Origin of the sequence: Laedolimicola sp., from assembly GCF_051972735.1 — a bacterium.
GTDB classification, from domain to species: Bacteria; Bacillota; Clostridia; order Lachnospirales; family Lachnospiraceae; genus Laedolimicola; species Laedolimicola intestinihominis.
This window is the reverse complement of record NZ_JBOKYU010000006.1, coordinates 1-56,414: the sequence shown is the minus strand read 5'-3', so window position 1 is coordinate 56,414 and position 56,414 is coordinate 1. Positions and strand designations below refer to the sequence as shown.

Annotated in this window: 53 protein-coding genes; 49 read left to right on the top strand and 4 right to left on the bottom strand. The window is 48.3% G+C overall.

The genetic code is table 11. The features are described from left to right. Positions 1-358 precede the first annotated feature (358 nt). The 6 genes from ACTRC3_RS03150 (at position 359) to ACTRC3_RS03125 (ending at position 4,984) form a co-directional block, all read left to right on the top strand. Entirely contained in the window at positions 359-586 is a 228-nt protein-coding gene (locus ACTRC3_RS03150) for a LysM peptidoglycan-binding domain-containing protein (RefSeq protein ID WP_349165340.1), read from the top strand. Between the two features lie 129 nt (positions 587-715). Then, complete coding sequence (locus ACTRC3_RS03145; RefSeq protein WP_440321500.1) at positions 716-1,597, top strand: rhomboid family intramembrane serine protease; 882 nt, start codon at positions 716-718, stop codon at positions 1,595-1,597. A 96-nt stretch (positions 1,598-1,693) separates the two neighbouring features. Then, the gene (locus ACTRC3_RS03140) at positions 1,694-2,482 is read left to right on the top strand and encodes a formate/nitrite transporter family protein (protein ID WP_440321498.1); all 789 of its coding nucleotides are present in this window, start codon (positions 1,694-1,696) and stop codon (positions 2,480-2,482) included. Between the two features lie 20 nt (positions 2,483-2,502). Next, entirely contained in the window at positions 2,503-3,552 is a 1,050-nt protein-coding gene (locus tag ACTRC3_RS03135) for an aldose epimerase family protein (RefSeq protein WP_440321496.1), read from the top strand. A gap of 155 nt (positions 3,553-3,707) precedes the next feature. Beyond that, positions 3,708-4,148, top strand: coding sequence for a MarR family transcriptional regulator (locus tag ACTRC3_RS03130; protein WP_440321494.1), 441 nt, complete (start codon positions 3,708-3,710; stop codon positions 4,146-4,148). Then, positions 4,145-4,984 carry a DegV family protein gene (locus ACTRC3_RS03125; RefSeq protein ID WP_440321493.1) on the top strand — a complete coding sequence of 280 codons (840 nt, stop codon included), beginning with the start codon at positions 4,145-4,147 and terminating at the stop codon, positions 4,982-4,984. Before ACTRC3_RS03130 ends, ACTRC3_RS03125 begins: the two co-directional genes overlap by 4 nt. A 96-nt stretch (positions 4,985-5,080) precedes the next feature. On the opposite strand, the gene ACTRC3_RS03120 is transcribed toward ACTRC3_RS03125, so the two are convergent. The 3 genes from ACTRC3_RS03120 to ACTRC3_RS03110 are packed head-to-tail and all read right to left on the bottom strand — an operon-like array spanning position 5,081 to position 6,268. Further along, positions 5,081-5,707: a manganese catalase family protein gene (locus ACTRC3_RS03120; protein ID WP_440321491.1), complete on the bottom strand. Its 627-nt coding sequence runs from the start codon at positions 5,705-5,707 to the stop codon at positions 5,081-5,083. Positions 5,708-5,723: 16 nt separating this feature from the next. Next, the gene (locus tag ACTRC3_RS03115; RefSeq protein WP_440321489.1) at positions 5,724-6,101 is read right to left on the bottom strand and encodes a spore coat protein CotJB; all 378 of its coding nucleotides are present in this window, start codon (positions 6,099-6,101) and stop codon (positions 5,724-5,726) included. Next, entirely contained in the window at positions 6,098-6,268 is a 171-nt protein-coding gene (locus ACTRC3_RS03110; RefSeq protein ID WP_178039297.1) for a spore coat associated protein CotJA, read from the bottom strand. The genes ACTRC3_RS03115 and ACTRC3_RS03110 overlap by 4 nt, the downstream gene beginning before the upstream one ends. Positions 6,269-6,477: 209 nt before the next feature. Here ACTRC3_RS03110 and ACTRC3_RS03105 point away from each other — a divergent pair, with 209 nt between their 5' ends. From ACTRC3_RS03105 to ACTRC3_RS03070, 8 genes are all read left to right on the top strand, one after another. Beyond that, positions 6,478-7,746: a diaminopimelate decarboxylase gene (locus tag ACTRC3_RS03105; RefSeq protein WP_440321488.1), complete on the top strand. Its 1,269-nt coding sequence runs from the start codon at positions 6,478-6,480 to the stop codon at positions 7,744-7,746. A gap of 172 nt (positions 7,747-7,918) precedes the next feature. After that, on the top strand, positions 7,919-10,141 hold the full coding sequence (locus ACTRC3_RS03100; protein ID WP_440321487.1) for a CotH kinase family protein: 2,223 nt from the start codon (positions 7,919-7,921) through the stop codon (positions 10,139-10,141). A gap of 136 nt (positions 10,142-10,277) precedes the next feature. After that, positions 10,278-12,026, top strand: a complete 1,749-nt coding sequence (pyk, locus tag ACTRC3_RS03095) for a pyruvate kinase (protein WP_440321485.1) — start codon at positions 10,278-10,280, stop codon at positions 12,024-12,026. Between the two features lie 11 nt (positions 12,027-12,037). Continuing rightward, positions 12,038-14,644, top strand: coding sequence for a DNA mismatch repair protein MutS (gene mutS / locus ACTRC3_RS03090; protein WP_440321483.1), 2,607 nt, complete (start codon positions 12,038-12,040; stop codon positions 14,642-14,644). A gap of 4 nt (positions 14,645-14,648) precedes the next feature. Further along, positions 14,649-16,715, top strand: a complete 2,067-nt coding sequence (mutL, locus tag ACTRC3_RS03085) for a DNA mismatch repair endonuclease MutL (RefSeq protein WP_440321481.1) — start codon at positions 14,649-14,651, stop codon at positions 16,713-16,715. 46 nt (positions 16,716-16,761) lie between these two features. Further along, a complete protein-coding gene (locus tag ACTRC3_RS03080) occupies positions 16,762-18,165 on the top strand; it encodes a glycosyltransferase (RefSeq protein ID WP_440321479.1) in 1,404 nt (467 codons plus the stop codon). 10 nt (positions 18,166-18,175) lie between these two features. Further along, complete coding sequence (locus tag ACTRC3_RS03075; protein ID WP_440321477.1) at positions 18,176-18,370, top strand: DUF6472 family protein; 195 nt, start codon at positions 18,176-18,178, stop codon at positions 18,368-18,370. A gap of 14 nt (positions 18,371-18,384) precedes the next feature. Beyond that, complete coding sequence (locus ACTRC3_RS03070; protein ID WP_440321475.1) at positions 18,385-19,512, top strand: DUF362 domain-containing protein; 1,128 nt, start codon at positions 18,385-18,387, stop codon at positions 19,510-19,512. Between the two features lie 147 nt (positions 19,513-19,659). Here ACTRC3_RS03070 and ACTRC3_RS03065 read toward each other — a convergent pair whose 3' ends face one another. After that, the gene (locus tag ACTRC3_RS03065; protein ID WP_440321474.1) at positions 19,660-20,622 is read right to left on the bottom strand and encodes a Gfo/Idh/MocA family protein; all 963 of its coding nucleotides are present in this window, start codon (positions 20,620-20,622) and stop codon (positions 19,660-19,662) included. Positions 20,623-20,728: 106 nt separating this feature from the next. Between ACTRC3_RS03065 and ACTRC3_RS03060 the strand changes: the two genes are divergently transcribed. The 35 genes from ACTRC3_RS03060 to ACTRC3_RS02890 all read left to right on the top strand — a co-directional run. Then, positions 20,729-20,863 (top strand): hypothetical protein, encoded by a 135-nt coding sequence (locus ACTRC3_RS03060; protein ID WP_440321473.1) that lies wholly within the window; start codon positions 20,729-20,731, stop codon positions 20,861-20,863. A 259-nt stretch (positions 20,864-21,122) separates the two neighbouring features. Next, on the top strand, positions 21,123-22,574 hold the full coding sequence (purF, locus tag ACTRC3_RS03055; RefSeq protein WP_440321471.1) for an amidophosphoribosyltransferase: 1,452 nt from the start codon (positions 21,123-21,125) through the stop codon (positions 22,572-22,574). 81 nt (positions 22,575-22,655) lie between these two features. Continuing rightward, the gene (gene purB / locus ACTRC3_RS03050; RefSeq protein WP_178039749.1) at positions 22,656-24,089 is read left to right on the top strand and encodes an adenylosuccinate lyase; all 1,434 of its coding nucleotides are present in this window, start codon (positions 22,656-22,658) and stop codon (positions 24,087-24,089) included. Positions 24,090-24,218: 129 nt separating this feature from the next. Then, positions 24,219-24,686: a ribosome maturation factor RimP gene (locus tag ACTRC3_RS03045; RefSeq protein ID WP_178039750.1), complete on the top strand. Its 468-nt coding sequence runs from the start codon at positions 24,219-24,221 to the stop codon at positions 24,684-24,686. Positions 24,687-24,719: 33 nt separating this feature from the next. Continuing rightward, complete coding sequence (gene nusA / locus ACTRC3_RS03040) at positions 24,720-25,895, top strand: transcription termination factor NusA (protein WP_178039751.1); 1,176 nt, start codon at positions 24,720-24,722, stop codon at positions 25,893-25,895. Then, complete coding sequence (rnpM, locus tag ACTRC3_RS03035; RefSeq protein WP_178039752.1) at positions 25,888-26,160, top strand: RNase P modulator RnpM; 273 nt, start codon at positions 25,888-25,890, stop codon at positions 26,158-26,160. The genes nusA and rnpM overlap by 8 nt, the downstream gene beginning before the upstream one ends. Beyond that, positions 26,141-26,452, top strand: a complete 312-nt coding sequence (locus tag ACTRC3_RS03030; protein WP_178039753.1) for a ribosomal L7Ae/L30e/S12e/Gadd45 family protein — start codon at positions 26,141-26,143, stop codon at positions 26,450-26,452. The genes rnpM and ACTRC3_RS03030 overlap by 20 nt, the downstream gene beginning before the upstream one ends. 54 nt (positions 26,453-26,506) lie before the next feature. After that, complete coding sequence (gene infB, locus ACTRC3_RS03025; RefSeq protein WP_440321468.1) at positions 26,507-29,203, top strand: translation initiation factor IF-2; 2,697 nt, start codon at positions 26,507-26,509, stop codon at positions 29,201-29,203. A gap of 24 nt (positions 29,204-29,227) precedes the next feature. Further along, entirely contained in the window at positions 29,228-29,614 is a 387-nt protein-coding gene (gene rbfA / locus ACTRC3_RS03020; protein ID WP_178037988.1) for a 30S ribosome-binding factor RbfA, read from the top strand. After that, complete coding sequence (locus ACTRC3_RS03015) at positions 29,601-30,566, top strand: DHH family phosphoesterase (protein ID WP_440321465.1); 966 nt, start codon at positions 29,601-29,603, stop codon at positions 30,564-30,566. The genes rbfA and ACTRC3_RS03015 overlap by 14 nt, the downstream gene beginning before the upstream one ends. Further along, positions 30,559-31,485, top strand: coding sequence for a tRNA pseudouridine(55) synthase TruB (truB, locus tag ACTRC3_RS03010; protein WP_440321463.1), 927 nt, complete (start codon positions 30,559-30,561; stop codon positions 31,483-31,485). The genes ACTRC3_RS03015 and truB overlap by 8 nt, the downstream gene beginning before the upstream one ends. 30 nt (positions 31,486-31,515) lie before the next feature. Next, positions 31,516-32,421 (top strand): bifunctional riboflavin kinase/FAD synthetase, encoded by a 906-nt coding sequence (locus ACTRC3_RS03005; RefSeq protein ID WP_440321461.1) that lies wholly within the window; start codon positions 31,516-31,518, stop codon positions 32,419-32,421. A gap of 4 nt (positions 32,422-32,425) precedes the next feature. Next, positions 32,426-32,917 carry a restriction endonuclease gene (locus ACTRC3_RS03000; RefSeq protein ID WP_178037992.1) on the top strand — a complete coding sequence of 164 codons (492 nt, stop codon included), beginning with the start codon at positions 32,426-32,428 and terminating at the stop codon, positions 32,915-32,917. Positions 32,918-33,071: 154 nt separating this feature from the next. After that, positions 33,072-34,097, top strand: coding sequence for a C40 family peptidase (locus tag ACTRC3_RS02995; protein WP_440321460.1), 1,026 nt, complete (start codon positions 33,072-33,074; stop codon positions 34,095-34,097). A 135-nt stretch (positions 34,098-34,232) separates the two neighbouring features. Then, the gene (rpsO, locus tag ACTRC3_RS02990) at positions 34,233-34,499 is read left to right on the top strand and encodes a 30S ribosomal protein S15 (RefSeq protein ID WP_158361885.1); all 267 of its coding nucleotides are present in this window, start codon (positions 34,233-34,235) and stop codon (positions 34,497-34,499) included. Positions 34,500-34,689: 190 nt separating this feature from the next. After that, the gene (locus tag ACTRC3_RS02985; RefSeq protein WP_349164122.1) at positions 34,690-36,783 is read left to right on the top strand and encodes a polyribonucleotide nucleotidyltransferase; all 2,094 of its coding nucleotides are present in this window, start codon (positions 34,690-34,692) and stop codon (positions 36,781-36,783) included. Positions 36,784-37,123: 340 nt separating this feature from the next. Beyond that, positions 37,124-37,843, top strand: coding sequence for a CpsB/CapC family capsule biosynthesis tyrosine phosphatase (locus tag ACTRC3_RS02980; protein WP_440321457.1), 720 nt, complete (start codon positions 37,124-37,126; stop codon positions 37,841-37,843). Between the two features lie 16 nt (positions 37,844-37,859). Continuing rightward, positions 37,860-38,597 carry a YveK family protein gene (locus ACTRC3_RS02975; RefSeq protein ID WP_440321455.1) on the top strand — a complete coding sequence of 246 codons (738 nt, stop codon included), beginning with the start codon at positions 37,860-37,862 and terminating at the stop codon, positions 38,595-38,597. Between the two features lie 15 nt (positions 38,598-38,612). Then, the gene (locus ACTRC3_RS02970; protein ID WP_440321453.1) at positions 38,613-39,323 is read left to right on the top strand and encodes a CpsD/CapB family tyrosine-protein kinase; all 711 of its coding nucleotides are present in this window, start codon (positions 38,613-38,615) and stop codon (positions 39,321-39,323) included. Then, on the top strand, positions 39,307-40,293 hold the full coding sequence (locus ACTRC3_RS02965) for an LCP family protein (RefSeq protein WP_349164117.1): 987 nt from the start codon (positions 39,307-39,309) through the stop codon (positions 40,291-40,293). Before ACTRC3_RS02970 ends, ACTRC3_RS02965 begins: the two co-directional genes overlap by 17 nt. Before the next feature lie 6 nt (positions 40,294-40,299). Next, positions 40,300-41,064, top strand: coding sequence for a class B sortase (srtB, locus tag ACTRC3_RS02960; protein ID WP_178038000.1), 765 nt, complete (start codon positions 40,300-40,302; stop codon positions 41,062-41,064). Positions 41,065-41,087: 23 nt separating this feature from the next. Further along, on the top strand, positions 41,088-41,699 hold the full coding sequence (locus ACTRC3_RS02955; RefSeq protein ID WP_178038001.1) for an LPXTG cell wall anchor domain-containing protein: 612 nt from the start codon (positions 41,088-41,090) through the stop codon (positions 41,697-41,699). Positions 41,700-42,003: 304 nt separating this feature from the next. Then, positions 42,004-43,962 (top strand): polysaccharide biosynthesis protein, encoded by a 1,959-nt coding sequence (locus tag ACTRC3_RS02950; protein ID WP_440321450.1) that lies wholly within the window; start codon positions 42,004-42,006, stop codon positions 43,960-43,962. A gap of 15 nt (positions 43,963-43,977) precedes the next feature. Continuing rightward, positions 43,978-44,334 (top strand): VOC family protein, encoded by a 357-nt coding sequence (locus tag ACTRC3_RS02945; protein ID WP_440321449.1) that lies wholly within the window; start codon positions 43,978-43,980, stop codon positions 44,332-44,334. Between the two features lies 1 nt (position 44,335). After that, positions 44,336-45,202 (top strand): sugar transferase, encoded by an 867-nt coding sequence (locus ACTRC3_RS02940; RefSeq protein WP_440321447.1) that lies wholly within the window; start codon positions 44,336-44,338, stop codon positions 45,200-45,202. Beyond that, a complete protein-coding gene (locus ACTRC3_RS02935) occupies positions 45,189-46,031 on the top strand; it encodes a glycosyltransferase (protein ID WP_440321445.1) in 843 nt (280 codons plus the stop codon). The genes ACTRC3_RS02940 and ACTRC3_RS02935 overlap by 14 nt, the downstream gene beginning before the upstream one ends. A gap of 46 nt (positions 46,032-46,077) precedes the next feature. Then, positions 46,078-47,313, top strand: coding sequence for a nucleotide sugar dehydrogenase (locus tag ACTRC3_RS02930; RefSeq protein ID WP_440321444.1), 1,236 nt, complete (start codon positions 46,078-46,080; stop codon positions 47,311-47,313). 15 nt (positions 47,314-47,328) lie between these two features. Next, positions 47,329-48,510 (top strand): DegT/DnrJ/EryC1/StrS family aminotransferase, encoded by a 1,182-nt coding sequence (locus ACTRC3_RS02925; RefSeq protein ID WP_440321443.1) that lies wholly within the window; start codon positions 47,329-47,331, stop codon positions 48,508-48,510. 3 nt (positions 48,511-48,513) lie between these two features. Next, positions 48,514-49,599, top strand: a complete 1,086-nt coding sequence (locus tag ACTRC3_RS02920; protein WP_440321442.1) for a Gfo/Idh/MocA family protein — start codon at positions 48,514-48,516, stop codon at positions 49,597-49,599. A 100-nt stretch (positions 49,600-49,699) separates the two neighbouring features. Further along, positions 49,700-50,611 carry a glycosyltransferase family 2 protein gene (locus ACTRC3_RS02915; RefSeq protein WP_440321441.1) on the top strand — a complete coding sequence of 304 codons (912 nt, stop codon included), beginning with the start codon at positions 49,700-49,702 and terminating at the stop codon, positions 50,609-50,611. 37 nt (positions 50,612-50,648) lie between these two features. Then, positions 50,649-51,860, top strand: a complete 1,212-nt coding sequence (locus ACTRC3_RS02910; RefSeq protein WP_440321440.1) for an O-antigen ligase family protein — start codon at positions 50,649-50,651, stop codon at positions 51,858-51,860. 54 nt (positions 51,861-51,914) lie between these two features. Next, positions 51,915-52,811 carry an ATP-grasp fold amidoligase family protein gene (locus tag ACTRC3_RS02905; protein ID WP_440321439.1) on the top strand — a complete coding sequence of 299 codons (897 nt, stop codon included), beginning with the start codon at positions 51,915-51,917 and terminating at the stop codon, positions 52,809-52,811. Beyond that, complete coding sequence (locus ACTRC3_RS02900) at positions 52,808-53,740, top strand: hypothetical protein (RefSeq protein WP_440321438.1); 933 nt, start codon at positions 52,808-52,810, stop codon at positions 53,738-53,740. Before ACTRC3_RS02905 ends, ACTRC3_RS02900 begins: the two co-directional genes overlap by 4 nt. Position 53,741: 1 nt before the next feature. Then, complete coding sequence (locus ACTRC3_RS02895) at positions 53,742-54,953, top strand: glycosyltransferase (protein ID WP_440321436.1); 1,212 nt, start codon at positions 53,742-53,744, stop codon at positions 54,951-54,953. 5 nt (positions 54,954-54,958) lie between these two features. Next, positions 54,959-56,414 (top strand): lipopolysaccharide biosynthesis protein (locus ACTRC3_RS02890; RefSeq protein ID WP_440321434.1); only part of this gene is annotated, 1,456 nt, incomplete at its 3' end.

The following is a 56,414-nucleotide window of genomic DNA, read 5'->3' as shown; positions in this document are numbered from 1 at the left end:
GCCAGGGTCTCCTGGATGTTGGCGAAATGGCGCTCATAATCAGAGAAGAGAAGCTCCTGCTTCTCATTTAAAATAGCTACTTTTACAGTGGTGGAACCGATGTCGATTCCCAGTGTATAGATAGTTGAATTATTCATAAAAAATATACGGCGGATTTCTCCGCCTCCCTCCTTTTCTAAATGACAGCAAAAGGTTTCTTAGACACTAATGTACATTATACGACACAAAATTTTTGAAATCAAATAAAAAAAATATAAACAATTTATGGAAAGTTTAACAAAAAGGCGCAGAGGTAACAGGATTTTCCGGATTGCATACAGTAAATGTATATAAATAGGAAGAAAAGGAACCGGATTTTATGGAAAAATGCATGGGATTTCTGCATACGGTCGAAAAAGGGGACACTCTCTATGCCTTAAGCCGCCGTTACCGGGTGCCTCTCGGGGCGCTTCTTTACGTCAATCCCTACATCAATGTCTACAACCTGCAGGTGGGGGACGAGGTGTGTATTCCCCTGCGTCGGCGTCCGCGGCAGGTGCCTCCGGAAAAAGAGAGGGGAGAAGGAAAGACCATTGCCTCCGGTTGACAAACAGAGGCTTCCCGCCTATAATAAAATTGTCTGAAAATGTTTCCGGGATTCGTGGAAATACAGTTTCCACGGCCCGGAAATCTTGTGTCACAGACATTTTTGATAGGAAAGGATGAATTATTTTTTATGAACTGGATAGACAAGCTGGAGAAAAAATATGGCCGCTACGCGATTCACAATCTGATGTATTATGTGATTATTCTTTATGCGCTGGGGTATGTGATTAATGTGGTGGCGCCCGATTTCTATACCGGATACCTGTCTCTCGATCCCACCGCCATCCTGCACGGCCAGATCTGGAGAATCGTGACCTTTATCATTTACCCACCTTCCACAGGGCTGTTTTTCTTCCTGATCAGCATGTACCTGTATTATTCCATCGGCAAGGTGCTGGAGATGCAGTGGGGCGCGTTTCGCTTTAACCTGTATCTGCTGACAGGTATGCTGCTTCATGTGGTGGCAGCTTTCTTAAGCTGTTACGTGTTCGGTGCGAATATTGGCCCCATGTTCGGCACCTATTATCTGAACTATTCGCTGTTTTTCGCTTTTGCGGCCACTTATCCGAACATGCAGTTCCTGCTGTTTTTTATCATTCCGATTAAGGCAAAATGGCTTGGTATCATCAATGCGGTGTACTTTGGCGTAACTATCGTGGCGGGATTTGCAGCACCGTATCTTTCGGTTCAGACGCTTCTGACTCTGTATCAGGCAGGCATCATCGCCCATCCGGCTTATGCGGTTATGGCTCTGGTGTCCCTTGGCAACTTCCTGATTTTCTTCTTCAGTATGAAAACCATGCGTCGGTACTCCCCGAAGGAGGTACACAGAAGACAGGTATATAACCGGAGCGTGCAGCAGGGCGAGAAACGGGCCAGCGTTCACAGATGCGCAGTCTGTGGCAGGACGGAGAAGGACGGCGACGATCTGGTATTCCGGTACTGCTCCAAGTGCAACGGCAATTATGAGTATTGTCAGGATCATCTGTTTACGCATGAGCATGTGAAATAGACATACAAAGTAGACTTCATTCATACACATTGTACGATGGTCATACCTTTACGAGAACGTTATAATTTTAACAAATAAAAAAGGAGGTTTTGTTTCATGAACACACCTGCGGAAATTGCAAAAAATTATGTGGGAATCGGAAAAGGAAAGGTGAATACACCGCCGCTCAAGCTGTTTATCCTCGGCATTATGGCCGGTATCTTCATCGGTATCGGCGGTATCGCCTATGAGATGGCAACGGCGACCATCGGCGGAGCTCTGGGCAAGCTGGTTGGCGCCTGCATGTTCCCGGCGGGACTGGCTCTTGTACTGATTGCGGGAAGCGAGCTTTTCACCGGCAACTGTCTGTTGGTTATTCCGCTTCTGGAGGGAGAAGTGAAATTCTCCGGCGTTCTGAAAAACTGGGTTTTCGTATACCTTGGTAACTTCGCAGGCTCTTCGCTCCTGGCTTTTCTGGTAGCTTTCGGACACAGCCCGTCTCTGCTTGACAAGGGACTTCTGGATGTGGTGATGTCTGTGGCGGCAGGCAAGGTGGCTTTAAGCTTCGGCGACGCTGTATTCCGCGGCATCGTCTGCAACATGATGGTATGTCTGGCTGTCTGGATGTCCTTTGCGGGTAAGACCGTAGCCAGCAAGATTGCGGGACTTTATTTTCCGATTATGATCTTCGTTATGGCCGGCTTCGAGCACAGCATTGCGAATATGTACTATCTGATGGTAGGCATCTTCAGTAATTCTATCTACGGCGTGGGTAACACAGCTGTGAATCTGGGCGCGGCGCTGACGAAGAATCTGCTGCCGGTAACTCTGGGCAACCTTATCGGCGGAGCAGCTATCGGCATCGTATACTGGTATCTGTATTTAAAAGGAACCAAAAAAGACTAAAGAATGAAAAGGGGTAAAGTATGAGCATTCGGGTGGAAGAATTCGGCACCACGAAGGACGGACAGAAGGTAAAGAAATACATACTGGAAAATGGAAAAGGCATGAAGGCGGCTGTCCTGAATCTGGGCGCGGTACTGGCGGAGCTTCACGTGCCGGATAAGGACGGCACGCTCCGTGATGTGGTCTGGGGCTATGAAGATGTAGCGGGCTATGAGGTCAACGGACCGGATCTGGGAGCTGTCGTGGGCCGGAATGCCAACCGTATCGGAGGGGCCGTTATCACCATTGCGGGCAAGGATTACACACTTGTGAAAAATAATGGCGAGAACAACCTGCACAGCGGCCCGGATATGTATTTTACCAGAATGTGGAAAGCGATCATCGCTGACGACAATAAGGTAGAGTTTTCCCTACATAGTCCCGATGGGGATCAGGGGTATCCGGGCAATGCGGATATCACCGTATCCTACACACTGACGGATGGCGGTGAGCTGCAGATTGCTTATGAAGGTAAGGCAGACCGGGATACCATCTTTAACCTGACCAATCATTCCTACTTTAATCTGGACGGTCAGGAGTCTGATTCGGTGCTGGAGCAGAAGGTATGGCTGGACGCAGACGCCTTTACACCGGGTGATGCGGGACTCATTCCTACAGGCGAGATCCGAAGCGTAGAGGGCACACCCATGGATTTCCGTACAGAACATACCATCGGCGAGCGGATTGACGCGGACTACGAGCCACTGAAGCTGGCCGGCGGCTACGATCACAATTATGTATTGAAGAATGAGGGAACATACGCGTTGTGCGGCAGACTCATTTCCGATAAGAGCGGTATCTGCATGGAGGTGTCCACGGACGCTCCCGGTATCCAGCTGTATGCCGCTAATTTCCTGGAGAACGAGAAGGGGGGAAAGGGTGGCCATACGTATGTGAGACGAAGCGCAGTCTGCTTTGAATCCCAGTACTTCCCGGACGCCTGCCATCATGAGAATTTCAAGAGTCCTATTGTAAAAGCGGGCGAGGTGTACCGGACGAAGACCGGATATCAGTTTTCGATAGTAAAATAGAAAAAAGAACGGAAAAGCGGGGAGCGCAGGCTATTTGGCCTGTGCTCCCTTTTGAATTCTGCAAAAAGTACTTGACAGTCTGAAATTAATAGTTTACTATGTGAACTGTTCATTTTGTGAACGAATATGAAGCATGCAGGAGGGAGGAGCAAAGGATGGAAGCGACCAGAGAAGAGGTCCTGAAGGGCTGGCTGAAATTATCAATGGCGATTAACAATGAGAGGTTGGTATCCGGACTGCCGTACAATGAATTTCTGATTTGTGGCATTTTGTACCGGAATCAGAAGAGCGAAAAGCCGGAGGAGCTTACGGCCACAGATCTGTGTAATGCGACGAAGATTCTGAAATCCCAGATGAATCGGATTCTGAACAGTCTGGAGAAGAAAGAACTGATTATACGGACTCGTTCGGAGCGGGATAAGCGGCAGCTTTATGTGACCTTTCGGATGGAGAGGGCGGAAAGTTACGAGCGGGAGCATGAGCGAATCTTGAAATTTGTGGACGAGTTGATGAACCGGATCGGCTGGGACCGCTCCGAGGAAATCGTAAAGCTCTTCGACCTGATTGCAAATATGGCAGACGAGGTAATTGGATGATAAAGATATTGGTAGATTCTTCTTCGGAGCTGACGAAGAAGGAAGCGGAGGAAAAAGGCTTTTTATTTGTACCCATCAGCGTAAATATCGGCGGAAGGGAATATCGGGACGGCGTGGATCTGACGAAGGATAAGTTCTACGATTTGCTGGTGAACGGCGGCGAATTCCCGCAGACTTCCCAGCCGTCGCCCCAGGCCTTTCTGGAACTGTTTGAGCAGGCGAAGAAGAATGGGGATGAGGTTGTGGCGATTCTCCTGTCGTCCGCTTTAAGCGGCACGTACCAGAGCGCGGTACTGGCAAAACAAATGGTGGATTATGAGGGGATTTATCTCATTGATTCCCTGACAGCTACGGGTGTGATCCAGATTCTGGCGGATTATGCGCAGGAACTCATTGAGAAAGGAAAGAGCGCTGCGGAAGTAGCGGAGCGGACGGACGTTTTCAAGACCAGGGTACACGCTATCGCCATGGTAGATACACTGGAGTTTTTGCAAAAGGGAGGCCGTATCAGCAAAACAGCGGCCATGATCGGCGAACTGGCAAGGCTCAAGCCCCTGATTACACTGACCGAAGAGGGAGGCGTGGGCGTTATCGGAAAAGCCATCGGAAAAAATAAGGCCGTGAGCTTTATGCTGAAATGGCTGGAGGAGCATCCGGTGGACGACGCCTGGCCGAAATATTCCATCTACACCAGCGGTACTGAGAACTGTGGACAGTTCGAAGAAAAGTTAAAAAATCATGGAATTGAAACCATGGGCCGGCTGCAGATTGGCGCAGCCATCGGTACCCATATCGGACCGAACGCTTTTGGAATTATATATGTGGAGAAAGCATAATGTACGAAAAGAGGGGAACTGCGTAAAGCAGCTCCCCCTTCGTGTATACAAAGTAGAAACTTAGTTTTCCATCGGTTTGCTGCCTGTAAAACGCAATCAGGAATTACATCCGCAGCCGGTGGTTCCCGTATCAAATGCCGGGTTAAAGGCGTAGAAGTTCTTCGAATTTAACTTATCCTGCACGATCCGGAGGGCTTCACCGAATCGCTGGAAATGTACAACCTCTCTCGCCCGCAGGAACCGGATGGCGTCGGTGACGTCCGGAGAATCCACGCAAAGCCGTAAGATGTTGTCGTAGGTGGTGCGGGCTTTTTCCTCTGCTGCCATATCCTCGGTCAGATCTGTAATCGGATCGCCCACCGACTGGAACATGGCAGCCGTAAAGGGCGTCCCGGAAGCCGCCTGGGGCCAGAGCGCCAGGGTATGATCCACATAATAGTCCTCAAAGCCGGAGGCCTTCAGTTCTTCCATGGACATATTCCGGGTCAGCTGATGGACGATGGTGGCAATCATTTCGAAGTGCCCCAGCTCTTCGGTGCCGATATCCGTAAGTGTTGCCATACATTCCTTATAAGGCATCGTATACCGCTGGGACAGATAACGCATGGAAGCGCCCAGCTCGCCGTTGGGGCCTCCATACTGGGTAATAATCGCCTTCGCCAGCTTCGGATTCGTCTCCTTGATGTGAATGGGATATTCCAACCGTTTTTCATAATTAAACATAAGCGCGTCCTCCCTTCTATTGCCACGGCCACGGCTGGTCTGCCCAGGTCCAGTAATCCTTCGGATTATGGACGTGGGACAGCGTCAGCGGGCCGTACTGGGTGGAATATTCATGAAGAGCTTCCCGATACATTTGGTTCTGTTTCTCAAAATAAGCGATGGCTTCCGTGTCTTCCGGATGAGTGTCCAGATAGAGGCAGGCGTCCACGCAGGCGAAGCCGGTGGTGGCGATGCGGCGGAGCAGCTGTTCCTTCGAAAGATCGCTGCAGGAGCAGGAGTCCCTGGGACGAACCGGGCCGGGGCCACTCTGGGGAACCGTCGGTATGGGACAGCCGGTGGCATTTCTTGGCTGGGGACAGGGTCTTACGGGCGATTGACAATTATTTCTCATCATCTGCAGCCACCCCGCTTTCCTGAAAATGGTTTATTTAACTCCGGAAATATGGTCCCGCACTGCAGGGCTTTTTCCAGGTCGTAGGTCTGATCCCAGTACTGCCAGGGCACATAGGCGATGGCCAGCGCAAGACCGCGCAGAGGATCCCGCATACAGGAGCAGCGCATGGAATTCTGGTTTCGATAATCCGCCATGAAGTGATTCCTTTCCATAAAACTATTCCTGATATCTTATGAAAAAAAGAAAAATCTGTGAAATTTCTAATTTCATTTACAAACGATAGAAAATATGGTTATAATAGTCAGGAGCAAACTGTAGAAATTGCAGACTTTATTGATAAAAACCAGATCAAACTAGGAAAAGAGGAACGTCACCAATGAAAAAAGAACCGTTTGTAACACTGGAGCAGTTACAGGAGATTACAAAAACCTATCCGACCCCGTTTCATCTCTATGACGAGAAGGGGATCCGTGAGAATGCAAAGGCTTTAAAGGAAGCATTTTCCTGGAATAAGGGCTATAAAGAATATTTCGCGGTAAAGGCTACGCCGAATCCGTTTCTGATTAACATTTTACGGGAGTACGGCTGCGGCTGCGACTGCTCATCCATGACAGAGCTGATGTTGTCCCATGAGATTGGCGTCAAGGGCGATGATATCATGTTCTCTTCCAATGACACTCCGGCTGAGGAGTTCGCTTACGCGGCAAAAATCGGCGCCATCATTAACCTGGATGACTATACCCACATTGATTTCCTGGAGAAGACTCTGGGCTATATCCCGGAGACCATCAGCTGCCGGTTCAATCCGGGCGGAATCTTCCAGATCAGCAACGACATTATGGACAATCCCGGCGACGCCAAGTACGGCATGACCGAGGAGCAGTTATTCGACGCTTACCGGGTACTGCAGCAGAAGGGCGCGAAGCATTTCGGTATCCATGCGTTCCTGGCGAGCAACACCGTTACCAATGACTACTATCCGATGCTGGCCAAGGTGCTCTTTGAGCTGGCAGTCCGCCTGAAGAAGGAGACCGGCGCGGACATCCGCTTCATCAACCTGTCCGGCGGCGTGGGTATTCCCTACCGTCCCGATCAGGAGCCCAACGACATCCGCGTTATCGGCGAGGGCGTCCGCAAGGTATATGAAGAGGTCATGGTTCCCGCGGGCATGGGCGACGTGGCGATCTACACAGAGCTTGGCCGTTTCATGATGGGGCCCTACGGCTGCCTGGTGACAAAAGCCATCCACGAGAAGCACACTTATAAAGAGTATATTGGCGTAGACGCCTGCGCGGTAAATCTGATGCGCCCGGCCATGTACGGCGCTTACCATCACATTACTGTGATGGGCAAGGAAAATGAGCCCTGTGACCATATCTACGATGTGACCGGTTCCCTTTGTGAGAACAACGATAAGTTTGCCATCGACCGTCCGCTTCCCAAGGTAGACAGGGGTGATTTCCTGGTAATTCACGACACCGGAGCGCACGGCTTTGCCATGGGTTACAACTACAACGGCAAGCTGAAATCCGCTGAGATTCTTTTAAAAGAGGACGGCAGCGCCCAGCTTATCCGTCGGGCGGAGACTCCGAAGGATTATTTCGCCACCTTCGACTGCTTCGATATCATCAAAAATCTGGTATAAATACAAAGCTTTTAAGGACAGGCCTTTCAAAAGGGCCTGTCCTTTTTGCATAAAATGAAAAATAACGGACAGATAGCTGGGATTGTGTATTGGGTTTTGACTGTAAATCTGTAATAATATATAGTTAGCATAGAATAACCTGCTGAAAATGAAGCTGCAGATGGAGAATACGATGGAGATAAAGACAGGAAAATGGAAGCGCTCACCCTACCGGCTGCTTCGCTATGGAGCGCTGGTGCTGGGCGCGATTCTGTTAATGTGCGTCTACAAACATATTTATACGGAATACAAGGACAGAGATGTCCAGATCCTGGCTTCTTGCGTGGAGGCTGGACGGGAATTGAAGCTGGATGTGTTCCACGTCGGCAATCGGGATGTAAAAAGCTGCGTCTGGTATGCGGGAAGCGAAGAGCGGCTGCGGGAGAAAAAGCTGTGCGGTTATACGCCGACGGCGGAGGATGTGGAGCAGTTTATCCGGGTGGAGGTGACGCTGAAGGATGGCAGCGTCTATGAGGATTCCAGGTATTTCAGTGTGCTTCCTGTTCTGTCCCTGAATAGTGATACGGCTTATGAAGAGGTGGAAAAGGAGACAGACACAGCGGTGGAAGTGAGTCTGGAAGGCCCGGGTTATTCCCCGGAAGAGCTTTACCAGGGAACCGGAACCATTCACCTGCGGGGAAACAGTACGGCAGAGCTGCCGAAGAGACCCTTCAAGCTTCATCTGGATGAAAAAAGCGGACTGTTGGGAATGGGAGAAAAGCGCCACTGGGTACTTTTGGCCAATGCCATTGATTCCACGCTGCTGCGGGATCAGCTGGCCTATGGCCTGTCTGCCGATCTGGGAGCGGAGTACTTCATGGATTCCCGGCAGGTGACCCTGATTTACAATGGGGAATATTATGGAGTCTATCAGCTCTGTGAACAGATTCGTGTGGGGAAGAATCGGATCGATATCTATAACTGGAGAGAACTGGCGGAACAGATCGCAAAGGGAATCGCAAAGGATCTGAATATTGCGGGGCAGGACGCGGCGGCTTATCGGGAGGGATTCCGAAATGTCCTGCAGGAGGAGCTGGAGCGGGATATGTCCTGGATTGATACGGGCGTGTTTGAGTCAGCCGGTCTGGCGGACTGGAACGCGGCGAACGGCACAGATTATCCCACCCGATTTACCGTCACAGACTATCTGGACGGAGAAAAAATTCCTGAGCCCACAGGCGGCGTGCTTCTGGAGCTGGATTCCAGAAACCGCCACAGTACGCTTACGACGGCCTACCATGAGCCTATTGGATTTGCAGATCCGGAGAATGGGGAGACCAGTAAAACCCTGCGCGCGGAGATAGGCAGACAGATCCAGACGCTGGAATACGCCCTTCATTCTTCCGATTTTTGTTATCACGAGTCTGATATCCACTACGAAGTGGCGGAGGAAGGATACTGCAATTATGCGAATCAGTTCGCGCGGGAAGGCGTTTCCTATAAAGAACGGGAATATCAGGACAGTGAAAATGACGGAAAGCATTATTCGGAACTGATAGATATGGATTCCCTTCTGACGAATTTTCTGCTCTGCGAATTTACCATGAACTGGGACGCCATGAAGAACAGCGTATATCTGTACAAAGATCTGGAGGGTCTCTGGTCCCTGGGACCGGCCTGGGATTACGACTGGGGCTGGGGCAACAGTATGTACACACTGAACACCTGGTATACAAAAGAGTGGTGTACCACCAGCGCCTACTATGCCAACGAGGCTTACTACCAGATAGTACAATGGAACCGCTATCTGATCCGGGATCCTTATTTTCTGATGTTGCTTTGGGAAAAGTATCAGACAATAAGGGAAACCGTGCTGGAGGAGCTGATCCGGGACGGCGGAACCATCGATCAGTATGCGGAAAAATTACGTCCGGCAGCGAAGGCCAACGACGCCCGCTGGGGCGGCTGCATGGGAACCTTCGAGGGTCAGAAATTTGACGAGGGAATTACGGAGCTCAAGCGCTTTATGAAGGAACGGCTGTCCTGGATGGATGAGCAGTTCGCGTCTGTGGAAAGCCTGCGGAAATCCTTCGGATATTATGCCAATTCCAGCCTGACCTGGATATCGGAAGTGGATCAGACGTCCGAACGGGGAAATGTACGGATTGTAGTGGAGACAGAGGTGCCGGAAGGTACGGCGGTGTCCCTGCAGGTAAATGGCACAAACTTTTATACGGCGTCCCTTGAGGATGGGAAAGCTGTGTTTGAAGTTCCAAACGCGGCGCTTCGCTCCGGCGGCAATGTGGCGCAGGCCCGGCTTAAGGGAGCGGACGGGGAATGGCTTGTGAACCCGGATGGAACAACGGAGGGAGACTATACAAACGCCATTTCCAATTACGCCTATTTTGTTAAATAAAGGTAAAAAAATACAGATAAATTTTCGATAACTTTTACAGCGCCGTTTCTTGACGGCGCTTCTTTTCTGGTGTTATAATGGGCGGGTAAAATGGAAAAGATAGAGAAAAGAAAACAGGAGTGAGAAGAAGATGACCATGAAATTAAGAAAAACGAAAATTATCTGTACTCTGGGACCTGCCTCCGAATCCGAAGAAGTGATTCGTGAACTGATGCTGGCAGGCATGAACGTAGCAAGACTGAATTTCTCCCATGGAACCCATGAGGAGCAGAGAGGAAAGCTGGAGCGTGTAAAGAAGGTCCGGGAAGAGCTGGGGCTGCCTGTTGCATTGCTTCTGGATACAAAGGGACCGGAGATCCGGACCGGCGAATTTGAAAAAGGAAAGGTAGAGCTGAAGAAGGGACAGACCTTCGTGCTGACCACCGAGGATGTGCTTGGAAATGAAGGAAAGGTCTCCATTACCTACAAAAACCTGGTAAAAGACGTACAGGAAGGCGATTCCATCCTGATCGACGACGGTCTCATCGGCCTGAAGGTTGTAAAGGTGACCGAGAAAGAGATCATCTGCAGCGTGGAGAACGGTGGAACCGTTTCCAATAAGAAGGGTATTAATGTGCCGGGCGTCGAGCTGAAGATGCCGTTTATCAGCAAAAAGGATAAGGACGATATTCTGTTTGCGGTGAAAGAGGGCTTTGATTACATCGCTGCTTCCTTCACCCGGACTGCAGACGATATTCTGGAGATCCGTCGGATCCTGGAAGAAAACAACTGTAATTTCATCAAGATCATTGCCAAGGTGGAAAATGATCAGGGTATTAAAAATGTGGACGAGATCCTGCGCGTGGCCGACGGCGTCATGATTGCCCGCGGCGACATGGGCGTGGAGATTCCCTTAGAAGAGGTGCCGAGTATCCAGAAGAAGCTGATCCGCAAGGCCTTTGAGACAGGCAAGCCGATTATCACTGCTACCCAGATGCTGGATTCCATGATGAAGAATCCGCGCCCAACCCGTGCGGAGACCTCTGACGTGGCCAACGCCATTTACCAGGGTACCAGTGCCATTATGCTGTCCGGCGAGACTGCTTCCGGTCAGTATCCGGTAGAGGCCCTGAAGACCATGGTGAAGATTGCCCTGCGTACCGAGGCGGATATTGATTATGATGAGCGTTTCAAGCGCCGGAGCATCGAAGATCGTACGGATATCACCAACGCCGTTTCCCATGCGACCTGCACCACAGCCGTGGACCTGCACGCGTCGGCGATTATCACAGTCACCAAGTCCGGCCGTACGGTGGGAATGGTAGCCAAGCATCATCCGGGCTGCATGATCATCGGCTGCTGTATGGATGATTACGTATGCCGTCAGCTGAACCTGTACTGGGGCGTACAGCCGCTGCTTCTCCCGAAGGAGGAGGATGCGGACGCTCTGTTCAACAGCGCGGTGGCTGCCGCAGAGGAGGCCGGTCTGGTATCCAGAGGTGATCTGACGGTTCTGACCGCGGGCGTACCCCTTGGCGTGACCGGAACCACGAACCTGATCAAGGTACAGGTAGCGGGTAAGATTCTGGTCAAAGGTAAGGGCTATACCAAGAAGAAGGTCTGCGGCCCGATCTGTGTGGCGAAGGACGCAGAGGAATTGAAGAAAAATTTCGCGGCCGGCGATATCGTCGTTGTACCGGAGACTACCAATGAGATGCTGCCGGAGCTCAAAAGCGCCCAGGCAGTCATTGCGGAGCATGGAGGAAGCAATTCCCATGCGGCCATCGTAGGCCTGACCCTGGATATTCCGGTTATAGTGAACGCGGCCAACGCGACGGAAATACTGAAGAGCGGAGCTGTGGTACAGGTGGATGCGGAGACCGGAACCGTTTCCAGCAACAGCTAGGAGGAAAATTCATGGCGGAACTGACACCCATGATGCAGCAGTACCTGAAGACCAAGGAGCAATACAAGGACTGCATACTATTCTATCGTCTGGGCGATTTTTATGAAATGTTTTTTGACGACGCGAAGATCGCGTCCCGGGAACTGGAACTGACATTAACAGGAAAGAGTTGTGGATTGGAGGAACGCGCACCTATGTGTGGCGTTCCTTATCATGCTGTAGAGGGATACTTAAACCGGCTGGTGTCCAGAGGCTATAAGGTGGCCATCTGCGAGCAAATAGAGGATCCGAAGGAAGCCAGGGGCCTGGTGGCCCGGGATGTGGTGCGCATCGTGACGCCGGGTACAAACTTAAGCACCGCCGATGAGACGAAGAATAATTATCTGATGTGTATCGTTTATCTGTCCGATCGTTACGGGATTTCCACAGCGGACATTACCACCGGCGATTATCTGGTGACCGAGGTGGATTCAGAGCGGAAGCTTTTGGATGAGATCAATAAATTTGCCCCTGCGGAGATCATCTGCAACGAGGCATTTTCCATGAGCGGCGTGGACCTGGAGGATCTGAAGTTCCGTCTGAATATCGCCCTTTACCCGTTGGAGTCATGGTATTTTGACGACGAATTATGTAAAAATACCCTGTTGGAGCATTTTCAGGCAGCAAATCTTGCGGGACTTGGCCTTACAGATTTAAGCTGTGGTATGATCGCAGCGGGCGCTCTGTTGAAATACCTTTATGAGACTCAGAAGCAGCCCCTGACCCATATGACCCACCTTAAGACCTATACCATCGGCAAATACATGATCATCGACAGCTCCAGCCGGAGAAATCTGGAGCTGACAGAGACCCTGCGGGAAAAGCTGAAGCGGGGCTCGCTTCTGTGGGTGCTGGATAAGACAAAGACCGCCATGGGGGCTAGAACCCTTCGGGGCATGGTGGAGCAGCCCCTCATTGACCGGGCGGAGATCGAGAAGCGCCATGCGGCTATCGAGGAGCTGAATCAGCATGTAATCAGTCGGGAAGAGCTGAGGGAATACCTGAATCCCATCTATGATCTGGAGCGTCTGATTGGCCGTATCAGTTATAAGACAGCCAATCCCAGAGATATGATTGCGTTCCGGACATCTCTGGAAATGCTGCCCCATATCCACACATTACTGGAAGATTTTTCCTCTCCGCTTCTCTGTGAGCTGCGGGAGGATCTGGATACGCTGACGGATATCCAGGCTATGATTGAAAAAGCTATTCAGGAGGATCCGCCCATCTCCATCCGGGACGGCGACATCATCAAGGACGGCTATCATGAGGATGTGGATCGCTTCCGGAAGGCCAAGACCGAGGGCAAGAGCTGGCTGGCAAAGCTGGAGGCCGAGGAGCGGGACAAGACAGGTATCAAAAATCTGAAAATCAAGTACAATAAAGTATTCGGTTATTATCTGGAGGTCACCAACTCCTACAAGGATATGGTTCCCGGGACCTGGATGCGCAAGCAGACCCTGACCAACGCGGAGCGCTATATTACGCCGGAGCTGAAGGAACTGGAGGATACGATTCTGGGGGCCGAAGAGAAGCTGACAGCTCTGGAATACGGCCTGTTCTGCGAGCTGCGGGACAACATTGCTTCCCAGGTGCTGCGGATTCAGAAGACTGCCAAGGCTGTGGCCATGGTGGATGTGTTCGCGTCCCTGGCCTTTGTGGCGGAGCGGAATCATTTTGTGCGCCCGAAGATGAACGAAAAGGGAATCATCGACATCAAGGGCGGCCGCCATCCGGTGGTGGAGCAGATGATCGATAACGACATGTTCATTCCCAACGATACATATCTCGATAATAACGCCAAACGGATTTCCATCATCACCGGCCCGAATATGGCCGGAAAATCCACCTACATGCGCCAGGTGGCTCTCATCGTGCTGATGGCTCAGATCGGCAGCTTCGTTCCGGCGGACAGCGCGAAGATCGGCGTCGTAGATCGGATTTTCACCCGTGTGGGCGCTTCTGACGACCTGGCTTCCGGACAGAGTACTTTTATGGTGGAAATGACAGAGGTGGCGAATATCTTACGGAACGCCACCGGCAACAGCCTTCTGATTCTCGACGAGATCGGAAGGGGAACCAGCACCTTCGACGGCCTGGCCATCGCCTGGGCGGTCATTGAATACATCAGCAATCCGAAGATTCTCGGGGCCAAGACCCTGTTCGCCACCCATTACCATGAGCTGACTGAGCTGGAGGGCTCCCTGGCGGGCGTGAATAACTACTGCATCGCCGTCAAGGAAAAGGGCGACGACATTGTGTTCCTGCGGAAAATCATCCGGGGCGGCGCGGATAAAAGCTACGGCATCCAGGTGGCCAAGCTGGCGGGCGTGCCCGAGCCGGTCATTGCCCGGGCAAAGGAGCTGGTGGAGGAGTTAAGCGAAGCGGATATTTCTCTGAAGCCGAAGGCCCTGCCGGTGGAAATGAGCATGGAGTCCGAGCAGATCTCCCTTTTCGATACGGTGAAGGACGACGATATCATTACCGAGATCCGGGACATGGATCTGGGTAATATGACGCCGCTGGACGCGCTCAATACCATCTATCGGCTGCAGAATAAGATTAAGAACAGGTGGTGATCGGATGGCAAATATTCAGGTACTGGATCAGAAAACAATCGATCAGATCGCGGCGGGAGAGGTCATCGAACGGCCCTCCTCCGTGGTCAAGGAGCTTGTGGAAAATTCCATCGACGCGGGGGCTACGGCGGTCACGGTGGAAATCCGGGACGGCGGCACCTCCTTTATCCGGGTGACTGACAATGGAAGCGGCATCGACCGCGACCAGGTGGCAGTTGCCTTTTTGCGCCATTCCACCAGTAAAATCCGGGTGGTGGAGGATCTGTTTCATGTGGCTTCTCTGGGATTCCGCGGTGAGGCCTTGTCTAGTATCGCGTCCATCGCCATGGTGGAGCTGATTACGAAGACCAGGGACGCGGACGCTGGCGTCCGCTATGTCATCGAGGGCGGCGCGGAGAAGAAGCTGGAGGATATGGCTGCGCCGGACGGCACCACCTTTCTGGTGCGGAGTCTCTTTTATAACACCCCGGCCAGGCGGAAGTTTCTAAAGTCCCCCATGACCGAGGCCGGTTATATCAGCGATCTGATGGAGCGTCTGGCTCTGTCCCGTCCTGACATTTCCTTCCAGTTCATCAACAATGGACAGACAAAGCTTCACACCTCGGGCAATCATAACCTGAAGGATGTGATTTACCATATCTATGGCCGGGAGATCGCGGCCAATCTGGCGGAGATCGACGCAGAGCAGGGGCCGGTGCGGATTACGGGCTTTATCGGGAAACCGGCGGTGTCCAGGGGAAACAGAGGATTTGAGAACTATTTTATCAATGGAAGATATATTAAGAGTAATGTGATCGCCCGGGGCATCGAAGAGGGCTATCGGACCTTCATGATGCAGCATAAGTACCCGTTTACGGCGCTGCATTTTACGATAGACGGCGGGCTCCTGGATGTGAATGTGCATCCGACGAAGATGGAGTTACGATTCTCTAACCAGGAGCAGCTGTACCGGTTCGTGAGAGAAACGGTGCATCAGGGGCTTATGGGACGGGAGCTGATTCCAGAGGTGAAGCTGGTCGAAGAGGAGCCGGAGAAGAAAGAGACGGCAGAGCCCGTTCCGGGAAATGGGGTAAATCCGCTCAGCAGTCTGACACGGCAGAAAAGCACGGCGGCAGCACCGGTGGCAAAACCGGAGCAGACCCCGACCCCGCAGGAGCGGAATCTGGAATATTTTATGGCTCAGATGCGAAAGCGGGTCAACGCGGAATTTGAGGAGAAGAAGGTAGCGAAGCAGGTAGAAGCGAAGCCAGTGCTGAAGGAGGATTCGATCTTCAGTAATGAGGAGCTGGCGATGCTGGAGCCAAAGATAGAAAAACGGCAGCAGGAACAGCCGGTGGTACAGGCGGAAGAGAAAACACCTGTACCGGAGCGTGCTGTGGAGCCGGGGATTCTGCGGGAGGATGGCGTGTACCGGGTGACTCGGATAGAGAAGGCCCCGGACACAGCATATGAGCAGCAGGATCTCTTCGACCACCGACTCCTGAATCCCAAGACAAAATCCGACATTATCATCATTGGTCAGTTATTTGAAACTTACTGGTTGGTACAGTTCGAAGATAAATTTTACATGATTGATCAGCATGCAGCCCACGAAAAGGTTCTGTACGAGCGGACGGTCAAAACGCTGGCGAACAAGGAGATCACGTCTCAGATGGTCAGCCCGCCCCTGATCCTGACCCTGAATATGCAGGAGGCGGCGAAGCTTGCCGAATATCAGGACTATTTTCAGGAGCTGGGCTTCGAGATCGAGCCCTTTGGCGGCAAGGAATACGCGGTCAGCGCTGTTCCGGCCAATCTGTACGGGCTGGCGGAAAAAGACTTATTCATGGAGATCTTAGACGATCTGGAATACGTCAGCGGAAAAAACACCGAGATGATTCTGGATAAGATCGCTTCCATGTCCTGCAAGGCTGCAGTCAAGGGCAACCAGCGTCTGTCCACGGCGGAGGCGAAGGAGCTGATCGAGGAGCTTCTGACACTGGATAATCCTTATAACTGCCCCCATGGACGGCCTACGATTATCTCCATGTCGAAGCAGGAGATTGAAAAGAAATTCAAGCGAATCGTGTAAATATGGAAAAGCTAGAAGTGTACAGACGCAAAAGGAGGATGGACCTGTGAAGGGAGAAAATGCGGGAACCCCTGCGGTTTCTATTATTATTCCTGTATATAATGCGGAATACTTCCTGGCCCGCTGTGTAGACAGCGTGCTGGGGCAGGAATATACAGACTTTGAATTGCTGCTCATCGATGATGGAAGTAAAGACAAATCCGGAGCCATGTGTGACGCTTACGCAGCGTCTGATTCCCGCGTGCGTGTCTTCCACAAGGAAAACGCCGGCGTCTCAGCGGCCCGAAATCAGGCTCTGTCCGAGGCCCGGGGAACTTACATTCAGTTTCTGGACAGCGACGACTGGATGACGCCCGATTCCACCAAGCTTCTGGTGCGGGCGGCGGAAGAGGGAAGCTGTGATCTGGTCATCGCGGATTTCTACCGGGTGGTCGGCGAGCGGGTATCCCGGAAAGGTGATATCGAGGAAGAGGGAGTCATGAGCCCTGAAGAGTTTGCGGCCCATATGATGGAGAGCCCGGCGGATTACTATTACGGCGTGCTCTGGAATAAGCTGTATCGCCGTTCCATTATTGAGGAACATGCCCTTCGCATGAATGCGGAAATCAGCTGGTGCGAGGACTTTATGTTCAACCTGGAATACATCCGTTTCGCGGAGCGCATCACGGCTCTGCACGCGCCTATTTACTATTATGTGAAGCGCAAGGGTTCGCTGGTCACCACCCAGGGAACCAGCCTGACCAAGACCATTCAGATGAAGCTGGGCGTCTTTGAGTACTATCACAACTTTTACAAGCATGTGCTGGACGAGGAAGAGTATGAGAAAAACCGGCTTCAGGTGTATCGATTTCTGGTGGACGCCGCCGGTGACGGCATGGTGGGAATTCCGCTGCTGCCGGGTACCAAGAAGCTGGGGGACGAGCGAACCGGCGTCAGCATCGCGGCTCTGGCCGGGGAAGGCATGCTTTCCGATCAGTACCGGGAACGGAAGCTGATGCAGAGGTATCTGGAGGTGGCGGCCCTGAAAAGTGATCTGACTGCCGCGGAGGCCTATCTGCTTCTGTGCCTGAGCCATCTGAGCGACACGGTGAATAAAAAAGAGCTGGCGGATTTCGCGGGGGTATCCCGAAGCGCCCTGAGCATGCAGCTTCAGAAGCTGGTGCTGAGGGGGCTGATTAAGGTGGAGGACGTTCCGACGCCGAAGCCCGTGCGCCAGAAGAAGGAAAAAAGCAGGGAAAAAGACGAACTGGTGCGTAAGGCCCCGGAAAAACGGGTACGCGTCATGTTCCAGCCGGAGGCAGAGCCGATTTTAAGGGAACTGGCGGCAGTCCAGCGGGACTACGACGAGGCCAGGTTCGCAGGCTTCGACGAAGAAGACCTGATCCAGTACGCCCGCCTGTCCGAGAAAATGAAGCGGAACATGCAGAAGGTGCTGGCGCCGGTGCGGTGAGGAGAGAAAAATGACGAAGAAAAAACCAAAGGCAACCAACTGTGAAATGTGTGGAAACTACGTGTATGACGACGATTATGGATATTATGTCTGCGAAATGGATTTGGACGAGGACGAAATGCGTCTCTTTATCCAGGGAAGCTTTCACAGCTGTCCCTATTTCCAGTACGGGGACGAGTATCGGATTGTAAGACATCAGATGTAAAGGAGAGGATAGAAATGGAAAAATCAAAGGTGTATTTTACAGACTTCCGGGCACGTCTCGGGGAAGGACTTCCGACGAAGCTGAAACGGCTGATGAAAAAAGCCGGTTTTGACTCCATGGACATGGAAGGAAAATTCGTAGCCATCAAAATGCATTTTGGCGAGCTGGGAAATATCAGCTATCTGCGGCCCAATTACGCCAAGGCTGTGGCAGACATGGTAAAGGAGGCGGGCGGAATTCCCTTCCTGACCGACTGCAATACCCTGTATCCGGGCAGCCGTAAGAACGCCATCGAGCATATGTATTGCGCCTGGGAAAACGGATTTACGCCCATGACAGTAGGCTGTCCGGTGATCATCGGAGACGGTCTTAAGGGAACCGACGATATCGCAGTTCCGGTGAAGGGTGGTACCTACATCAAAGAAGCGAAAATCGGCCGTGCCATCATGGATGCGGACATATTCATCAGCCTGACACATTTTAAGGGTCATGAGATGACCGGTTTCGGTGGTACCATCAAAAACATCGGCATGGGCTGTGGCTCCCGTGCCGGCAAGAAGGCACAGCACTCCAATGGAAAGCCGACCATCGACCCGGAGGTCTGTCGCGGCTGCAAGCGCTGTATGCGGGAATGCGCGAACCAGGGTCTGGAATTCGATGAGACCACGAAAAAAATGCACGTAAACGCGGAAAACTGCGTGGGCTGCGGCCGGTGCCTGGGCGCCTGCAACTTCGACGCTATCCGGTTCGTCAACGACGCGGCTACGAAGGAGCTGAACTGCCGTATGGCAGAATACGCTAAAGCGGTAGTAGACGGCCGTCCCAACTTCCATATTTCCCTGATTGTGGATGTGTCTCCTTACTGCGACTGCCATGGGGAAAATGACGCGCCGATACTGCCTAACGTGGGAATGCTGGCCTCCTTTGACCCGCTGGCTCTTGATCAGGCCTGCGCGGATCTGTGCTTAAAGCAGCAGCCCCTTCCCAACAGCGTACTTTCCGACAACATGAAGAAAGCAGACTTCTGCGATCATCACGACCATTTCGAAAATACGACGGTAGATTCCGAGTACAAAAGCTGCCTGGAGCATGGCGAAGAGATAGGCCTGGGAAGCAGGGAGTATGAGCTGATAGAGATGTAGGCGATACATAAAGAATCCCACGAAGCTTGCACAGATCACTGAACTTAAAGAAAAAGCTGCAGGTTATACGGAAGCGCTATTCTCGCTTCCGTATAACCTGCAGCTTTTCTTCAGAATTCCCTATTCTATAAAAAGTCCTTCCGGAGATCACATCGCAGGATTCCACATCCGATGCAGAGCGTCCAGAGTCTCCATAGTCCGTACAGACATCTCTTCTGTCATCGCCGGACTCTCGGTCAGCCCGGCCCGGATACAGCTAAGAGCGTGCTCCAGTTCATAACGAAGCTCGAAGTCGCAGGGATAGTCAAGCACCACAGGATCCTGTCCTTTAAAATGAAGAACCGCCCTTCGCGCCTTCCAGTAATCCGGAAGCTCAATATAACCCTTTTCCCCGTAGAGATAGCCAACATGGACTGTATCCGCCGCCGTGCTGGTCTTGTTGGTGAAGATAAGGCCGTTGTCCATGCGCATCACCGCCGCAAACTGATTTTCCACCGGACTGTCCGCGCGGGTGCAGAGCCCGGTCTGCTCCGTTACAAAGGAATCGAAGAGATACTGCATCAGCTGCAGGCTGTAGCTGGCGTTGGAAAAGAGAGGTCCGCCGCCCTTGGACGCGTCAAACATCCAGCTGTTATAGCCTGCATCAAAGGAACTGGAAAAATCTGCCATGGTAATCCGGCCAAACTCACCGGCCTGAATGCGCCTTTTCAACTCCTGCACCACCGGCAGAAAGACGCATTTCTGCATTTCCATTACAAAAAGCCCTTTCGCCCGGGCCAGCATAAAAAGATCCCGCACCTCGGCCGGCTTCAGCGCGAAAGGCTTCTCACAGAATACATGCTTCCCCTGCTCCAGCGCAAGCCGCGCATAGCGGGCGTGCTCGCTGTTGATGGTCGCAATATAGACGATATCCACCAGATCCGAGGCAATCAGCTCCTCATAGCTTCCAAAAGCCTGCGGAATCCGCCAGAGCCGCGCCTTCTCAGCGGCCTTTTCCAGATTCCGCGAAGCGATAGCCGTCACCACACAGCCTTCCACAGTTCCTGCAGCGTTCACAAACCGCGGTACGATAGAGGCAGTACTCAAAATACCGATACGAAGAGGATTCATAAAAAACTCCTTTTTCCAAAACAAATTTCCTGTAAACGTAGGATTACTTATAGAATAGGGGGCAGGGGAAGGAAAGTCAAGAAAAGAAACGACGAAGGAGAAGCTGATGGCGGTTGCCGAGGCTGCCTGCGCGGAAAATGATACTCTGCACAATATGCCCTTTGAGGTGACGCCGGAGTCCGTTTACGCGGCTATCCTCGCTGCAGACCGGTACGGAAAATATTTCCTCGGCGAAGCATAAAACCAAAAACATTTCGAACCCCGGCGCCCCTGACCGAAAAAGCAGAGACGCCGGGATTTTTTCTGCGCATTTTTATAAGAAAACCACCAAATTATCAATTAGAATAAGTAATAACCGTCCCCCGATCCGCCCTTGCATTTCAAAAAATCATGGTTTATACTTTTGTACGTACTAAATGAGTAAATTCCGACGGCCTTATCTGACCGTCATCCGTACAGAAAAGCATCTTTATAAGAAAAGCACAGGACGGAGGTACCCCATGAACAGAGAACAAATCCATGAACAATACGAAGAGGACGAGAAGCTCCGTGAGGAATGCGGCGTGTTCGGAATCTATGATTTCGACGGCAACGACGTGGCTTCTACGATTTATTACGGCTTATTTGCCCTGCAGCACAGAGGACAGGAGAGCTGCGGCATCGCGGTCAGCAATACGAACGGCCCCAAAGGCGTGGTAAAAAGCCATAAAGGCATGGGCCTGGTAAATGAGGTCTTTGCGCCGGACCAGTTAAGCGCCCTGAAGGGCGATATCGGCGTAGGACATACCCGCTATTCCACGGCGGGCAGCAGTACCAGAGAGAACGCCCAGCCGCTGGTATTAAATTATGTGAAAGGAACCTTAGGGTTAGCCCACAACGGCAACCTGGTCAACGCGCCGGAGCTCCGCCGGGAGCTGGAATACACTGGAGCTATTTTTCAGACCACCATTGATTCCGAGGTCATCGCCTACCATATCGCCAGAGAGCGAATCCACACGGGAAGCGTTGAGGAAGCAGTTTCCCGGGCTATGGATAAGATCAAGGGAGCCTATTCCCTGATTGTCATGTCCCCCAGAAAGCTCATCGGAGCCAGAGACCCCTACGGCTTCCGTCCCTTATGCATCGGCAAGCGTGACAACGCTTACATCCTGGCCAGTGAGACCTGCGCCCTGGATACCATCGGCGCCACCTTTGTGCGGGACGTGGAGCCCGGCGAGATCGTGACAATTACGCCCCAGAAAGGCATCGAATCGGATAAGAGCCATTGCCTTCCGAAGGATCAGGAGGCGCGCTGCATCTTTGAATACATCTATTTCGCCCGCCCGGACAGTCATTTCGACGGCGTCAGCGTCTATCAGGCGCGGATTCAGTCAGGCAGATTCCTGGCCATGGACAGCCCGGTGGAGGCCGACCTGGTGGTGGGCGTACCCGAGTCAGGCAATGCGGCGGCCCTCGGCTATTCCCTTCAGTCCGGCATCCCCTACGGTACCGCCTTTGTGAAAAATGGTTATGTGGGCCGTACCTTTATCAAGCCGGGCCAGAGCAGCCGGGAATCCAGCGTCCGGGTGAAGCTGAATGTCCTGAAAGAGGCAGTCAATGGAAAGCGCGTGATTATGATCGATGATTCCATCGTCCGCGGCACCACCAGCGACCGCATTGTGAAGATGCTCCGCGACGCCGGAGCCAAAGAGGTACATATGCGGGTCAGCTCCCCGCCCTTCCTGCACCCTTGCTATTTCGGTACCGACGTACCGGCGGAGGAGCAGTTAATCGCCCATAACCGGACCATCGAGGAGATCCGCCAGGTCATCGGGGCTGATTCCCTGGCCTATCTGAAGACAGAACGCCTGGGCGAGATGATTGGCGGCATGGGCCATTGCACGGCCTGCTTTACCGGCGACTACCCGATTGCGCCGCCCACCGAGGATATCCGGGGCAGCTTTGAAAAATAAGAAAAATAAGCCCGGAAAATAAGATTGTGATATGGCGGGAAATATAGTAAAATAAATGGAAAAACAAAGAGGAGAGAAAACATGAGTACAGACAGATACGTAAGCCCCTTATCCGAGCGCTACGCAAGCAAGGAGATGCAGTACATCTTTTCCCCGGATAAGAAATTCCGCACCTGGAGAAAGCTGTGGATCGCCCTGGCTGAAACCGAGAAGGAGCTGGGATTGCCCATCACCCAGGAGCAGATTGATGAACTGAAGGCCCATCAGGACGACATCAACTACGACGTGGCAAAGGCCCGTGAGAAAGAGGTACGCCACGACGTCATGTCCCACGTATACGCATACGGCTGCCAGTGTCCGAAGGCAAAGGGCATCATCCATCTGGGCGCTACGTCCTGCTATGTGGGCGACAATACAGACATCATCGTCATGACCGAGGCCCTGAAGCTGGTTCATAAGAAGCTGGTCAACGTGTTAAATGAGCTGGCAGCTTTTGCTGATAAGTATAAGGATCTGCCGACCCTGGCGTTTACCCATTTCCAGCCGGCCCAGCCCACCACCGTGGGAAAGAGAGCGACCCTGTGGATGCAGGAATTCTGCCTGGACCTGGAGGATCTGGAGCACGTGATTTCCACCATGAAGCTTCTTGGATCCAAGGGAACCACCGGCACCCAGGCCAGCTTCAAGGAGCTGTTTGAGGGCGACGAAGAGAAAATCAATAAAATCGATCCGATGATCGCGGAGAAGATGGGCTTCAGGGAGTGCTACCCGGTATCCGGCCAGACCTACTCCCGTAAGGTGGACACCCGTGTCCTGAATGTGCTGGCAGGCATTGCAGCCAGCGCCCACAAGATGTCCAACGACATCCGCCTTCTGCAGCATCTGAAGGAAGTGGAAGAGCCCTTCGAGAAATCCCAGATCGGTTCCTCCGCCATGGCATACAAGCGCAACCCCATGCGCAGCGAGCGAATCGCTTCCCTGTCCCGCTACGTGATCGTGGACGCCCTGAACCCGGCCATCACCAGCGCCACCCAGTGGTTTGAGCGTACCCTGGACGACTCCGCCAACAAGCGTCTGTCCATTCCGGAAGGCTTCCTGGCCATCGACGGCATCCTGGATCTGTGCCTGAACGTGGTAGACGGCCTGGTAGTATACCCGAAGGTGATCCGCAAGCACATGATGGCAGAGCTGCCCTTCATGGCCACAGAGAACATCATGATGGACGCGGTCAAGGCAGGCGGCGACCGCCAGGAGCTGCATGAGCGCATCCGTGAGCTTTCCATGGAAGCAGGAAAGAATGTGAAGGTAAACGGCGAAGAAAATAACCTGCTGGAGCTGATTGCCGCAGACCCTGCCTTCGGCCTTTCCCTGGAGGATCTGAAGAAGACTATGGAGCCCTCCCGCTACGTGGGACGCGCCCCGGAGCAGGTAGACGCGTTCCTGGGACAGGTGGTAAAGCCGATTCTGGAGAAATACAGCGATATTCTCGGAGAAAAAGCAGAAATTAACGTATAAACCCCTTGCATTTATGGAAAAAGTGTGCTACATTGTAATAGAATAAATAGCGCGGCCGACAAAGAGTGAACGAAAGTTCACTCTTTGTTTTTGAAATAAAAAACACGACCGCCCAGGGAAAGGAAGACTATGACAAAGAGAGAAGAGTACGAACAGAAGACAGAGAAGCTTCTCATGCCCATCATGGAAGCCAACGGCTTCGAGCTGGTGGATGTGGAGTATGTAAAAGAAGCCGGTAACTGGTATCTGCGGGCTTACATCGATAAGCCGGGCGGAATCACGGTGGATGACTGCGAGGTAGTCAACCGGGAGCTGGGCGATCTGCTGGATCGGGACGATTTCATCGACGATTCCTACATTCTGGAGGTCAGTTCCCCGGGCCTTGGCCGACCGCTGAAAAAAGAACGTGATTTTATCCGGAGCAAGGGCGAAGAAGTGGAGATCCGCACCTACCGCATGGTAGACAGGCAGAAGGAATTCCGCGGCGTATTAAAAGCCTGGGATAAGGACACGGTAACCATTGAGACAGAGGACGGACAGGAACAGATATTTGACAGAGACAACATTGCGCTGATTCGTCTGGCGTTTGATTTTTAATAGAAGAGTGAAAAACTAGGAGGAAAGAAAAGAATGAACACAGAACTGCTGGAAGCTCTGGAGCTTTTGGAGAAAGAAAAGGATATCAGCAAGGAGACCATGCTGGAGGCCATCGAGAACTCTCTGCTGAAAGCCTGTGAGGCGCACTTTGGCAAGGCCGACAATATTAAGGTCAACATCGACCCGGTTACCTGCCAGTTCTCCGTACTTGCGGAGAAGAAGGTCGTAGAGCAGGTAGAGGATGATGTGACCGAGATCAGCCTGTCCAACGCGAAGATGATCGACCCCAAGTACGAGGTGGGTGACATTGTGAATGTGGAAGTAAAATCCAAGGAATTCGGACGTATCGCCACACAGAATGCCAAGAACATCATCCTGCAGAAGATCCGCGAGGAAGAGAGAAAATCTCTGTTTAACCAGTATTACGGCATGGAGAAAGAGGTTGTGACCGGCGTCGTACAGAGATACCTGGGCCGCAATGTCAGCGTAAACCTGGGTAAGGTAGACGCCATCCTCAATGAAAACGAGATGGTAAAGGGTGAGGTATTCAAGCCCACCGAGCGTATCAAGGTATATATCCTGGAAGTAAAGGATACCAATAAGGGACCGCGTATCCTGCTGTCCAGAACCCATCCGGAGCTGGTAAAGCGCCTGTTTGAGTCCGAGGTAACCGAGGTCCGGGACGGCATTGTGGAGATCAAGTGCATCGCCCGTGAGGCAGGCTCCAGAACGAAGATCGCCGTATGGTCCAACGATCCGGACGTGGATCCGGTAGGCGCCTGCGTCGGTATGAACGGCGCCCGTGTCAACGCGATTGTAAATGAACTGCGCGGCGAGAAGATCGACATCATCAACTGGAACGAGAATCCGGCCCTGCTGATTGAGAACGCCTTAAGCCCGGCCAAGGTGATCGCGGTCCTGGCTGATCCGGAGGATAAGACAGCCAAGGTTGTGGTTCCCGATTATCAGCTGTCCCTGGCCATCGGTAAGGAAGGCCAGAACGCGAGACTGGCAGCAAGGCTCACCGGCTTCAAGATTGACATCAAGAGCGAGACCCAGGCAAGAGAAATCGAGGGCTGGTTGGACGTAGACGAGGAGTACGAGGAGTACGAGGACTTCGAGGAGTATAAGGAGTCCCAGGCTTACGAGGAAGCGCAGGCCGCAGAAGCAGCTGAGACAGAGACAGAGGAAGAGAGTCAGGATGAATAAAAAAGTACCGATGCGCCAGTGCGTGGGCTGTCAGGAAATGAAAAGCAAGAAAGAGATGCTGAGAGTCCTTAAGACAGCGGAGGATGAAATTGTGCTGGACGCCACAGGCCGGAAGAACGGTCGGGGCGCGTATCTTTGTTTTTCTAAGGAATGTCTTGCAAAAGCCCGGAAGAACAAAGGCCTGGAGCGTTCCCTGAAGATGGCCATTCCTTCAGCAGTGTACGACAGCCTGGAAAAGGAGTTGGATGAGCTTGGCACAGAATAGAGTATTATCCCTGATAGGCCTGGCCCAGAAGGCAGGAAAGACCGCCAGCGGCGAATTCGCCACGGAGCACGCGGTCAAGTCCGGAAAGGCGGCGCTTGTCATTGTGTCGGATGAATCGTCCGATAATACAAAAAAGAAGTTCCAAAATATGTGTGACTACTACGAAGTACCTGTGTATTTCTATGGTGGAAAAGAGGAGCTGGGCCACGCGATGGGCAAGGAATTCCGCGCGTCCCTGGCGATTCTGGATGAGGGACTTGCGAAGAGTATAGAGAAGAATTTGAGATTGTGAAGAAGCTGAACAATCAATCATAACGGAGGTAGAAATTTGGAGGGAAACAGCCATATGAATACAAATGGAGAAGAACAGGAAGTAAAGAAGAAGAAAAAGATCATTGCTGTATACAATACCCACAACAGTAAGACCGGCATCAAGGATCCGAGAGCCGAGAAAAAGCAGCAGGCAGCCCGTCAGGCACAGTCCCGTCCGGCAGCAAAGCCTGCGGCAAAACCGACGGCAGCACCGGCAAAGTCTGCGGCAGCACCGGCACCGGCTCCGAAGACCGAGGCAGTAAAGCCGGCGGCAGCACCGGCAGCAAAACCGGTCACAGAGGCGGCAAAACCGGCAGCAGCGCCCCAGTCCCGTACGGCAGCGTCTGAGAATAACGCAAGACCGGCAGGCCAGGGCAGACCGGCACAGAATCGCGATGGTCAGAGAAGAGACGGTCAGGGCGGCTATCAGAACCGTGACGGTCAGAGAAGAGACGGCCAGAGACGCGATGGTCAGGGCAGCGGCTATCAGAACCGCGACGGTCAGAGAAGAGACGGCCAGGGCGGCGGTTACCAGAGACGCGATGGTCAGGGCAGTGGCTATCAGAACCGCGACGGTCAGAGAAGAGACGGCCAGAGCGGCAGCTACCAGAGACGCGATGGTCAGGGCAGCGGCTATCAGAACCGTGACGGCCAGAGAAGCGGCGGCTATCAGAACCGCGACGGCCAGAACAGAGGAGGCCAGGGAAGAGACAACCGTCGTTCTTCCATGGATATCCCGTCAGCACCGGTAGAGCTTCGTAAGAACGAGAACCGCAGAGCGGAGAATAAGAATCGCAATGATGATACCAAGAAAGATAAGAACACAAAGTTCAATGATAGCTGGAATGGCAAGCCGGGTCAGGGCGGACGTCGTCCGAACCAGGGCGGTAACCGTCCGAATCAGAAGGGCGGCAAGGGAGGTAAGGGCGCTGCTCAGACTCGTCAGCCGGCACCTGCGCCTAAGAAAGAAGACAACACCCCCAAGGTTATTGAAATTCCGGAGATGATCAGCATCCATGATCTGGCGGAGAAGATGAAGATTCAGCCGTCCGTGATCATCAAGAAGCTGTTCCTGGCAGGCAAGATGGTAACCGTAAACTCCGAGCTGGACTTTGAGGCGGCAGGCGAGCTGGCTATGGAAATGAATTTCGATCCGGTTCCCGAGGAGAAGGAAGACGTCATCGCGAAGATGCTGGAGGATACGGAAGACAGCGATGAGACACTCGTATCCCGTCCGCCGGTAGTCTGCGTTATGGGTCATGTAGACCATGGTAAGACTTCCCTGCTGGATGCCATCCGTGACACCCATGTCATTGACCGCGAGGCAGGCGGAATCACCCAGCACATCGGTGCTTACGTGGTAAGCATCAACGGTCAGAAGATCACCTTCCTGGACACACCGGGACATGAGGCGTTCACCGCCATGCGTATGCGTGGAGCCAACTCCACCGATATCGCCATCCTGGTAGTTGCAGCCGACGACGGCGTAATGCCCCAGACCATTGAGGCTATTAACCATGCCAAGGCCGCAGGCATCGAGATCATCGTTGCCATCAATAAGATCGATAAGCCCAGCGCTAATATCGAGCGTGTAAAGCAGGAGCTGACCGAGTATGAGCTGATTCCCGAGGACTGGGGCGGCAGCACCATTTTCTGCCCGGTATCCGCCCATACCCATGAGGGTATCGATAACCTGCTGGAAATGATTCTGCTGACATCTGAGGTTCTGGAGCTGAAGGCCAACCCGAACCGTCGGGCGAGAGGTCTGGTTATCGAGGCAGAGCTTGACAAGGGCAAGGGCCCGGTTGCTACCGTGCTGGTACAGAAGGGAACCCTGCATGTGGGAGATCCCATTGCCGTAGGCTCCTGCCACGGTAAGGTCCGCGCCATGATGGATGACAATGGCCGCCGCGTGAAAGAGGCAGGACCGTCCAAGCCGGTCGAGATTCTGGGTCTCAATGACGTGCCCAACGCCGGAGAGATCTTCGTATCTCCGGAGACCGACAAGGAGGCAAGAGCCTTTGCCGAGACCTATGTAAAAGAGAGCAGAGAGAAGCTCATCGAGGATACCAAGCTCAAGATGTCCCTGGACGATCTGTATTCCCAGATTCAGTCTGGCAACTTAAAGGAGCTGAATATCATCGTAAAGGCCGATGTACAGGGTTCTGTGGAGGCCGTAAAGCAGAGTCTCTTAAAGCTCTCCAACGAGGAAGTAGTAGTAAAGATTATCCATGGTGGCGTAGGAGCCATCAACGAGTCCGACGTCAGCCTGGCGGCAGCGTCCAACGCCATTATCATCGGCTTCAACGTGCGTCCTGACGCGACTGCTAAGGAAACCGCGGAGCGCGAGAAGGTGGATCTGCGTCTGTACCGCGTCATCTACGACGCCATCAACGACGTAGAGGCAGCCATGAAGGGCATGCTGGATCCGATTTTCGAGGAGAAGGTGCTGGGCCACGCAGAGGTGCGTCAGATCTTCAAGGCGTCCGGCGTGGGCAATATCGCAGGCTCCTATGTGCTGGACGGCGTATTCCAGAGAGGCTGCAAGTGCCGTATCACCCGCGAGGGCGAGCAGATCTTCGACGGCCCGCTGGCGTCCCTGAAGCGTTTCAAGGACGACGTGAAGGAAGTCAAGGCAGGCTACGAGTGCGGTCTGGTCTTCGAGAAGTTCAACGACATCAGGGAGCTGGATATCGTAGAGGCTTACACCATGGTAGAGGTGCCGAGATAGGGCATTGTCTGAGGTGAATAATATATGAGAAAAAACAGTATTAAAAATACAAGAATCAACGGCGAGGTGCGCCGGGAGCTGAGCAATATCATTTTAAATGAGATCAAGGACCCGCGCATCTGCCCGATGACTTCGGTGGTAGAAGTGGAGGTTGCCCCGGACCTGAAGACCGCAAAGGCCTACATCAGCGTCCTGGGCGACAAGCAGGCCCAGGCAGATACGCTGGCAGGCCTTAAGAGCGCGGAGGGCTATATCCGCCGTGCTCTGGCCAAGTCTATCAACCTGCGCAACACCCCGGAGATCCGCTTTGTCATGGATCAGTCTATCGAGTATGGCGTCCATATGTCAAAGCTTATCGACGACGTAAACCAGGGCAGTAAAGAAGAGGATGAAGAGGATGATCAGGCTTAAGGATGAGCTTACAGATGTGAAGACAGTGGCGATCAGCGGACATATCCGTCCGGACGGGGACTGCACGGGTTCCTGTCTGGGCGTGTGGAATTATCTCCGGGACAATTACCCGGAGATTCAGGCGGACGTATATCTGGAACAGATCGTACCCAAGTTCCGCTTCCTGAACGGCGCGGAGCTGGTAAAGACGGACTGTAATGAGGATAAGGTCTATGACTTATTTATCTCTCTGGACGCCAGTGACAAAGAGCGGCTGGGAGCGGCGGTCAGGTATCTGGACGCCGCGAAGCATACAGTGTGCATTGATCATCACGTTACCAATCCGGGTTTTGCGGATGTGAACTGGGTAGTAGCCGACGCCAGCAGCGCGTCGGAGCTTGCCTGGGAAACCATGGAAGAGGAAAAAATTTCCAGACACACAGCGGAGGCGCTGTACATGGGCATTGTCCATGATACCGGCGTTTTCCAGTATTCCAATACTTCCCCGAAGACCATGCAGATCGCGGGAAGCCTGATTGCCAAAGGCATCGACTTCAGCCGGATTGTGGATGAGACCTTCTATAAGAAAACCTACATCCAGAACCAGATTCTGGGCCGCGCGCTGGTGGAGAGCATTCTTCTGCTGGATGGCCGTGTTATCGTAGGCCGCATCCGGGAAAAGGATATGGATTTTTACGGAGCAATTCCTGCGGATCTGGACGGTATTGTCAGCCAGCTGCGCGTGACCGACGGCGTGGAAGTAGCCATTTTCCTCTATGAAACAGGCAATCATCAGTATAAGGTCAGCCTTCGGTCCAACGGCCCCGTGGACGTCAGCGCGGTCTGCGCTTATTTCGGCGGCGGCGGGCACGTAAAGGCGGCGGGCTGTACCATGCACGGAACCTTTTACGATGTGGTCAACAATCTGACCCTGCACATCGAAAAGCAGCTGAATCAGAATCAGGATGTATAACATGAATGGTGTAATCAACGTCTATAAAGAAGCGGGCTTCACCTCACACGACGTGGTGGCGAAGCTCCGCGGAATCGTAAAACAGAAAAAGATAGGCCATACGGGAACTCTCGATCCGGATGCGGAGGGAGTTCTTCCTGTCTGTCTGGGAAATGCCACAAAGCTCTGCGGACTTCTGACAGAAAAAGAGAAGACCTACCGGGCAGTGCTTTTGCTGGGACAGACCACCGACACCCAGGATACTTCCGGCAGGGTGCTGACAGAAGCGCCGGTGACAGCCACCGGGGAGCAGGTCCGGGAGGCGATCATGAGCTTCCTTGGCGACTACGACCAGGTCCCGCCCATGTATTCGGCCCTGAAGGTCAACGGAAAAAAGCTCTATGAGCTGGCCCGCGAAGGCAAAGAGGTGGAGCGCCAGGCCAGACGGGTACGGATTCTGGATATGGAGATTCACGAAATCCGGCTCCCGGAGGTGACCTTTACGGTGACCTGCAGCAGCGGTACCTATATCCGCACCCTCTGTCAGGACATCGGTGAAAAGCTAGGCTGCGGCGGCTGTATGAAAAGTCTGCTGCGTACCAAAGTAGACCGTTTTGAACTGGCGGACAGCCATAAGCTTTCCGAACTGGAGGCAATGATGCATGAGGGCCGCATCGAGGAGGTACTGCTTCCGGTGGACGACGTCTTCGCGGCCTGCCCGGCAGTCCGTATCAGGCAGGAGAGCGATCGCCTGATTCAAAACGGCAATCCTTTTGGAAAAGAGGATATCGCGGAAACGACCGGGGAGCGCCCGCCGGAAGGTACGGAGCTGGAGCGCAATTGCGTGCGTGTATACAATTCCGAAGGGAATTTCCGGGGGCTCTACCGGCGGGAACAGGGCGGCAGATGCTATAAGCCCGAGAAAATGTTTTTATCCTGAGGGATAAAATGATAGGATAAAGGATTTACCATGAGATTAATTACCGGAACGACAGAATTTGAGACAACGGAAGCGACAGCCATTTCCCTGGGAAAGTTCGAAGGGCTTCATGTGGGACATCAGCTTCTGGTGAACCGCATTTTAAAAAAGAAGGAAGAAGGCTTAAAGGCTCTGATTTTTACCTTTGATTTCGGAGAACGGTCCACCCTTCTGCTCCCGGAGGAGCGGAGAAATCTCCTGGAAAAATGGGGCGTGGACTATCTGATAGAGTGTCCCTTTGTGGAATCCATAGCCCATATGGAGGCAGAGGATTTTGTGCGGGAGATTTTGGTAAAGAGGCTGCATGTAAAATATCTGGCTGTGGGGACGGACTTTCATTTCGGCCATAACCGGAAGGGCAGTTACCGGCTTCTGGAGGACATGCAGGAGGAATGCGGTTTTCAGGTGGAGGTAGTAGAAAAAGCCTGCTATGACGGCGGGGAAATCAGCAGTACCCGGATCCGTAAGGAACTGGAGCAGGGCCATATGGAGCTGGTCAATCAGCTGCTGGGCTACGCCTATTCCGTGACCGGAGAGGTGCTCTATGGCCATCAGATTGGTCGGACCCTGGGGCTTCCCACCATCAATCAGCAGCCGGGGCTTTCAAAGCTGCTGCCGCCCAACGGCGTCTATGCCACCAAAACCCGGATTGCTTCCGAGATTTTTGAGGGCATCACCAACATCGGTTACAAGCCGACCATAGGCGGAGAGACGCGAAAAGGTGTGGAAACCTTTTTGTTTGACCTTGACCGGAATCTGTACGGGGAGACGCTGACTGTATCCTTCTATGGCTTTGAGCGCCCGGAGCGGAAATTTGATTCTCTGGAAGCCTTAAAGGAGCGGATTGAGAAAGACGTGGCCTGGGGCAGAAAATATTTTGGAGAAAGAGAAAACTAGTTTCATGAGACTATTTTATTATCTGATAGCGGCACCCGCACTGTTTCTACTGCGGGTGCTGTTCTGGCCTTTTAAGACCATATTCCGGTGCGCCGGCCGGATTCATGGCTGGCGGAAGGAACGCCGGCGTTTCCGCCGGGCCGACTATGACGACATGGACGGCTGGGAATTTGAGGAATATGTGGGCGGACTGCTGGCGCGGGACGGCTATATTCATGTGGAGGTCACCCGGGGCAGTGGCGACCAGGGCGTGGACGTGCTGGCGCAGCGCGACGGAGTCTCCTACGCCATCCAGTGCAAGCATTACCGGGCGAAAATCAGCAATAAGGCGGTACAGGAAGCCTACGCCGGAGCCGAGTTCTACGGCTGCGACGTGCCGGTGGTACTGACCAACAGCTATTTTACCCCGTCGGCGGAGGAGCTGGCGGATGAAATCGGCGTGGAGCTGTGGGATCGGGACGAACTGAACCGGCTGGTACGGCGGGTGCGGCGGTAATTCTGCGGAAAACCCACAGAAATCCCACAGAAATCCGCAAAATCCACGTGAATCAAAAAGATTTCCTTGACAAATCTTCCCGATTATTATAAGGTGTAATAGGTTCTTAACAAAATTGTAATAATTATACCGGATAATCAATACGGAGGATTGTATGTTTAAAAGATATAAAGCGGGATTTGTAATGGGTGCGATTTTCATGGCCATGGTCGGCATGCAGGCGCAGGCTGCGCCGCTGGGGGACGGTCTCGGCGAGGGAATCGCATCCAATTTTGATCAGACCACAGACAGCGAGGAGCAGACCCAGGCCACCGCGGAGGTGGTATGGACCGGTACGCCGCTGGAGGGCTATGTGAATATCGCCATTGCCAACGTGGACGACAGCCTGAACATCCGCGAGGTGGCGGACGGCAGCAGCTCCCTGGTGGGTAAGCTTCGCAAAAACGGCGCCTGTGAGGTGCTGGGGATCGACGGCGAATGGGCCCATATCAAGTCCGGCGAGGTAGAGGGCTATGTGAAGGCCGAGTACCTGTATACCGGACAGGAAGCCATCGACCTGGCCTTTCAGCTGGGACAGACCATGGCGAAGGTGAATACAGACTCCCTGTATGTGCGGATGGAGCCAAGCACCGACGCGGATTACTGGACCAAGGTTCCGGCAGGCGAGGAGCTTCAGGTTATCGAGGATATGGGCGACTGGATCAAAGTCGATATCGACGGCGAGGACGGCTATGTGGCGTCGGAATACGTGAATGTGAAAAGCGAGCTGGACACAGCCCTGACTCTGTCCGAAGCGCTGTACGGCGAAGGCGTCACCGACGTACGCATTTCTATCTGTGATTTCGCTAAGCAGTATGTGGGTAACCGCTACGTGTGGGGCGGCACCAGCCTGACCAAGGGCGCGGACTGCTCCGGCTTTACTCTGGCCGTATACCGGAACTTCGGTATCTCTCTGCCCCATTCATCCAGAGCCCAGGCTAACTGCGGCACGAAGATCAGCGTCGGCGACGTGAAGCCGGGAGACCTGATTTTCTATGGCAGCGGCAAACGGATCAACCACGTGGCCATGTACATCGGCGGCGGCCGTGTGGTTCACGCCAGCAACGCCCGCACCGGCATCACCATTTCCAATATGTACTACAGAAGCCCGGTGAGCGCGGCCCGGATTTTACAGGACTGATTTTGAAAAATCACCCTTGACACCCCATATTCCCTATGATACACTATCGGAGTATGAGTTTGCTGGTATCCGGTTATCGGACACTCCGACCATTGCTTGATACCCAGCGTATAAAAAATATAAGGAGGAAACATCATGATCGCAAAGGACAAGAAGCAGGCTATTATCGCAGAGTACGGTTTAAAAGAGGGTGACACAGGTTCACCGGAGGTACAGGTAGCTATCCTGACCGCGCGTATCCAGGAGCTGACCGCTCATCTGCAGGCAAACCCGAAGGATCATCACTCCAGAAGAGGACTTCTGAAGATGGTTGGTCAGAGACGTAACATGCTTGCATACCTGAAGAAGATGGATATCGAGAGATATCGTAGCCTGATTGAGAGATTAGGACTGAGAAAATAAGTTTCCAAAAGGGCGGAGGAATCTCACGGTTCTTTCGCCCGGTTTTTGTGTAACCCATTCACGGTAGGAGAAATGTTCCGAGACCACTGATATACGCAGGAGTCCATCCCGCGCAAATCAGTAGTTTCGGTTTCTATGTTACTGTTCACAGTAACGAGTCTCCTACCTCTAACCAGACAAGGAGAATATTATGTACAAGAGTTTTTCTATGGAGCTGGCCGGACGTACCCTGACAGTAGATGTGGGACGTGTAGCAAAGCAGGCAAACGGCGCAGCCTTCATGCACTACGGTGACACCACCGTGCTTTCCACAGCTACCGCATCCGACAAGCCCCGTGACGGCATCGACTTCTTCCCCTTAAGCGTAGAGTACGAGGAGAAGCTGTATTCCGTAGGCAAGATCCCGGGAGGCTTCAACAAGCGTGAGGGTAAGGCTTCCGAGAACGCGATTCTGACGTCCCGTGTCATCGACCGTCCCATGCGTCCGCTGTTCCCGAAGGATTACCGGAACGACGTAACCCTGAACAACCTGGTGCTTTCCGTAGATCCCACCTGCAGCCCGGAGCTGACAGCAATGCTGGGCTCCGCTATCGCTACTGCGATTTCCGATATCCCGTTCGCAGGCCCCTGTGCTATGACACAGATCGGTATGATCGACGGTGAGTTCATCGTAAACCCGGGTCAGGCAGACTATAAGGTATCCGACCTGAAGCTGACCGTAGCATCCACCAGAGAAAAAGTCATCATGATCGAGGCAGGAGCTAACGAGATTCCCGAGGCAAAGATGATCGAGGCTATTTATAAGGCTCACGAGGTAAACCAGCAGGTTATCGCGTTCATCGACCAGATCGTAGCAGAGTGCGGCAAGGAAAAGCACAGCTACACCAGCTGCGCAGTACCGGAAGAGCTGTTCGCGGCTATCAGAGAGATTGTACCGCCCGCAGAGATGGAAGAGGCAGTCTTCACCGATGAGAAGCAGAAGCGTGAGGAGAACATACGTAAAATTACCGAGCGCCTGGAAGAGGCATTTGCAGAAAAGGATGAGTGGCTCGAGGTTCTGGGCGAGGCTGTATATCAGTATCAGAAGAAGACCGTACGTAAGATGATTCTGAAGGATCACAAGCGTCCGGACGGACGTGCCATTACCCAGATTCGTCCGCTGGCTGCAGAGGTAGATATTATTCCGCGTGTACACGGTTCCGCCATGTTCACCAGAGGACAGACCCAGATCTGCAACATCTGTACCTTGGCTCCGCTGTCTGAGGCACAGCGCCTGGACGGTCTGGATGAAAATGAGACAAGCAAGCGTTATATGCATCACTATAACTTCCCGAGCTACTCCGTAGGCGAGACAAAGCCCAGCCGCGGACCGGGACGTCGTGAGATTGGACACGGAGCGCTGGCTGAGCGTGCGCTGCTGCCGGTACTGCCGTCCGAGGAGGAGTTCCCCTACGCGATCCGTACCGTATCCGAGACCTTCGAGTCCAACGGTTCCACCTCTATGGCTTCCACCTGCGCGTCCTGTATGTCCCTGATGGCAGCAGGCGTACCGATTAAGAAGATGGTAGCAGGAATCTCCTGCGGTCTGGTAACAGGCGAGACCGACGACGATTTCGTACTGCTGACCGATATCCAGGGTCTCGAGGACTTCTTCGGCGACATGGACTTCAAGGTAACCGGTACCACCGAGGGTATCACTGCCATCCAGATGGATATTAAGATCCACGGCCTGACCCGTCCCATCGTAGAGGGCGCAATCGCCCGCTGCCGCGAGGCACGTCTCTACATCATGGACAACTGCATGAAGCCCTGCATCAGCGAGCCGCGTAAAGAGGTAGGCGAGTTTGCACCGAAGATTGTACAGATCCAGATCGACCCGCAGAAGATCGGCGATGTGGTTGGCCAGAGAGGTAAGACCATCAACGCCATCATCGAGCAGACCGGCGTGAAGATCGACATTGACGACGACGGCGCTGTATCCGTATGCGGTACAGATAAGGCTGCCATGGACAAGGCCATCGAACTGATCAAGACCATCGTAACCGATTTTGAAGAGGGCATGATCCTCACCGGTAAGGTAGTCAGCATCAAGGAGTTTGGCGCATTCCTGGAGTTTGCTCCGGGCAAAGAGGGCATGGTACACATCTCCAAGATCGCAAAACAGCGTATCAACCGTGTGGAGGACGTCCTGACACTGGGCGACATCGTGAAGGTGGTATGCCTGGGCAAGGACAAGATGGGACGCTTCAGCTTCTCCATCAAGGATCTGCCGGAGAACGCGTAAGCATTATAATATAATAAGAAGTGCAGGATCTGCCGGAAAGAAATTTCCGGCAGATTTTTTTATGCAATAGCTTTCTTACAAAATAACAAAAAGAGCAGACGTACATGAAATATGGGCAAAATTTAATGCATGTAACTATTTTCCAGAGAAAACTTGTGCAAAGTTCTGAAAAGCCGGAAAAGAATATCGATGTATGGACATTCTTGTCGAAATGTGGTAGCATTACCAAGGATAAGACATAAGCTGAAAATAGGAATACCCCTCCGGAAATCAAAAATTTTCGGGGGGGGGTATTTTACATAGACATAGCAGAAAACGGTAATTTATAAGGTTACAGAGAATGGAAATTACAGATATACATTGTCACATTTTGCCGGGAATGGACGACGGCGCGAAGGATGAAGAAGAGAGCCTGGCCCTGGTGCGGATGGCCTGGGAGCAGGGCGTCGAAGCCTTTATAGCCACGCCCCATTATTCCAGACAGTTCCGTAACGACTGCCCGGAACGCATTCGGGAGAAATGCGAAAAACTGGAAAAAGAAGCACGGGAAACCATCGCATCGGAGATCCGGATTTATCCCGGCCAGGAGATCTGCTGGGAAGAGAGCGTTCCGGAAAAACTGGACAGGGGAGAGCTTCTCACCCTGGCAGACAGCTCCTACGTGCTGGTGGAATATCTGCCCTCCGTGTCCTACGGAGCTCTGTTCCAGAGCCTGCGGACTCTGCGCCTGGAGGGCTACCTTCCCATACTGGCCCATGCAGAGCGCTACGGAGCGCTGCGGACAGAAGGCCTGGAGGAGCTGACAGAAGCAGGCGCCTGCATCCAGATGAATTATGGCAGCATCGGCACGAGCCTTTTCGATAAGGATCAGCGCTGGTGCAGAAAGCAGCTGAAAGAGGGCAATATCCATTTTCTGGGAACCGACATGCATAGCGTTCACAGGAGACCGCCCCGGGTGGCCGAGGCCATGAAATGGCTGGAGACACATCTTAGTGGGGAAGAGCTTTCGCGGATATGCCGGGATCACGCCGGACAGGTGCTGACCAATCAGAATCTATAGAGGGGATACATAAGAGATGGAAAAAAGACAGAATGAAGTGATAGAAATCGATCTGCTGGAGCTTTTCTACGCACTGAAAAAGCAGATCCTGTGGATTATACTGGCAGCGATTGTAGGCGGAACCCTGGCATTTGCGGGCACGAAGCTTCTGATGACGCCCATGTACGAGTCCACCACCACCATGCTGGTCCTGACCAAGGAGACCACCCTCTCCTCGCTGGCGGATCTGCAGATGGGCACCCAGCTGACCAACGACTATGAGATCCTGACCGTCAGCCGTCAGGTACTGGAGCGGGTCATCGACGACCTGAACCTGGATATGGAGTATGAAGATCTGAAAGAAAATGTACAGATCAGCAATCCGTCCGACAGCCGGATCATGGAGATTACCGTGACGTATCCGAGCCCGAAGATGGCCAAGGAGATCGTGGATGATATCGCAGCTGTGACCTCGGAATTCATCGGAGACAAGATGGAGGGCGTTCCCCCGAAGATCATCGACGAGGGCGAAGTGCCGGATCATAAGTCCAGCCCCAGCACCATGAAAAATACAGCCCTGGGCATTCTTTTAGGCATCGTCATAAGCTGCGGCGTCGTAACCCTGTACACCGTCATGGATGACACTGTGAAGTCCGAGGAGGATATCGAGAAATACCTGGGTATCCCGACCCTGGCCAGCGTGCCCGATCGTAAGGACTACATCACAGGCAAGAAAAAGAAAACGAAGAAAAGCAAACCGGCCAAAAAGCGGTAGCAGGAGGAGAGACAGATGGCATCAGATAGAAAAGTGGTCATGATAGATCCGAAAAAAGCGGACAGCCTTTATGAAGAGGCCATAAAAACCCTGCGTACCAACCTGCAGTTTGCCGGAAGAGGGATACAGGTCATTCTCGCCACCAGCTGCTACCCCAACGAGGGAAAGAGCGACATCGCCTTCCAGCTGGCCCGTGAGATTGGAAATATGGGAAAACGCGTTTTATTCCTGGATGCGGATATCCGGAAATCCATGCTGGTAAGCCGCTATCAGGTGAAGCAGAAGGGCATCACCGGACTGTCCCACTACCTGTGCGGACAAGCGGACCCGGAGTACCTGTGCTATGAGAGCAATTTCCCGAACCTGGACATCATCTTTGCGGGACGGAGCGTCCCGAACCCCTCGGAGCTTCTGGAAGATGAAGCCATGGGCAATCTGATCCAGAGCCTGCGCTCCCGGTATGACTTTATCATCCTGGACGCGCCGCCGGTCTTAAGCGTCAGCGACGCCCTGATTGCGGCGAAGTGGTGCGACGGCGTGATTCTCGTTGTAGAGAGCAAGAAGGTCAGCTACAAGGCGCTGCAGCGTGTGAAGAAGCAGATTGAGCAGACCGGCTGTAAGATTCTGGGAGCTGTGCTCAACAAGGTGGATATGCAGCAGGATACCTATTACAGTAAATATTACGGACACTACGGATATTATAATGGCTATGGAAATACGAAGTAAAAAGCTGTGGAAAATGGCAGGACTCCTGGCATTGTCAGCGGCGCTCCTGAGCGGCTGCGGCAAGCCAAAAGCCGAACCGGCGGAAGCGGAAGTGGAGGACGTCCTGGAAGAGACGGACGATACCGGAGATTACCGGACCGTCACCTGGCAGGGAACCACATACAAATACAACGATCATCTGAGTAATTTTCTGTTCCTGGGCGTCGATACCCGGGAAAAGGCAGAGACCGAGACAGGCAGCGCAGACGCAGGGCAGTCAGACGCCCTGTATCTCATAAGCTGGGACCGGGTAGATAATCAGGTCACCCTGATATCTATCCCCCGAGACACCATGACGCCCATCGAAGTATTTGACCAGAACGGCGGCTCCTTAGGACTCACCGAGAACCATATCAGCCTGGCCTACGGCTATGGCGACGGCGGCTTCAAGAGCCTGGAGCTCTCGAAAAATGCGGTGTCGAGCCTGCTCTACGGCATGCCCATCCAGGGCGTCTGCGCCATGAGCCTGGACGGAATCCCCGAGCTTCTTCGAAGCTTCGGCGATGTGACCGTCACCGTTCCCAATGACAGTCTGGCGGAGCGCTATCCGGAATTCCGGGAGGGCGCGGAGGCGACCATCACCCCGGAGAACGCGGAGATCTTCCTGCGGAGCCGGGACACCGGCGTCAGCCAGTCGGCCATTACCCGCATGGAGCGCCAGCAGGCCTTCCTGGACGCCTTCGGCAATGCAGCCGCGGCAGACCCGTCCAAGGTCACAAAGCTCTACGAAGACCTGATGCCCTATCTGGTCACCAGCATCAGCAATGACTGGTTTGTGAAGCTCATGGAAGCACTTTCCACAGGCGAGACCGTGGAGCGCTGGACGATTCCGGGCGAGGGCGTGGAGGGCGAACAGTACGACGAATACCATGTGGACAACGGCGCCCTGTATCAGAAGATTCTGGAGACATTTTATAAAAAGGCGGAATAGAACGCTATGAAGAAGAAAACAATTGCGTACCTTCTCGGCGCGGCAGCCATCCTATGCCTGGTCGTGGGCGGCGTCAAGCTGGTAAGAGAGCAGAAGGCCGGAGAAGAGTACGAGGAGCTTCGGGAAGAGGCAAAGACAGAAGAACCGGAAACCGTGGAAGCGGAGCCGGAGGAAGAGAAAGAACCGCTGGATATCCCGGTGGATTTCGAAGCCCTGCAGGCGGAAAATCCGGATATCTACGCCTGGATCACCATCCCGGGCACCAACGTGGATTACCCCATCCTGCAGCGGGAGGGCGATAACGGCTATTACCTGAACCACAGCGTAGACGGAGCCGGGAGCATCGCCGGGGCCATCTTCACCGAGGACTATAACAGCAAGGACTTTACCGATCCGAATACCATCATCTACGGCCACAACATGAAGAACGGAAGCATGTTCCGTACCCTTCACAACTACAGTGACCGGGAGTTTTTCGATAACAACAGAGATATCACCATCTACATGCCGGATAAAATCCTGCATTACACCATTTTCGCGGCATATCTCTACGACAGCCGGCATCTGATGCTGAGCTTTGATTTCAAGGACCCGGACGTATTCCGGGCGTATCTCGACAGTGTCCGGAACATCCGCGACATGAACGCCTTTGTAGACACCGACATCCCGGTGACCGAGGAGGATAAGATTATCACCCTCTCCACCTGCTACAAGGGCCAGGCAGACCGACGATACCTGGTACAAGCTGTACTGGTATCTATAGAATCTTAAGAAAGGATATGGAGGTAAGAAACATGAGAAAGAAGATTCTTGCAACACTGATGATTGTTGGACTTCTGGCAGCCCAGACTCTGACCGTATGCGCAGCAGGCAGCGCAGTTACAGGCGTAACTGTAAGCTCTGGCTACACAGTAGCGATCGATGCGAAGAACGGCGAGGAGAAGAACCTGACCGAAATGGTTAAGAATTCTCCGGAAGAGGTAAAGAAGGCTGTAGAGGGCAAGACTGCTCTTACTCCGGTTATGGATGTAAAGGCTGACGGCGCTCAGAAGGACGCGAACGGCAAGTACGTTGTAACCTTCAACGTTCAGAACCTGACCAGCTCCGTAAAGAACGTAACCGTTCTTCACTTCAACGGAACTGCATGGGAAGTAGTAGAGTCCAGCTTCGATGCAGCGGCCAAGACTGTAACTGCCAAGTTCGCAAGCCTGTCTCCGGTTGTAGTTGTCGCTGACACAGGCAGCAGCAACGGCGGAAGCAGCTCTTCCAGCAGCTCCAGCAGCAGTTCTTCCTCATCCGCAGCAGCTTCTCCGAAGACCGGAGCAGCATCTGACTGGATGATGTGGATCGGCGCAGCAGTTGTTCTCGGCGCAGCTTCTGTAGCACTGAAGAAGAAAGAGGCTTAATCTAAGCCAGATGAGGGGATGGAACAGAGGAGCTTTGAGCTTTTGAGAAGCTCCCCTGTCCTGGACCTGAACATGAGATGAATATTCCGGGAAACCTTTCCTATGAAAAAACCTTTGCAGGTTCAGTCAAATCTCATTATGATGGTTTTTAGGAGTACTTATATAGAGGAGCAGATAGGAAAAATCATGATAATAAGGTTTGAGAAAAGGCCTGTGGATGTAAGGGAGAGACATTCACGGGCTAAATTTTTGCAAAAAAACACCAGTTACGGATAAAAATGAGGGCAGTACAGGGAGATAAGTTATGAGTGAAAAAGCAAAGAGACAGCGAAAAATTGAGCACTGGCAAATTGTGACGGTGCTGTTGATGATATATGATTTTCTTGCAGTGACCGTATCTTATTTTGCAGCATTGTGGATTCGGTTTGACTGTAGATATGCGAGCATTCCCGGAGAATATCTGAAGCCGTTCTATCAGACGATTCTGATCTATGCGATTTTCTGTGTATTTGTATTCTGGGTACTGCGTTTGTATAAGAGCATCTGGCGGTTTGCCAGCTACACAGAGCTGATCCGGATCATTTTTGCTACAGCTATCACAGGCATTGTAAATATGGCTGCTATGCTTCTTTTTGTTAAGCGTATGCCGATCTCCTACTTTATATTTGGAGTATTTCTGCAGTTTGGCCTGACACTGGGAATCCGGTTCGCTTACCGCTTTGTACTGCTTCTGCGAGGCAGAAAGGCCAAAAATGCAGGGTATGAGAAGCGCGTCATGCTCATCGGAGCCGGAAGCGCAGGGCAGATGATTTTTCGTGATATCAAGCATGTGAAAGAGACGAGCGAAAAGGTCTACTGCTTCATTGATGATAATGAAAATAAGTGGGGAAGATATATTGATAATGTGCCGGTCTTCGGTGGCAGAGAGCATATCATGGAGGCTGTAGAAAAGTTTGGCATTGAGAAGATCTACGTGGCAATTCCAAGCGCGAAGCCCGAGGATAAACGCGATATTTTACGCATCTGCAATGAGACATCCTGTGAGTTGATGAACCTGCCGGGTATGTATCAGCTGTATACCGGAGAGGTGACTGTCAGCAAGATGAAGCCGGTGCAGATCGAAGATCTGCTGGGCCGGGATCCGATTAAAACCGATATGGAAGGTGTGTTTAAGTATATTACCGGCAAGGTTATCATGGTGACCGGTGTCGGTTCCATTGGCTCCGAACTGGCACGGCAGATTGCGTCGCATCATCCGAAGCATCTGATACTTTTCGATATCTATGAAAATAATGCATATGACATACAGCAGGAGCTGCGGAAGAAATATCCGGAGCTGAACCTGGACACCATCATTGGTTCCGTCCGGGACAGCCGGAAGATCTTTCAGGTATTTGAGCAGTACCACCCGGAGATCGTTTACCATGCGGCGGCACATAAGCATGTGCCCCTGATGGAAGACAGTCCCTGTGAGGCCATTAAGAATAACGCCATGGGTACCTACAAGACCGCATATGCGGCCATGACACATGGTTGTAAGCGATTCGTTCTAATCAGTACCGACAAGGCTGTAAATCCGACTAATATCATGGGTGCGTCCAAGCGTCTCTGCGAGATGATTATACAGGCCTTTGACCATAAGATTAAGGAGGGCAAAGCGGATGAGATTCCGCAGCTTTTCACTCATGGTATGGGCGAGGTTATCACAGCGCCGGAGGTAACAGAAGCCCTGAAGACTACCCAGACTGAATTCGTAGCCGTCCGTTTCGGCAATGTCCTGGGAAGCAATGGCTCTGTTATTCCGCTGTTTAAGAAGCAGATCGAAGCAGGCGGTCCCGTGACCGTCACCCATCCGGATATTATCCGTTACTTCATGACGATTCCGGAGGCTGTGAGTCTGGTTTTACAGGCAGGAACCTATGCCAGGGGCGGAGAAATTTTTGTATTGGATATGGGCGAGCCTGTCAAGATCGACACACTGGCCCGTAACTTGATTCGTCTGTCCGGCTTCAAACCGGATGTGGATATCAAGATCAGTTACACAGGTCTTCGCCCGGGTGAGAAACTCTATGAGGAGCGCCTGATGGCAGAAGAGGGACTGAAAAAGACCCAGAATGATTTGATTCATATCGGCTGCCCGATTCCGTTTGATATTGATGAGTTCCTGAAAGAACTGGACGAGCTTCTGGAGGCGGCTTATAAAAATAAAGAGGATATGCGGGAGAGAGTTCAGAGGGTTGTGACTACTTATCATCCGGCATAGGAGGAGCAGCGTATTATGGTTGGTTTGGATCATATTGCACTAATTATATCATCGGAGGAAAATCTTCGATTTTATGAGAGATTTGGCTTTAAAGAAGCACAACGATTTGAACGTAATTATGATGTGGTTGTGTTTATGAAGTGTAACAGTATTATCTTGGAAATATTTATTGATCCCAACCATCCAGAACGAAATAGTGAGATTGAAACTAAAGGTTTGAGACATATTGCTTTTGAAGTAGATTCGATTGATGATTTGAATCTAGAAATCGAGCGTGATGGAACAGATTGGTTCGGTGGAAAATATGCATTTATTAAAGACCCGGACGGACAAATAATTGAGTTGAAAGAAAAAGTAAAGGGGCAAGATTAATTTGAAGATAATTATAGAAGCTATAATAGCCGTTCTGGGAATGGCTTTCATTATTCTTGTAGTAATTGGTAAGAAAAAAAAGAAGGACAGTTGCTTTGAAAATGATCCTGCTCAAAAAAATCCGTTAGAAGGTAAAAAAGTAGTTTTTATAGAAAATGAAAATGAGACAGAGAATGCAGATGGGGTTCGGGGGCATTTGGAGTCTATTGGAGAATCAGATTATATAGCTGGCGTATATGAAAAGTATGTAAAACGGACAATGGATATTATTTTGTCCTTTGGCGGATTAGTAGTTTTATCACCAATATTACTAGGAATTTGTGTGGCTATAAAAATCGACGATCCGGGCCCTGTTTTATTTACCCAGAAGAGAATGGGACAGAATAAAAAATATTTTAAGCTTCACAAATTTAGAAGTATGAAGATGTGCACTCCGCATGATAGACCTACACATATGCTAGAGAACCCAGAGCAGTATATAACAAAGGTAGGAAAGTTCCTGCGCGTGCATAGCTTAGATGAATTGCCACAGATTTGGGATATTTTTATTGGCAATATGTCAGTCATAGGCCCGCGTCCGGGACTTTGGAATCAGGATCTTTTAACGGCAGAAAGAGATAAATATGGCGCAAATGATTTTAAACCAGGACTTACTGGTTGGGCACAAATCAATGGACGTGATGAATTGGAAATTCCTGATAAAGCAAAATTGGATGGGGAGTATTGTAAAAATATCGGTTTTTTGATGGATGTAAAAGTGTTTTTGGGAAGTCTGCATGTGTTTGGCAAAGATGAAAGTGTAGTTGAAGGTGGAACAGGTGAGATGAAAAAAATAGAAAGGAAAGAAAAATCTGATGACAATCGATAGCCGAAAGTATACTTATTCTGTACTTATGTCTGTATATAAAAATGACGATCCAGGATTTTTAAAGCTTGCTTTGGAGAGTATCTATGAAAAACAAACAGTGAAACCGGATGAAATTGTCATTGTTTTTGATGGACCTTTGAATGAGAGTTTATACGATGTTCTAAATTCATTTAAAAAGGATAAAGAGTCTGTTGTAAAGTATTATCCGCAGGAAGTGAATCGTGGATTAGGTGAAGCCCTTAAAATTGGTTCGGAACATTGTACTGGTGATTATATTTTCCGCATGGATTCGGATGATATTAGCGATCCGTATCGTTTCGAACATCAGATACTATACGTGGAGAATCATCCGGATATAGATGTACTAGGTACTGATATAGCAGAATTTAATGAGTCGCCAAATGAACCAGATAAAAGGGTTCGCTCGTGCCCCGAAAAACATAAAGACATTGTAAATATGGGCAAGAAGCGTAATCCGATGAATCATGTATCTGTTTGTTTGAAAAAAGATGCACTTTTTAAGTGCGGTGGCTACCAAACATTACTTCTTCTTGAAGATTATTATTTATGGTTACATATGATTGGAGCGGGGTGCAAGTTAGCAAATATTCACGAATCACTGGTATATGTTCGAGTCGGCAATGGATTTGATTCAAAACGTGGCTCAAAAGAAAGAATAATTGGATGGAGAGTATTACAAGATTACATGCTTGAGATTGGCATGATTAATAAAAAAGAAGCAATACTCAACATGTTCAGCATTAATATATTCGTAAAAACACCTTCTTGGTTAAAGAAATACTTGTATTCAAAATTGTTAAGAAAATAAATGAGTATTTAGTGATTAATTAATTATTATAGAATAGGAGATTCGTATGAATAAAAGAATTGCAGTTGCTGGAACTGGATATGTAGGACTTTCTATTGCTACACTTCTTGCACAGCATAATCACGTAACAGCTGTTGATATCATTCCGGAGAAGATAGAACTTATTAATAATAAGAGGTCTCCCATCCAAGATGAGTATATCGAAAAATATCTCGCAGAAAAAAAGCTTGATCTTACAGCAACACTTGACGGCGAAGAAGCATACAAAAATGCTGACTTCATAGTTATTGCAGCACCTACAAATTATGACAGTAAGAAGAATTTTTTCGATTGCTCTGCAGTAGAGACAGTAATTGAACTTGTATTAAAAGTAAATCCTGATGCAACAATGATTATTAAATCTACAATTCCAGTTGGATATACTAAAAATGTGAGAGAAAAATATCAGACAAAAAATATTATTTTTAGTCCTGAATTTTTGCGAGAATCAAAGGCTCTTTACGACAATCTATATCCGTCAAGAATCATTGTATCTTGTGATGAAGAAACTGTAGAAAAAGCACATGAGTTTGCGGCATTACTTCAAGAAGGGGCTCTTAAAGAAAATATTGAAACTCTTTTTATGGGATTTACTGAGGCAGAAGCTGTGAAGTTATTTGCTAATACATATCTTGCACTTCGTGTAGCTTATTTTAATGAGCTTGATACTTATGCAGAAAAAAAAGGATTAAATACACAGGATATAATTACAGGTGTATGTCTTGATCCTAGAATTGGTTCCCATTATAATAATCCTTCATTTGGATATGGAGGTTATTGTTTACCAAAAGATACAAAACAGTTATTGGCTAATTTTCAGGATGTCCCTGAAAATTTAATTCAGGCAATTGTAGAAAGTAATAGAACTAGGAAAGAATTTATTGCAAATCAGGTTCTTACAAAGGCGGGATATTATGGATATGATGATAGTTACGAGTATGATTTAACGAAAGAAAGAGAATTAACTATAGGTGTATACCGGCTGACAATGAAATCTAATTCTGACAATTTTAGACAGTCTTCCATTCAGGGTGTAATGAAACGGATTAAAGCGAAGGGCGCTAGCGTCATTATTTACGAGCCTACACTTGAAGATGGTACTACATTTTTTGGAAGTAAAATTGTAAATGATTTAGAAAAATTTAAAGTAGAATCTATGACAATTATTGCGAACAGGTATGATAGTTGCCTTGATGATGTAGTAGAAAAAGTATATACCAGAGATATTTTTAAAAGAGATTAATAGGAGGGTTATATTATGAAAATTCAGCTTATGAATGTACAGCGTCAGCACGAAACATATTCTGCGGAGTATGAAGATGCAGCGATTAAGGTGCTAAGAAGTGGTGGATATATAGGTGGTACAGAAGTATCTTCTTTTGAAGAAGAATTTGCAAGGTATCAGGGAGCTAAATATGGTATTTCGTGTGGAAACGGTACAGACGCAATAGTTTTGGCATTAAGAGCTCTTGGCATAGGCCATGGAGATGAAGTAATAACTGTTTCTTGGACATTTTTTGCGACAGCTGAAAGTATTGCTGCAGTTGGCGCAACTCCAGTTTTTATTGACGTTTGCACAGATACATATTGTATGAATCCTAAGCTGATTGAGACAGCAATAACTTCAAAAACAAAGGCAGTACTTCCGGTTCATTTCTATGGAAATTCCTGTGACATGGATGCAATAAAAGATATCTGTAAGAAACACAATCTCTATTTGATTACGGATTGTGCTCAGGCGGCAGGGACTAGATATAAGGGGGAAAGAAAAAATATTCTAGGAGATGCTTCTTGTTTTTCATTTTTCCCGACAAAGAATCTTGGATGTGATGGTGATGGCGGAATGGTTATCACAGATAATGAGGAAATTGCTAGAGCGTGTAGATCACTTAAAGTCCATGGTTCTGGTAAAGATGGATTGTGGACATTAAAAAGAGAGTATAGTATACAGGGCAAAAAGTTTCCAGAAAATATGCCCGTTGGAGAAAGTAAATATTATAATTATTTGATTGGTTATAATTCAAGACTTGATGCAATTCAAGCAGCAATTTTGAGAAAAAAGTTAGTTCATCTGGAAGAATTTGTTGACGGGAGAAGAAGAAATGCAGAATTATTTGATGAGGCATTCAAAGATACAGAATACATAACCCCTGTTGCTGGAAACAATACATATCATTCTTATTATATCTATGCGCTTAAGCATAATAATGCACAGCTTATTATGAAAAGATTACAGGAAAATGGTGTTTCGTGTGGAACATATTATCCTGTTCCACTTCACCTTCAAGGAGCTTTTGCATCGCTTGGATATAAGGTGGGAGATCTTCCTGTAACAGAGGAACTTAGTAAAACTACTTTTGCTATTCCAGTATTTCCAGAAATGTATGATGAAGAAAGAACGTTTATTATAGAGCAGGTAAAAAAAGCATTGGAGGATTAAAAAATGAAATATGCACTTATTGGCTGCGGAAGAATTGCAGTTAATCATATTAAGGCTTTTAGAAATAATGGATTGGAACTTGTTGCATTATGTGATCTTAACTTTGAGCATATTAATATTCTATTGGCTAAAACTGAATATGATACAGATGTGCAAAGGTATAATGATTATAAAAAAATGTTGGAGGAACATCCCGAGATTGAGGTAATTGCAATTGCTACTGACAGTGGCGTACATGCCGAAATTGCATTGTATTGTATGAATCATGGTATTAATGTAATCGTAGAAAAACCAATGGCTATGTCAATGCAAGATGCTACAAAAATGATAAAAACTAGTGAAGAAAAAAACGTGAAACTAGCAGTATGTCATCAGAATCGATTTAACGTAGCAGTTCAAGAGATGAGAAGTGCGGTTGAAAAAGGAAGATTTGGAAAACTTTCACATGGTTCAATTAATGTTCGATGGAATAGAAATAAAGAATATTATGAGCAAGCACCTTGGAGAGGTAAATGGGCTTCTGATGGAGGCTCCCTTATGAACCAGTGTATACATGGAATAGATCTCTTGCGTTGGATGATGGGAGACGAAGTTGAAGAAGTGTATGGAGTTACAAGGCAACAGTTCCATAGTTATTTGGAATGTGAGGATATCGGTATGGCTGTTCTTAAATTTAAAAATGGAGCCATCGGAACAATTGAAGGTACTGTTAATGTATATCCCAAGAACTTGGAAGAGACATTGTATCTATTTGGAGAGACGGGTACAATTAAATTGGGCGGTACTTCTTGTAACAATATTGATGTCTGGAATTTTGCTAATTCAGATGAAAATGATAGGGGAAAAGCAGGTTTTCAGGAAGCAACTTCTAATGTATATGGCAATGGACATACTAGTCTCTATGCAGATGTAATTGATTCTATAAAAAGCAATAGAAAACCATACGTTGATGGCTATGCAGGTAGGAATGCACTTGAAATAGTATTAGCTATTTATAAGAGTCAACTGACTAGAATGCCAGTAAAATTACCCTTGGGTGATTTTGCCTCAACAGAACTAACAGGGATGTTTGGAGAAGGTAGTTTGTAAAATAAGGAATAGATTCGAATAAAATTTTTATAATGAGTTACAGGATCACATTCAAAGTGTTCTTGTAATTGAAGACTAATATGCTTTGAGGAGATATAGCGTGGAAAAATATATTGAAGGCCTTGTTAGTGTGATTATGCCAACTTACAAAAGATCAGAAAAGCTTATTAGGGCGATTGACAGTGTTCTAAATCAGTCATATCAAAATTTAGAACTTTTGTTAGTTAATGACAATGAGCCAAATGATGATTATACAGCATTATTGAAAAAGCGTGTTGCAAAATATCAGAATGATCCTAGATTTTATTTGATTTTACAAGAAAGACATATTAATGGCGCAGTGGCAAGAAATGTTGGAATAAATGCTGCAAGGGGAGAGTATATTGCCTTCTTAGATGATGATGATTGGTGGGAAGTTGATAAGTTACAGATGCAAATAGAAGAACTTAAAAACTTGCCACCAGAGTGGGGAGGAATTTCTTGTAGAATTAAAAGATATAATAATGACAAGTTGATAATGATTCAGCCAATGTATAAAGAAGGATATGTGTATAAAGAAGTATTAATGTTAATGGCAGATTACGAAACAGGAACATTATTATTACGTCATACTGCTTTGGATAATGTGGGGTATTTTGATCCTATTTTATTGCGGCATCAAGATCTGCAACTCTTAGTAAATTTTACGTATAATTTCAAATTGAAACAAGTGAATGCTCTTTTACATTGCCGTGATGTAAGCGATGCGCAAAACAGACCAAATGTTGAAAAAATTATTGATGCTAAGAAGGCGTTTTTTGAATCGGTTCAGCCCATTTTAAATACTTTAACGGCCCAAGAAAAAAGAGTGGTTTTTTCGTTACATCGGGCAGAAATTGGTTATATTCAACTTAAAAATCATTCATATGTAGATGCAACAAAGAATATAATTCAGTTGCTGTTATGTCCAACTGCATTTTTATATCAACTCAAAAAAATCGTAAATAGGAAAAGAAGTAAAGTTAAAGCTTAATTATTATATATTTTATGAAAATTAGAGGTAAAAGGATATGCACATCTATATCAAAAAACCGACAATTGAACAGTACCAAGCTTATATGCTATGTTTAGTGTTTGGTTTTAATATGATTATGCTCACTTTCAATAATCTTATGAGATTAGTGATTGGAAATACATATTATATAGATACAGTTCTAATGTTTGGATGCTATATATTTGTGGCTATTCACACTTTGGGAAATATAGGAAAAGCATTGAGAATTAAACATCTTTTGTTTTTAATGATGATGGTGTTTCTTCCAGTGTTTACCTGTTCAAATGGTGCGATTACTCAAAAAATTTTAGGAGAGCAGTTCCCTTATTGTATTATTGCTTTTATGATATGTCTTTCAATTACTAACTATGAGTTGGCCTGGGAAACATTGTATAAATTTTCTTGGATAATATTGGGCATTTCCATGCTTGATAGTTTTGTTCTTGATTTGTTTAGTGAAACAAGTCATACATTAGGATATGCAGCGTTATTCCCTGCTATAATTTATTCAATCGAAATATTTCAGGGTATTAAAAATAGAATTAAAAATATTATCGGACTGATTCTAGCTTGTATCTTAGTAGTTCAAGCGGATACAGCAGGCGCATTAGCAGCAGTTGCGTTGACGATGATAGTAGCAATGTGTTTTTTTATTAAACGATTAAAGAGATGGGCATTTGCTCTGTTTGTTGCTTTTTTGGGGACTATCGCGTATTGTGTAAATCATGTGGTTACAATTGCGATATTTATTGCTGATAAATTGGCTTTATATAATGTGCGAATAGATATGCTGTTAGAAATATCGAAAACAGGACTTACTACAGATAGGTTTCGAGATTCAATTTATAATTACTGTTTTCAATATGCAAAAGAACATATGTTAATTGGATGTGGAGTTGGTAATGATAGGGTTTTGATAACTAAAAATACATTAGTTCGTGATCAAACAATGGTGAGTAATTTCCCACATAATATTTTTTTGGAATTTATGATACAGTTTGGCATGATTTTAGGAATTGTTTTAGGAATTGTTTTAGTGATATTTTTAGTTAGATATTTAATTAGGGAAAAAAATTTGTATGCGCAAAAAATAGCAATTCTATTAGTTGGTATAGGTTTTTTTCCTTTACTATATTCTTCGTCATATATAGAGAATGCGTGTTTCTTTGCATTAATAGGATTTGTATGGAAAAGAAAAGATTGTATTAAATATCAAGAATGTTCATAAATTTTTTGTGGGATAATTGCTATATGATAAGTACAAAAGAAAGGAAATGATTTAATGAGTGTTAGAAGAATATTGGGTAAGATATACGTGCCGCTCAAATATTTTATGTTTAAAAATTTTCCTAAATCTACATGGCCTAATTTGATTAGATTAACAATGAAAATTGAATTAGGAGAAAACATAGATTTAAAAAATCCTAGAACTTTTAATGAAAAGATACAATGGCTTAAGCTAAACGATCAGAGACCTATAAAAACAAAATTGGCTGATAAGTATGAAGTTCGGGAATGGATTAAAAATACAATTGGAGAAGAGTATTTAATTCCATTATTAGGCGTGTGGGATGATTTTGAACAAATTAATTTTGATCAACTTCCTGAAAAATTTGTATTAAAAGCCACTCACGGATGTGGATGTAATATTGTTGTTAATGATAAATCGAAATTTGATGTACATAATGCAAGGACGAAATTTAAGAAATGGTATAAAACTAACTATGCATATTATACAGGAGAGCAGCATTATGAGAAAATAAAACCTCGAATAATTGCTGAACAATATTTGGAAAACGAGGTCGGAGATTTATATGATTATAAGGTCTTCTGTTTTAATGGTAAAGCAAAATACATTATGTATTTATGTGATAGAAAAAATGGATTAAAAATGGCATTCTATAACACAGAGTGGGAAAAACAGCCATTTACATATAGCTATCCTCAAATGGAAGAACATGTTGAAAAACCAAATTGCTTGAAAGAATTAATTGAAATTTCAGAGAAAATAGCTAAAGATTTCGAGATTGTACGAGTTGATTTTTATATCTTGAATAATGGAAATATTAAATTTGGTGAGGTGACATTAGCATCAGCTGGAGGGTATTGTAAATGGTTTCCAAAAGAATATAACGCCATGTTAGGAGAAATGATCAATTTAAGTGGTATAAGAAGATGAATAAAATTGAAAAGATAAAAAAAGTAGGTGCTACGAGAACATTAAAGTTGTTAAAAGATAGAATAATAAGTCCATTAGTAGAGCCGTATTGTCGTAATAGATGGGAACGTTTAGCGAAAAAAAAAGAATATGTGGGAATTAATACACCAGAAAGAAAGATTCCTATAATTGTTTCATTGACTACTTTCCCTGCTCGAATAGAAAATGTTCATTGGGTAGTAAAAACTTTATTGGTGCAGTCACTCAAACCTGATAAGATTATTTTATGGCTTGCGATAGAACAGTTTCCAAATAAAGAAAATGATTTACCAGATAGTTTATTAAAACTGCAAAGGTATGGCCTTACAATTTCTTGGTGTAATGATATTAGATCATATAAAAAATTGATCCCGACAATAAAAGAATATCCCAATTCGTATATTATTACTGCAGATGATGATATATTTTATCATCCGAAAATGATAGAACGATTATTTAGAGCATATAAAAGAGATCCATTGAACATACACTGTCATCGTGTAACAAAATTTTATTTGGAGAATGGAGAGTTTAAGACAATTCCTGGTGGATATGAGATATATAACCATCCATCATTTTTACATAAATTAACTGGTGGTAGTGGAACTTTATATCCACCGAATTCATTATATAAAGATATATGTAGGGAAGATTTATTTATGAAATTAACGCCTACAAATGATGACATATGGTTTTGGGTTATGGCAATATTGAATGGGAAACGGTGTAATGTAGTTAAACACAGTTGTACTGCCTTATATTACATCAACGGTAGTCAAGAAAAATCCTTATCATCTATTAATGATAATGGGGAAAAACTTTTTTGGAAACAATTTACCAGTATCATGGAATATTATCCTGAAGCAAAGAAGAGATTAATAGAAGAATGGAATAAAGAGGGATCAAATTAAAATGAAAGTATTAGTTATTGCACCATTTTATGCTCCAAGTTCAGAAGTGCCATCTGTACGAATGGTTAGTTTGACTACTTATTTAATACAGCAAGGTCATCAAGTTACCGTGGTATGTTGGTCAAAAGATAAATTATTAACTATGTATAAAGAAGATGAATTAAGTTCAACAATACCTGATGGTGTGAAGATAATTGGTATAAATTTTGAAAATGGAAAAATTCCTATTTTTGATGACTTGAGATTTGGAAAAAAAATGAAGAAATTCCTTTGCTCATCTGTAGATTTAAGTGATTTTGACATTGCATTTGTCACTTGTGGCCCTTATTTTTCGTTAGAAGCAATGCCATATATTAAATTAAAACATGGATTAAAGTATGTATTGGATTTTAGGGATTTAGGAGCTCTTAATTATAGACCAAAGTTGGGTAACGAAGGAGATAAAATAAACTCGATTTGGTGGAAAAAGTTTATTCTTCATTGGTATCAGCAAAAAGTGTTTTCTAGAGAGAAAAAAGCCGTCATTAATGCAGATGGAGTAATTTGTGTAAGCCCTATTGACAAAGAAAAAATGCAGGAAGCCTATAAAATACCAGATGAGAAATGTATTATATGTACTAATGGATTTGATGATATCAAATTGAGCAAAATTGTACCTAAAGAGAAACAGAAAGGTATCGTTGGTGCTGTCTTTGGAAAATTTATGTATTATAGTCGTAGCCGTGCAGAGGCATTGCTTGTGGGGATTAATAAACAGAGAAAATCAGGTATTGATATAAAACTACGTCATATAGGACGTAATTTTGATTATATTGATGCAGCATTAGAAAAATATAATATTGATCCGGATACTTTTGAAAAAGTAGGTTTAAAAGAGTATGCTGAAGGAATGGCAATTCTTGGAGCATCCGATTTCTTTGTAGTTGAAGATACAAGCCCTGACGATGTGGGCACAAAAATATATGATTATATTTATTGGAACAAACCTATCATAGCTGCTGCACCTAAAGATATTCCATTAGCAAAACTGGTTTCTAAATTTGAACATGGCTATATTTGTGAAACCGCCGAAGAGGTTGATGCAGCGATAAATGATATTATTAAAAATAAGTATTCGTCATTGGATCCCAATATTGATGTAGCTAAGTATTCTCGAACTTATCAAAATAGAAAGATGGAGAAGATGATGCTTGATGTTATCTCGCGGAGGTGAAATGCTTGCAGGAATCAAGAACCAAAAAATCTATCAGGAACATCATATGGGCGGTTATAAATAAGATTGCAATTATTATTATGCCCTTTATTGTCAGAACGGTTCTCATTTATAAATTAGGGGCTGAGTATACAGGTCTGAGTGGATTGTTTACTTCTGTTCTAACAATGCTTTCATTAGCAGAATTAGGGTTTAGTAATGCAATGGTGTATTGTATGTATGAGCCAATTCATGAAAATGACAATATTACAGTTTGCGCTTTGTTAAATTTTTATAAGAAAATATATAGATATATCGGATTAATTATTTTAACAATTGGTATCATGCTTATACCATTTTTACATAACTTTATTAGTGGTGATGTACCGGCTGATATTAATATTTATATATTGTATGGCATTTATTTAGCTAATACAGTTTTAAGTTATTTCCTATTTGCCTATAAATCATCGTTGCTAACTGCATACCAAAGAAGTGATAAGATAAGTATTATTGGTTTAGTATGTAATCTAGTGCTTTATAGTACACAAATAATTGTTCTAGTCCTGACCAAAAGTTTTTATCTATATGCCGTTATGTTGCCATTGACAACACTGGCAATGAATTTAGCCTATGAAAAAGTTTCTAAAAAGCTTTTTCCGAATATTATTTGTAAGGGAGAAGTAGGAAAAGAGCTAAAGGGTAAGATTAAAAAGCGTGTTATTGGCATCATGCTTTATAAGCTTTCAAGTACAACAAGAACATCTTTCGATAGTATTATCATTTCAGCATTTTTAGGTTTGGTAGTTCTTACTCAATATCAAAATTATTTTATGATTATAAGCTCAGTCTTAGGTGTCCTTGCAGTTATTAGTAATGCAGTTACGGCTAGTATTGGCGATAGTATTGTTGCAAAAAGTGCCGACAATAATTATTTAGATTTTAGGAAATTCCTTTTTGGATATATGTGGGCGGCTGGTGTATGTGCGACATGTATTTTAGGATTAATTCAATCCTTCATGCAAATATGGGTTGGCAAAGTGCTTGTGTTAGATTTGACAATGGCAATTCTCTTTTGTGTATATTTCTACGCTCAAACGATGGGAGACATCGTTTTTGTATATCGAACTGCTGCCGGCTTATGGTGGGAAGATAGAGTTCGTCCAGTTGTAGAAGCTATTGCAAACATTGTTTTGAACTTTGTTATGGTGAAGATGTGGGGATTACATGGTGTAATTCTTGCTACAATTATTACTTTAGTTGGTATTAATTTTATATGGGGAGCCTATATTTTATTTAAACATTATTTCAAAAGGGATATGTTTGAAGACCTGCAAATTCAAATGGTACATGCAATGTGTACTGCTTGTGCTTGTGCATTAGTTTTGATTATATGCAATATGATAGGAGAAGGTGGTTTGAATTTCGTTTTTAAAGTAGTAATTTGTGTTGTTATACCTAATGTTTTGTTTGTCATTATTT

What these genes read in the sequence shown, in the direction of transcription:
- ACTRC3_RS03150 (WP_349165340.1), top strand. Translation starts at nt 359, where the DNA reads ATGGAAAAATGCATGGGATTTCTGCATACGGTCGAAAAAGGGGACACT.
- ACTRC3_RS03145 (WP_440321500.1), top strand. Translation starts at nt 716, where the DNA reads ATGAACTGGATAGACAAGCTGGAGAAAAAATATGGCCGCTACGCGATT.
- ACTRC3_RS03140 (WP_440321498.1), top strand. Translation starts at nt 1,694, where the DNA reads ATGAACACACCTGCGGAAATTGCAAAAAATTATGTGGGAATCGGAAAA.
- ACTRC3_RS03135 (WP_440321496.1), top strand. Translation starts at nt 2,503, where the DNA reads ATGAGCATTCGGGTGGAAGAATTCGGCACCACGAAGGACGGACAGAAG.
- ACTRC3_RS03130 (WP_440321494.1), top strand. Translation starts at nt 3,708, where the DNA reads ATGGAAGCGACCAGAGAAGAGGTCCTGAAGGGCTGGCTGAAATTATCA.
- ACTRC3_RS03125 (WP_440321493.1), top strand. Translation starts at nt 4,145, where the DNA reads ATGATAAAGATATTGGTAGATTCTTCTTCGGAGCTGACGAAGAAGGAA.
- ACTRC3_RS03120 (WP_440321491.1), bottom strand. Translation starts at nt 5,707, where the DNA reads ATGTTTAATTATGAAAAACGGTTGGAATATCCCATTCACATCAAGGAG.
- ACTRC3_RS03115 (WP_440321489.1), bottom strand. Translation starts at nt 6,101, where the DNA reads ATGATGAGAAATAATTGTCAATCGCCCGTAAGACCCTGTCCCCAGCCA.
- ACTRC3_RS03110 (WP_178039297.1), bottom strand. Translation starts at nt 6,268, where the DNA reads ATGCGCTGCTCCTGTATGCGGGATCCTCTGCGCGGTCTTGCGCTGGCC.
- ACTRC3_RS03105 (WP_440321488.1), top strand. Translation starts at nt 6,478, where the DNA reads ATGAAAAAAGAACCGTTTGTAACACTGGAGCAGTTACAGGAGATTACA.
- ACTRC3_RS03100 (WP_440321487.1), top strand. Translation starts at nt 7,919, where the DNA reads ATGGAGATAAAGACAGGAAAATGGAAGCGCTCACCCTACCGGCTGCTT.
- pyk (WP_440321485.1), top strand. Translation starts at nt 10,278, where the DNA reads ATGAAATTAAGAAAAACGAAAATTATCTGTACTCTGGGACCTGCCTCC.
- mutS (WP_440321483.1), top strand. Translation starts at nt 12,038, where the DNA reads ATGGCGGAACTGACACCCATGATGCAGCAGTACCTGAAGACCAAGGAG.
- mutL (WP_440321481.1), top strand. Translation starts at nt 14,649, where the DNA reads ATGGCAAATATTCAGGTACTGGATCAGAAAACAATCGATCAGATCGCG.
- ACTRC3_RS03075 (WP_440321477.1), top strand. Translation starts at nt 18,176, where the DNA reads ATGACGAAGAAAAAACCAAAGGCAACCAACTGTGAAATGTGTGGAAAC.
- ACTRC3_RS03070 (WP_440321475.1), top strand. Translation starts at nt 18,385, where the DNA reads ATGGAAAAATCAAAGGTGTATTTTACAGACTTCCGGGCACGTCTCGGG.
- ACTRC3_RS03065 (WP_440321474.1), bottom strand. Translation starts at nt 20,622, where the DNA reads ATGAATCCTCTTCGTATCGGTATTTTGAGTACTGCCTCTATCGTACCG.
- ACTRC3_RS03060 (WP_440321473.1), top strand. Translation starts at nt 20,729, where the DNA reads ATGGCGGTTGCCGAGGCTGCCTGCGCGGAAAATGATACTCTGCACAAT.
- purF (WP_440321471.1), top strand. Translation starts at nt 21,123, where the DNA reads ATGAACAGAGAACAAATCCATGAACAATACGAAGAGGACGAGAAGCTC.
- purB (WP_178039749.1), top strand. Translation starts at nt 22,656, where the DNA reads ATGAGTACAGACAGATACGTAAGCCCCTTATCCGAGCGCTACGCAAGC.
- ACTRC3_RS03045 (WP_178039750.1), top strand. Translation starts at nt 24,219, where the DNA reads ATGACAAAGAGAGAAGAGTACGAACAGAAGACAGAGAAGCTTCTCATG.
- nusA (WP_178039751.1), top strand. Translation starts at nt 24,720, where the DNA reads ATGAACACAGAACTGCTGGAAGCTCTGGAGCTTTTGGAGAAAGAAAAG.
- rnpM (WP_178039752.1), top strand. Translation starts at nt 25,888, where the DNA reads ATGAATAAAAAAGTACCGATGCGCCAGTGCGTGGGCTGTCAGGAAATG.
- ACTRC3_RS03030 (WP_178039753.1), top strand. Translation starts at nt 26,141, where the DNA reads ATGAGCTTGGCACAGAATAGAGTATTATCCCTGATAGGCCTGGCCCAG.
- infB (WP_440321468.1), top strand. Translation starts at nt 26,507, where the DNA reads ATGAATACAAATGGAGAAGAACAGGAAGTAAAGAAGAAGAAAAAGATC.
- rbfA (WP_178037988.1), top strand. Translation starts at nt 29,228, where the DNA reads ATGAGAAAAAACAGTATTAAAAATACAAGAATCAACGGCGAGGTGCGC.
- ACTRC3_RS03015 (WP_440321465.1), top strand. Translation starts at nt 29,601, where the DNA reads ATGATCAGGCTTAAGGATGAGCTTACAGATGTGAAGACAGTGGCGATC.
- truB (WP_440321463.1), top strand. Translation starts at nt 30,559, where the DNA reads ATGTATAACATGAATGGTGTAATCAACGTCTATAAAGAAGCGGGCTTC.
- ACTRC3_RS03005 (WP_440321461.1), top strand. Translation starts at nt 31,516, where the DNA reads ATGAGATTAATTACCGGAACGACAGAATTTGAGACAACGGAAGCGACA.
- ACTRC3_RS03000 (WP_178037992.1), top strand. Translation starts at nt 32,426, where the DNA reads ATGAGACTATTTTATTATCTGATAGCGGCACCCGCACTGTTTCTACTG.
- ACTRC3_RS02995 (WP_440321460.1), top strand. Translation starts at nt 33,072, where the DNA reads ATGTTTAAAAGATATAAAGCGGGATTTGTAATGGGTGCGATTTTCATG.
- rpsO (WP_158361885.1), top strand. Translation starts at nt 34,233, where the DNA reads ATGATCGCAAAGGACAAGAAGCAGGCTATTATCGCAGAGTACGGTTTA.
- ACTRC3_RS02985 (WP_349164122.1), top strand. Translation starts at nt 34,690, where the DNA reads ATGTACAAGAGTTTTTCTATGGAGCTGGCCGGACGTACCCTGACAGTA.
- ACTRC3_RS02980 (WP_440321457.1), top strand. Translation starts at nt 37,124, where the DNA reads ATGGAAATTACAGATATACATTGTCACATTTTGCCGGGAATGGACGAC.
- ACTRC3_RS02975 (WP_440321455.1), top strand. Translation starts at nt 37,860, where the DNA reads ATGGAAAAAAGACAGAATGAAGTGATAGAAATCGATCTGCTGGAGCTT.
- ACTRC3_RS02970 (WP_440321453.1), top strand. Translation starts at nt 38,613, where the DNA reads ATGGCATCAGATAGAAAAGTGGTCATGATAGATCCGAAAAAAGCGGAC.
- ACTRC3_RS02965 (WP_349164117.1), top strand. Translation starts at nt 39,307, where the DNA reads ATGGAAATACGAAGTAAAAAGCTGTGGAAAATGGCAGGACTCCTGGCA.
- srtB (WP_178038000.1), top strand. Translation starts at nt 40,300, where the DNA reads ATGAAGAAGAAAACAATTGCGTACCTTCTCGGCGCGGCAGCCATCCTA.
- ACTRC3_RS02955 (WP_178038001.1), top strand. Translation starts at nt 41,088, where the DNA reads ATGAGAAAGAAGATTCTTGCAACACTGATGATTGTTGGACTTCTGGCA.
- ACTRC3_RS02950 (WP_440321450.1), top strand. Translation starts at nt 42,004, where the DNA reads ATGAGTGAAAAAGCAAAGAGACAGCGAAAAATTGAGCACTGGCAAATT.
- ACTRC3_RS02945 (WP_440321449.1), top strand. Translation starts at nt 43,978, where the DNA reads ATGGTTGGTTTGGATCATATTGCACTAATTATATCATCGGAGGAAAAT.
- ACTRC3_RS02935 (WP_440321445.1), top strand. Translation starts at nt 45,189, where the DNA reads ATGACAATCGATAGCCGAAAGTATACTTATTCTGTACTTATGTCTGTA.
- ACTRC3_RS02930 (WP_440321444.1), top strand. Translation starts at nt 46,078, where the DNA reads ATGAATAAAAGAATTGCAGTTGCTGGAACTGGATATGTAGGACTTTCT.
- ACTRC3_RS02925 (WP_440321443.1), top strand. Translation starts at nt 47,329, where the DNA reads ATGAAAATTCAGCTTATGAATGTACAGCGTCAGCACGAAACATATTCT.
- ACTRC3_RS02920 (WP_440321442.1), top strand. Translation starts at nt 48,514, where the DNA reads ATGAAATATGCACTTATTGGCTGCGGAAGAATTGCAGTTAATCATATT.
- ACTRC3_RS02910 (WP_440321440.1), top strand. Translation starts at nt 50,649, where the DNA reads ATGCACATCTATATCAAAAAACCGACAATTGAACAGTACCAAGCTTAT.
- ACTRC3_RS02905 (WP_440321439.1), top strand. Translation starts at nt 51,915, where the DNA reads ATGAGTGTTAGAAGAATATTGGGTAAGATATACGTGCCGCTCAAATAT.
- ACTRC3_RS02900 (WP_440321438.1), top strand. Translation starts at nt 52,808, where the DNA reads ATGAATAAAATTGAAAAGATAAAAAAAGTAGGTGCTACGAGAACATTA.
- ACTRC3_RS02895 (WP_440321436.1), top strand. Translation starts at nt 53,742, where the DNA reads ATGAAAGTATTAGTTATTGCACCATTTTATGCTCCAAGTTCAGAAGTG.